This window comes from Paenibacillus endophyticus (genome assembly GCF_014192395.1).
Classification (GTDB): Bacteria; Bacillota; Bacilli; order Paenibacillales; family Paenibacillaceae; genus Pristimantibacillus; species Pristimantibacillus endophyticus.
Genome location: NZ_JACHXW010000001.1, coordinates 581,371 through 639,041, shown reverse-complemented (window position 1 = coordinate 639,041; position 57,671 = coordinate 581,371). Strand labels below are relative to the sequence as shown.

Genomic DNA, 57,671 nt, shown 5'->3' with positions numbered 1-57,671 from the left:
CTCTTCAATAGTACCGTCCAGCAATGTTTTGTTTGCTGCCTGCAATGCGCTTATTGTCAGCATAGCCATATCCTGCCTTGTCAATTCGGCTTCGGCATTAAACTTGCCTTTGTAGCCTACGGTTATGCCGAGCGCTTTGGCGATTCCGATTTCGTCATAGTACTTGCTTGATGCCTCGACATCACTGAAGTTCGAGTCGAATACCGCTGTAAGCTCCATCGTTCTTACAAGCCACGCCAAATACTCCGCTCTTGTCACTTTGTTGCTAGGATTAAACTCAGTAGCCGACATGCCGTCTATAAATCGTTTGGACGCCATCATCTCGACTGCTTTCGTGTACCATGAATCCTTTGTGACGTCGCCAAAGCTTTTCTTGCTGTAAGCAACTGCATATTGGCCTGCCCTACTCGTCGTGAATACCATGGCTCTATCAGCAGCATCGTATTTAACATTTTGTATTTGCACAGATTTTCCATTTGCATCAATATGCCAAACAACAAGGTAATCTAAATCTTCCAGTTCATCGGCAGTAGCTGTGTATGGTATTCGAATTTCTACCGGCGCTTGCAGGCGATTTGCTTCTCCTGCCGCTCCGCCTATTCCGACTCCCCATTTAATGGCGAGTCTGCTGCCTATCTCTCCTTGCGTTTCAGAATCAAACAAGGAAATGTCAGCATGCCCAATTGTCAGCTCTACACTCTTCGCATCCGTTTCCGCAAGATTCAACCCGTTTGCAGGCACAACGATTGTTCCGAATTGTGTCTCAATCTCAACCTGTACATCCGCTTTATCCGAGGTTAATGCGGTTTTAGGAAGCCCGACGGCATATGCGCTCGCTCCCTCTGTTTTCGGAATTTCCACCCGAACCGTCTTTACTCCGTTGCTGTCTGCTTTCGCGTTTTCCAGTGCTCTACGGATGTCATCCTGACTAATGGATTCCGATCTGGCTATGCCAGTCTCTTTATCCACCTTTGGCGCGACAACCTTGATCGTGTTTCCTTCAACCTTATTTGTTGCTATAGGCTGCGTTGGCGAAGACGACGGTGAAGGTGTGTAAGGATAGCTTATAATGACCGCAAGAGCATTACTCTCATTGTGAGCCGCAGTTCCCTTATATCTGACATAATAGGTTCCGGCATCAAGTCCCGTGATCTCTACGCCTGAGATGGCAGTCCAGTCGCTCGAATCAGTTCCTTGCTTCTGATATTCCATCGCAGAATCCACGCCTGTGATTTTCCCATCCCTAGCGCCAATTACGCTGACATCGACACCTTTGACCACTGTATCGGACGGTGGATTCTGTTCCTGCTTAGTCCCGTCAGGAACGATTATGATAATCGCGGGACTCGGATTCGCGGTATCTGTCTCCGCGTACCTAATTTCATAACGGCCAGCTTCAAGGTTATCTATGCTGCTTCCGTTAATCGCAATATACGCGCCGACATCTGCCTTCCGATATTCCATACCGGCAGTCACGTTCTCGATCTTCCCATCGCTTCCGCCCGCTATTGAAGCCGGTGTAACGACCAGCTCATCCGCGTTTGGCGCATTCTGGTCTGACTTCGCTTCATTACGAATTTCCACGGTTACCGGCAGGCTTGCATGCAACTCGTCTGTCGCTGCGTATCGGATTTGATAGCTGCCAGGCTCCAGCTCCTCAACACTCGTGCCATTGACACGCATGTAGCTCTCTTCGCCCAGCTTCCGATATTCCATCGAATCGCGGACGCCTTCGATTTTCCCGTTTGTTTGGGTATTGGAATTAGCATGTGTAATCGTCCATTCGCTTGGTTCCGGCGCTGGCTGATCCTGCTTCTGCCCTTCCGGAATGACGACTTCCTTATCCGGGCTCGCGTTCAGAGTAGCGGTTTTCATATACCGAACAAAATACTTGCCGGTGCTCAGGCCTGCAATTTCAACGCCAGTAATTGCAGCATACTCTTCCGCTCCTTCCTTCCGGTACTCCATTGCCGATGTTACGCCTATAATTTTACCGTCGTTGCTGTTGATAGATGTCGGGGCAACCGCAGTCGGTGTTGTCGGTGCTTCCTGCTCCTGAATGGCATCCGACTTAAGCACTTCCCATTCCCATAAGCCGACGCCAACTCCGCTTCCCGCTGATTGCTTTGTCATCGTAACGCGCAGTGCTTTCACTTTCAGCGCCGAATCGAAATCAACCAGATTGGAGGAGCCCACAGGCGTATTATTCACCAAGGTGATGCCTTCGGTAATGGTTTTCGCAGTCAACCATTCATTCGTGCTGCTATCCATAGGAATGTAAGAATACTCGTACTTTGTAGGTGCTAGTATGCCGCCTGCATCTGACCATAGCACCAAGTTCGAGCTATTGATTGCGACGCCTTGCGGCCATTCATATTGCACCCATTCTGCAGCTCCCGCATTCCCCCATGTTCCCCAATGCGGAATGTTCGCCTCTGCTTTTCTGCCGTCATTAACGGCTGCCGCATTCTCCCAAGGAGAGGTGTAGCTAGCGGATACGCGAGCCAAGTACGCCATATTGTTATCGCGCGGACGGAGCAGCTGCAGATCTGTCAGCAGCTTATCGAGCGCCTGGGCAACCTCCTCTTCCGTCGCATCCATTTTTTGAATGACGGCTGCCGCATTCGCCTTTGCCTCATCAACTGGCGAAAGACCTTGATCGATAAAGTTCGAAGCGTTCAAAGCATTGACATAGTTATTGATACTGATCAGTTCCGACTTGTCTACCGTCCCCGTATAACCGTTTACCTTCCATTCCAGAATACCGCTTCCGTTTGCGGTAGGCCTCATGTCGATACGGACGCCTGTAATATAGGCCGGCTCGAAAGTGGTTGTGTTGTATTTGTCCAGTTCATTTCCAAGTCCGTTAACGGCTCTTGGCGTATACCATATTCCAGTCTCGTCGCGAAGCTTGAGCTGCATATCCTTGGGACGGAAGTTCCCTCCGCCGTCTTGGAAGACGTATACATCCATCGAAGAGGCAAGGAGTGGCTGAACCCATTCATACGTAACCCATGCCGGGTCTCCTTCTCTTCCCCAGTTATGCCACGCGCTGTTCGGAGCCGTGCGAGAAGGAGAGAAATCTCTTGAATTTCTCGGCTCAACGCCGTTGTTCATCGCCTCGGGATACCCGTCACCGCCAGAGTAACTGGCAGAAGCTTTTGCTGCCAAGGCAGCGTTTTGAAGCGGTACGCTTACGACATATACAGTGCCGCGAACCTCTAGATCGCTGTCTGTCACTTTACCGCTTGCCTCGAAGCTGCCGATTGTCTCATAGTGGCTTGGATCGATATCATTCCATACAATCGCACTCTCTCTATACCCATCATCGAACAAAATCTTCATGACGGGCGGAAGAGACGGCGCCGTTCCCTTGCGTGTTACGGTATTGATTGCCCGGTAGGCGTCTTCGGTATCTGCTTCAATCACAATCGTTACATCCTTGCTTGCCGCCTTGCCTCCATCGGCAGCAGTCATCGTGAATACATAGGTACCCGCCTTGCTTACGCGCGCATATGCGGTTGCTTTGTCTCCAGCGACAATCGCGATATCGCCTGCGCCACTCGGCTTCTCCTTGACGGTCCATGCGTACGTCATGTCGGGCTCAAATTCCGCGCTGTGGATCGGATCCGGAATTGCCGTACCGGATAAAATTACGATGCTTTCATTCGTACCGTCTTGAGCGGCAGTTACTTCGCTAATCTGCGGAGGCTGTTTTTCCGGCGGAGCAGCCAATTGGAAGGTTAGTTCGTCAGCACCGCTCAGTTGCCCGTCATTCGCATTGAGCCTAATGGTATAGGAGCCTTCCTTTGTACCGACAGCCTGAGTAATGCTTGCCTTCGGATAGACAAAGCTCAGCTTGCCCCCTTGCGGTGTGCTAATCACTTCCCACCCGTAAGTCAGCGTTCCGTCCGGTGCGCCGTCGTCGCTCACAATACCGTTCAGCATAAACGGAATCAGCGCCTGCGGGTTTTGCGTTGCCGTCTCTGCCGTAACCTGCGGAGCTTCATTCTCTCCTGTGTTTAGCTTTTCGATGGTCAACTGCGCTGCCTCGTCACTGGTCATTTGGAACCTAGCAAGTCCTTTATTGTTTCGTACAAAGAACTGCCCAGCAGCTTCATTATTCAGCTTAATGGCATAAAAGCCATTTTCCAAACCTGCTCCGTCTATAGCAATTCTCGAAGCGTGTGCTTTTTTATCCAGATTCGCGAGCGTCAATTGGAATAGCCTGCCGTCTTTTTGAATTTCGGCGCTTTCGATTTTTTCGTTTTGAGAGACTAGATATATTTTTTCGTCGATTAAGTTAATGCGCTTGCCGAAACCGTCCTTCGGGGTGATCTCGTAGCTGCTGCCTTTGTCAGCAACCAATGCACCATATCCGAAAAGTCCAAATACCGGATCGGTAACAATATCTGAGCTGATACTCAGCAGAGAGCCGTAAATACCCTCGTCGGCTTCGCCCGAAAAATCGTTCCAGCCGTTATTCATAACGCGGGTTCCGCCATCGTACACGTCTTTGGTACCGGTTCCGCCTTTGTACATGGAATATCTCCAAGAGGTGCTGCCTACAGATTGTGCAGAAATCTGTCCCATGTTAATCGCGTTAAAGTTCGAGATCTTTGCCGCATAGTTGCGCTGCTGCGCAATCGCGGTCTGAGCAGCGGATCTGCCGTCATCCTGATAACGAATCCAGTCATCCATAATATATCCCGCCAGCGACGTCGTATATTGGAAGTTCCACCAGCCCTCGCCGCCGCGAAATACGGGTACGGAATAATGGTACCAGGTTGGCTGGATGCCGCGCATGGCACGAGTCTTCCAGTCGGCCATTTCCATACTTTTCTTAGCCGCTACTGCCTGCGCGTCCTGAGGGTAGTAGGTGAGCAGCGCCTTGGCAGCTGCATAGGCTCCTTCTTCGCCGGTATTGTCATATTCAAATTCCGAGCCGTATGGATAAGCGGCGAATGTCATGCTGCGTCCTTTGTCCAGGGCGAACTTTTTCTTAAGAGTGTCAAACTCTGTTTGCATTCCTTCTTCTTTCAATGCTTCGATCATATCGGGAATTTGCTGTTCGCCATAGTACCCGATTGCACCGCTGGAAATTCGGTTATTGTAAATGCCATAAGCCTTCTCCAAATAATACTGCGGCGACTCGCGGTACTCGATCAGATGGGGATACGCCTTTTGGATCCGATACATGTTGAAAAAGCCGGTGGCTGCCATGATTTCGGAGAACTCTCGCGTATAAGGCTTATCTTTATCCGTGTACGAGCCAGAATCTCTAAGCCAATTCGCAACAATAAAGCTGTCCTGCGTATGCTTCATAAAGCGTTCCCACATAAAATCAATGAGGTAGTTTTCTATCGATTGAATCTCTTCAGGACTTGGATCCAAATAGTTCTTCATGGTTATGGAGTTGATATTATCATGACCCCAGTCATCTCCCCAATGGCTTATGTTTCGGTCGAGACCATCTTTCAGATACCAGTCAAAGTAGTTGCCATAGGTAGGACTTTGCGGGTCCTTGTCCTGCGTCTTCTCGACCATAAATTCAGTGTGGGTGCTCATCGTTTCGTCAAGCTCGGCCATTACATTGAATTCATATTGCGTGAATTTATTGACCCATTCATCGCCAACCTTCAGCTCATACTCCACTCGGACGCTGTTGTTGCCCAGATCGTCAAATTGAAGTGAATAGATGTGGTGCTGTTCGCCATTCACAACCTTGGTCTCCAAAAATTGGTAGGCCTCGGTATATCCCGGGTTCCCGTCAGCTAGTCCACGGCCTGTGCGAGAGTTGTTGACCATCTCACCTCTTTGCTTGCCAGGCTTGATATTCGGAATATGCGCTTCATCATAAGGATCATTCTCGTGAACGGATTGAATATCAATTGATGTTACTTTAATTTTGCTGTCATCATAGTGCAGAGCCAGCTTGGTCGGCATATTAATGGCAGTCTGGAAGCCGGGCACCGCTACGGCGTCTACCATGCCAGATTGGTACAAAATGGAGCGAAGGTTTTTCTCACGCTCTTCCACGGAAGTGGAAGCGTTATTAGGGCTTTGGGCACTATCCTGAGGCGCATTGTCACCTCCGCGTACTGCGGAAAATTTAAACTGATAGGTCTTTTCCTCATTTGGTCCCAAAACAAGACTTGAGGCATCAGTAAAATATCCGCGGCCGGTTTTCTGTATATCCTTGGAGTGGATATAGAGTACGTTCAACCCAGGAAACCAACCGCCGCTGTCGCCTGTCCAGTTGGTAAAGGTCTGTCCAGCACGCAATTCGCCCTCTTCCTGCATCCAGTAATCCACATATTCAATGCGCGCTCCGCTTTCCGTCACTGGGGTAAAAAGCATGAAATTCCCTTCTCCGCTGGTCCGGATGGCATAGGAATAACCGCTGTCTGCCCCGGCAAAGTTATGCACGGTTAAACGATTGTCATACGTATCCGATACCGATCGGTATTTATTATTCCAAGGCATCGGCAAGCCGATATCACCGAACTCCATGTATTTGCCACTTTTGTTTTTCAAGGTTATTTCCCAAAGCATGGAGCCGTCTTCCGTCTCCATGTCGAACACAGACTTCACGTCAAAACCCTTCATCGCCCGGTTCGTTGTGGAGCTCAGATCCTGGCCGATAAAGTTGACCTCTACTTTCTTGCCCTCCGTAGAAATCGTTCTCTCGAAATATTGGTTATCAGGATTAATATTGGAATAGGTTGTTGATCCGCCAGCTGCTAGCGTTTTGTTTGTGTCCACTTCTACAAAGCCGTCCCTGTTAACAGGAAATTGTTCGTTATCTCCGGTGCGGTAAGAAAAAAGCATCTCGCCCATCCATTGATGCTGGACGTTGTTCTGCGGTGACGTATTATTGGGCAAAACAAAATTGATAGGATCCCCGTTTCGGTTTACAGGGTTGTTTTTGATATACAGCTCTTCAATCTGTCCTAGATCTCCAATTTTCGCAGAAAGGCTCGTATTTGAAATATCATCCGCAGCTGCAGCTAGCTTGGTTAACGCGCTTGAATTAAGCTGCAATATCTGAAATATCAACATAAATGCGATCGTCATCGACACAAGCCTTTTTGTAATCGTTTTCATAACAACCTCCTGATGGCTTAGTTATCCAAGATCGAACTAATTTTTTAATCCGGTAAGCGTGATGCCCTCTACAAAATACTTTTGACCAATAAGATAGAAAATGACACCTGGAGCAAAGGACAAGCATGTTGCAGCCATCGTCATCGACCAGTCGCTTTTTAGCTGGCCTCTAAAGTTGGTTAGCCCTAATGCGATCGTATATTTATCACTTGAATTAATATAAATCATCTGCTGGAGCAGATCATTCCATAGCCCGATGAAGATAAACAACGCGACTACGATCATAGCGGGTCGGATGGCTGGCATGATGATACTGAATAAGATGTGAAAGTATCCGGCACCGTCGATCGTCGCTGCTTGATCGAGTTCTCTTGGTATCGACATAATGAACTGGCGGATTAAAAAGATATTAAATGCGCCGCCGCCGCAAAAATAAGGCAAAATTAACGGCCAATAGCTGTCACTGATTCCAAGGCCTCGCGTCCAGCCGATATACAGCGGAATAAGCGTAACCATGGCAGGCAGCAGCATGGAGCCGATGCAAAGTGACCAGATCAGGTTCTTGCCGCGAAACCGCAGCCTAGCAAAAGCGTATCCACACAAAGTTGCCGTGAATGTCCCAGCCAAGCAGGAGGGAACAATTATGACCATCGTGTTCCACAAGTACTTCCAAAATTTGAATATCTCCAACGTTCTCTCATAATTGGAAAACAACCAATTGTCCGGGGTTAGGGCTGGCGGATATCTGTAGATCTCGGCATTCGTCATTAGCGACGTGCGGAAAATCCACCAAATCGGGAACAGCGCTAAAATGGCAAAAAAAACGACGGCGACTATCGTGATGATGTTCATCGTTCGGGTTCTGCGTTTTTTGCTTCTAAGTCTGCCATATGCTACTTCGCTCATTTGTCATCGCCTCCTTCATTGTAGATCCACCGGTTGGACGTCTTGAACAAAACAACTGTAAAGGCAGCAAGAATAGCGAATATAATCAAGGTGGTGGCGCAAGCATAGCCGATCTTGTAATTCACGAATGCTTGATCGTACATTAGATAAGTCAAGAACCGTGTAGAATTCCCCGGGCCGCCATTGGTTAAGGCAAGCGCCGGCGTTACGACTTGAAGGTTAGCGATCAAGCTCATCAACAAGTTGTAGAAAATAATCGGCGTCATGCATGGCAAGGTGATATGCCGGAATCGTTGCCAACCGTTTGCGCCATCCATTTCGGCAGCTTCATGGTATACATTCGGTACATTCTGAAGCCCGGCCAAAAAGATGACGATCAAGTTGCCCGCAAGCCAAACCGAGATCAGCGAGAGAGAGGGAACGACATAACTGGAATCAGCGATAAAATGGATTTTATTCAACCCAACCTCGGAGAGCAGATAGTTGAAAAAACCGAAATTGCCCTCGTAAAGCCAAGACCAACCTACGTAGATCGCTACAGCCGGCAAAACATAAGGGATATAAAAGACCGCTCTAAAAAAGCTTCTGGCTGGAATTTTACGGTTCAGCATCATCGCAATAAATAAGGAGTAGATCATGCTTCCGATTACCGATAGTACCGCAAAATAGATGGTCGTAATGATTGAGTCCTTAATATAAGGATCAGTAGTAAATAGCTTGACATAATTATCGAATCCGATGAACTCTGGGGCTTTCAACCCCGTCCAATTCGTGAGACTGATTCCGAGCACACCAAGAAGAGGTAAATACGTCAGAAAGATTAATCCCACAAAAGCGGGAATCAAACATATATAAGCAACGCGCGCCTCGCTTGAGTAAAAACGGGAACGGCGCTTCGGCAGTTTATTAACGGTCTCCATATCTTGCCCCACTCCTTATGAATAAAGAATGACCGCCACCGTTGCAACGCTAGCGGTCATCCCTTCTATCTTTTATTTACTGCCTGCATGGGCTGCTTTCAATGCATCGAGATTTTTGGTGATCGCTTCCTTTGCTGTAGCCTTACCCGTCCAGACATCGCCTAGAACCGACCCGAGCAAGGTGTTAAAGTCTGTTGTATAGTTCGTATAGAACCACGCAGCCGGCCTTGCAGCGTCGGATTGCGCATAGTCAACGACTGCAGACTTGTATTCCTCGTACGGTGGGAAGTTAGGATTTTCCACCCATTTGCGAGTGAACGTTTCATCCTTGTACCACTTGTCTAGTGTCGGCATCCAAATGCCCGATGAAATAAGCGCCCAGTTGTTTTCTTCGGAGTTGTACCATTTCAGCCATTCCATCGCTTCTTCCGGATGTTTGGTCTGGGAGAATACAACATTCGCGCCGCCAGTATTGAGGGTTACCTTATCCTTTAAGTAAGGCAATACGGCCACACCATATTTAAGCCCTTCCTCTTTGGCCGTATTCAAGCTTGTTCCTATGTTCCATTGACCATTCGTCGCCATAGCGACAGTACCAGCAATAATCGTACGCTGAATACCATCATCGGTCTGTCCGACGGACAACGGGGCAACATGATCCTTTAAGTACAGATCGGCAACTTTTTGAATCGCCTCGATGCTGGCATCTTCTCCGATTCTAACCTCCGTACCATCTTCGGAATAGAAACCTCCGCCATTGCTGAGCGCCCAGGTTTCGAGCTGCCATGAAAGATTCTCTACTGAAGTGCCGTACTGAACGATACTCTGCGAATCAAAACCTTCCTCGCCAGAATGCTTGCCGTTTTTGTCAATCGTCAGCTTCTTCGCCGTCTCTACGAATTCATCCCATGTCCATGCTTGATCAAGTGCAGCTGGAGGGTAGGGTACATTCGCTTTATCGAACATATCCTTGTTGTAATAGAGCAGGAGAATTTCATTGGCTGCTGCATAAGCAACGGTATTTCCCTGATGCTTGTAGGCCAAGCTGTCCAGCGGCTTGCTGTCGCTTCCCTCATACATTGCGCTTACATCATTCAGCATGCCTTCGGACGACCATTGGATGACGCCGCCTTCCTGCAGCATCCCTGTATCCGGCAATTGACCTGCCGTTGCAAGCGTATTCAATTTGGTCATGTAGTTTTCCCATGGAATCGCTTGCACTTCCACCTCAATTCGATCCTGCGAAGCATTAAACTTGTCCGCTACCGCCTGAGTTGTACTTCCTTCTGCCGCGCTTCCCCACATGGAGTACAAGATTTTGACCTTCTCTGTCTTAGAATCCGCCGGTTTATTCGTAGCATTCGATGCCGGTGACGCTGTGTTGCCTCCATTGTTCGCGCATCCAATTGCACTCATTGCCAATGCAGCTGCGATAAGACCTACCCCAAGTTTCTTGCCTGTTTTCATTGCCCCCGCTCTCCCTTCAAAGTTTGCTTTCTTTTGTATGTCTAACCATTTAACTCGATCACGAGAGAGCATTCAGGCGATAAGTTAAACGTTTAGAATCAATTACAACCAGATTGTGCCATAAGTAATGATGAAAGGCAATAAGATATTTCAACCTGTTTTTTTGTTATTTCAACCAGCCGTCAATCACTTCGAAAACAATATTCGATTTGGTACCTCCCTATGAAGGCATTCCTAGTAATTGATTAATCGTTTAACCAACTAGATTCACTGCATGGGGATAAACAGCATTCTCTTCCATCCGAAAGAAAACGCTTACTTCATTGTATCATCCATTGTTAACATTGAAAAACGATTATTTCAACTTCTATTTATGATATTTCAACCTCTATTTTCTGTTTGAAATGTACTGAGTATTGTGTTATTTTGATATAAAAGTCATTGATTTTCTTCACGATCGGACAATTTTACATACTAGATTCTCATTTTGTGAAACGTTTAAATGTTTATGCTGTCTTATGTTATTTCACCATTGTAAAATCATGAATGTTACGCTAACGAAGTCCATTACTACCAAATTGATCGTACCACTATTACTGTGTAAAGTGAGGGGATCGTTATAACTGATACCATTATGCATTTTGTAACACCACCTATTCCATATTTTATCGACAATGGGAAACATGCTTTTTTGCCGGGCGAACGGCATGTCAGCCGTTATTCCATCAGCGTATTCGATATTATTATCGTCACCAAGGGCAAATTGTTCATAGGAGAAAATGATAAGGAGTGGATGATAAGCAAAGATGAAGCCATTATATTAAGACCCGATGCCTATCACTACGGAACGGCCCCTTGCGAGGAAGAGACGGATATTACATGGATTCATTTCCAAACATTCGGAGCCTGGGATGAAATGAAAAGCATCAGCGATTGCTACGACAATCAAATTGCTTTATTCGAAAAACATAAACAGCAAGCGTATCTCAACCATTGCGAAGTGAATTCGATCTTTATACCAAAGAAATTTAAGCTGTCTAGCCAATCCATAAACGATCTTACTCCATTTTATTCCTTGGATAAGGACCCGCGTTCGCTTCGCAATTGGAGAAAACAAACGGCCTTCCAGACCTTCATGCAAAATATAAATCATGATTCAGCGCATTCAATAAATTCAACCGCCATACATCTCGCTGAAAAAATTGAATTATTCATTCGTCTAAATTACACCTCAAAGATCACGAATTCCGTGCTTAAGTCCGAATTTAATTATCATCCCAACTACTTGGCCAAATGCATGTTATTAGTCTATGGAGTCACGCCAATTGATTACTTGCTTCAATATCGGATCGAACAAGCCAAAAAGCTTCTCTTCCAAACCGATTGGTCAATTGCCCGAATATCCGATGAATTAGGGTTTAGCACCCCTGCCTATTTCTCCTCCGTTTTCACTAATAAACAAGGCAGTTCTCCGGCAAACTTCCGAAAAAAGAAAAATTTCGGATTTCTGAATTAAGCTGGTGTTTTATTTTTAAAAACGAAAGCCGGCACTGTATTGCCGGCTTTCGTTTTTTCGCCCAGGATGGCTCTTGTTATTTTTTAACTTCAGTACGTTCAAACGTACCATCCATGAATAATACGCTCCTTACGATCTCCCCTTCTTTTGATATGAACGTAAGTCCTTTCTCCCTCATTACATATCTAGTTGGATATGCGGCATAACTTGTAATCTCCCATCCCTTTTCTCTAGGCTCAATAAACCCATTTACACAGCTAAGCCCGCCTTCTTCATCCGTATAAATATACGTCGTCGAACCGAAACCAAGCATATATGCAACGAGTTCTTCTCCCATATCCCAATCGTCGCCTTCAATCGTAGAAAACAGGCTGCTGAACAAGGGATCGCTCGACTTTTTAAATATGGATTGCCCAAAACGATTCCTGGAGATCTCGGGCATATTTAAATTCGGAGCCGCAATGCTGTACGTAGAAGCAGCCTCACCCGGCTTTAGTTTGCGAGTTGTCGAGTAAACATTCCAATCGTAACAATTAAAAACAGCCATTGTTGCACGGTAACCTGCTTCCAACAAGCGCGTATCTCCAATTGTTTCATAAGCAGCCCGAGCAGCACCTGCTACTAATCCTCCCCATAAGGAGTGCGTCATAAATGACAATGCCTCCCACCAGCGGTCCGGAGCATTCGCTCTATAATCATTGCTGTATCCGATATTCGCAATAATCAGCGGGGCATACAATTCCGCTTCATCCGTTAATTCGGCTAGGCACAACGCTTCACATGTAAGGCCAAATCCTGCATTATCATAGAAATGCTCCGTGATGGCACCTTGGTACCCTTGCGAACCTTGCTTTAGACCTTCTACGAATGCCAGCCATAGTTTGTCTAGCTTCTCATACCAATAAATGAACGCACTCTTTTTCAAATCCGCTAACAAGTCGCCAATATATAAAATAAATACGCCTACAAGCCCGGCTTCTTCTTTTTCCCGTTTGTTTTGGTGGCAATCCGGATCCAGCCGCATACACATGATTTCCGCAGCCCAGCATAAATAGGCTTCTGGTTTTCCATATTGCAAAAACGATTCATCAAATTGGGATAATAAATAAAATACATGTCCAATGTAATCAAAATCATATATACGGTAAAAAGATCCATACAGCGGTATCGGGCTCATAAAATCACCATCTTCAAACCAATGGTGCTTTAGATCATGGAACGCAGACCTTTCAACTTTGCTGACTTGTTCCGGAATTGGAGCAGATAGCAGATTTTTCATCAGAATAAAAGATAATTTGCCAAGCGATTCTCCTTGATTCGATAAAGGCAAACAGGCATAAGGGCGAGTTTCTTGGAACGTATTAAAACTATGGTTACATAACCACGCTGCCCTCTCCTCAAGTATCTTATGAACGGGTTCAAGAACATTTCCTACTAAAACATCGTATTTTCCGCTATCGAGTTTAGCTACTATCTTAATCTCTCCAGCTGTCCGTAGTGGCAGCACCGCACGTAAACGTTTAGATTTTTCATCAGAAATCACATGAAACGCATTTGAAATGTCGATCTCCTCAATGGTGCCACCTTCTTCTCTTACGCTTATAAGCTTAACCCCAAGTAAAGAATCATTATCCGGCAGTATCACTTCAGCAAAAAACTTTCCTTCCGTCGTCGTCACGGGCGAATATGTCCAATGCGGATGCCCGTACCTTTTCGCCTTTTTATAAAAATCCTCTTGATGTTGAAATGGTGCAAAAACAAAGGACCAAGTTTTTTCGTCGCTAGGCCCAAGCGTAACAGACGAATAATCTCCGCCATAAATCCAATCGCTGTCTGCAGACTGCCCCATAGCGCTTCCATCCTCAACAAACGACAATCGGTGGTACAGCATTCCATCCAATGACGGAGAGACCTGTTCCAAAAAACGGTTCACATAACTGCAATACGTCCCGAAAGCGCTAACCCGTTCGCCCGTGCTGTAGATGGCAAGATGAGGAGCCTTGTGGCTTCTGCGCATAGCTGCGAATTTGGTAAAATCCCCTCCCAAATGCGGGAATACCGCGCAAGAGTGGTTCATATTCCTCAACACATCATGATCACGGAACATAATATACGCAAGAGAAAACCAGCTATGAAATCCCTTTACGACTATAGGATCATTGGTTGGGTTTGAACAACGAATCTTCCATGTCCATTCACCGTTATGATTAAGGAGGTACTCATACCGGACTTTAAATTTATCGTGTAAAAAAGTAACAATAGCCGATTGATCATCCTTAACTTCCATATGCGTCTGCAAGCTAGTGCTTTCAATCATTTCATTATCGATTTTAGCGCTCCAATGTCCAAAACGTTTATCCTGATTCCCATATCCAGCGTCCTTTACATATTGCGCATCGATTACCCAGTTCATCTTTTCCGGGTCGTCTGTCAATAGGATGGATTCCACAGTCCCGTGCGAAGACAGGCATATTTCAAAAGTATCATTACGAAGCCGTTTCAAGCTCTCACTCCTATCATTATAATTTAAACGTTTAGATAATAAGGTCATATTATCACAGTGCCATATCCCCCATCAAGCAATTTATACCTCCATTCGAGAACGCAATGAAATCAAGGTATTCCTTTCACTATCATCAAAATATAGCGGCAATAAAGTATAGTCAATTTCAATAAACAATACGATATGCAAGTTAATCGTTTTTCTTATTTTCGAAAAAAAGAGACCAGTTTGTTAGTGGACACGGTCTCTTTACGTACATATTCGACAAAATGATTAAGGAACTGGTAGTCCTCCGTATTTTGGCTGAAGAATCAACAGGTGCTGTGGCAGGCGGAGCGATGATAAGCGCCAATTCCACTCCTTCTTCCGACTTCATGTCCGGAATTAAGATTCAGACGCGCCATATGTTAGTTGAAGTTAAGCCATAATTCGCCCTATATCCTTACAAACAAAAAAACCGCGGTTTACGCGGTTTATATTGCCTTTATGCTCTTGGCCGCCTACATCGACCAATGCCGAATAATCGCCAGCAGTTTCCTCCGAGTCGATACTGTATAACCGAAGCGAGTCCGTAGGCGTATTATTCACTTGGACGAAGCGAGCATCGCATGGAGCTCGGTCACACGTCGATGGTCAAACCTCGTGTATGCGAACTAGCCCCGTGCCCCTGCGTCCGCATAGAAGATGACGGCAAAGAACTTCGCCGTTTCCGCGCCAGCATTACGGTACGTATGGGGCTGATTCGCGTGGAAATGAACCGCGCTGCCCGCAGGCACTTCATAGCGTTCGCTCCCGTGCAGCAGCTCCAGAACACCCTGCTGAACGAATAAATACTCTTCTACGCCGTCGTTATGAGGCTCGGAGCCATGCTCGCAGCCCGGCTCGATTATGACCAAGTAGGATTCGAATTTGTTCCGCAGCCGGTAAGGGAACAACGGGAATGTACGGTATGCCCCTTCTTCCTCCGAGAACGGTTCCAGATCGCCCGGCGCTGCTATCGTGACGTCCGAATCTACCTCATCTATCAATGTCGTGAACGAGATGCCCAGACCGTTCACGATACGCCATAGCACAGAGATCGTCGGATTGGAATCCCCTCGTTCAATTTGGCCCAGCATCGCTTTGCTCACACCGGTCATTTCCGCGAGGTTGTCAAGGCTGAGGCCCCTCGACTTCCGAATGGCATGCAGATTTTTACCGACTTTTTTATGGATGGGCTCCAAAGAAATCAGCCTCCTCGCAATTTTGTCATATCGTTTATCTCAACCGTATCATAACAAAATCGCGCCTTTCTCGCTATCAGGAAGCTTGCGGTGCAGAGTCGCCAGCATGTCGTCGGTCGTTCGGTCCAAATCATAAGCGGGCCGGAAATCCCATTCTTTGCACGCGGCTGAAGCATCTATCGCGTCCGGCCATCCGTCCGCGATCTCTTGTCGAAGAGGGTCGATGTCGAAGCGGAGCTCGAAATCCGGGAGTCGTCTGCGAATGCTGGCCGCAATGGCTTCGGGATCGACGCTCATGGCCGTGACATTATAGGCATTGCGCCGCTTCAACCGGGAAGCATCAGCTTCCATTAAGCTGACGACGGATGCTATCGCATCCGGCATATACATCATATCTAGGTATGTTCCTTTGCCGATGTATGAGGTATAACGGCCGCTTTTGATGGCATAGACGTACATTTCGACGGCGTAATCGGTCGTTCCGCCACCCGGAGGGGCGGTGTGCGAGACCAAACCTGGAAAACGCAAGCCTCTCGCGTCCACGTCATATTTTCTGTAATAATATTCGCATAACTGCTCGCCTGCAGCTTTGCTAATCCCGTACATCGTCGCCGGCCGCAGCCACGTGTCCTGCGGCGTGCCTTGCCTGGGGGCGTCCGGGCCGAACGCGGCGATCGAGCTTGGCGCGAACAACTGACAGCCCAGTTCCCGGGTCGTCTCCAGCGCGTTCAGCAACCCTCCCATATTTAGCTGCCAAGCAAACATCGGCTTTGCTTCCGCTGTCGCGGACAATAGGGCCGCCAGGTGGATGATCGCATCGGCCCGGTGCGCCCTTGCCGCTTCATGGAACGCCCGGCCATCGGTGACGTCCAACAGCCGGAACGGACCGCCCTGCGCTGCCTCGCTATGATCTTTCCGAATGTCCGTCGCTAACACCGCGTCATCCCCATACAATTCCCGAAGTTTGACCGCCATCTCACTCCCGATCTGTCCAAGCGCACCGGTTAACAGTATTCGCTTCATCTCGCATTCCTCCTATCCGATAATTCCGAGCTCGCAGCCCACCTTCTCGTAAGCGGCGAGTGCTCGGTCGAGCATCTCTGACGTATGCTCGGAGGTCGGCATGTTTCGGATGCGGCCCGTTCCTTTCGGTACGGTCGGGAACACGATCGCTTTCGCGAATATGCCTTCCTCATACAGCATGGCGCTGAAGCGCTGCGTCTTCTCTTCGTCTCCGACGATGCAAGGTGTTATCGGCGTCGCCGTCGGGCCGAGAGAGAATCCTAGCCTCCGCAGGCCATTCTGCAGATAGGATGCGTTGTTCCACAGCTGCTCCTGCAGATCACGACTCTCTTGCAGCAGGTCAATCGCCGCGATGCTTGCTGCCACCGCCCCCGGCGGTAGCGATGTCGAGAAGAGGAACGGTCGGCTTCGAGCCTTGAGCCAGTCCGCAACCGCTTGGGAGCATGCCACATACCCTCCGACGACGCCGACTGCCTTGGACAGTGTTCCGATTTGCAAGTCGACGCGGCCAGACAGACCAAAGTGCTTCACGGTACCCGCACCGCCGCCGAGCACCCCGGAACCATGGGCGTCGTCCACATAAGTGATCAGGTCATAGGTCTCCGCAATGTCCACGATCTCGGGCAGTTTCGCGATATCGCCGTCCATGGAGAACACGCCATCCGAGATGACCATAATTTTCGCGTACCGGCCCGACTCCCTGGCCTCCCTAGCCTTCGTCCGAAGATCATCCATGTCGGAGTGGCTGTACCTGATTACCTTCGACTTCGTCAGCCGGCAGCCGTCGATAATGGAGGCGTGGTTAAGTTCATCCGACAGAATTGCATCCCCATCACCCATGATGGCCGAGATCGCTGCCATATTGCAGTTAAATCCCGACGGATACGCAACAGCTGCTTCCGTTCCTTTGAATGCCGCCAGCTTCTCCTCCAGCTCGATGTGAAGGGACAACGTCCCATTAATCGTGCGAACGGCGCCGCTGCCGACCCCGAATTGTATCGTGGCCTGAACGGCAGCGTCTATGAGCCTCTTGTCGGTCGCCAATCCCAAATAATTATTGGAAGACAAATTCACGAACGACCGGCCTCCCATTCGGATGACCGGACCGTTCGCGCTCTCCAGCGGCTCGATCGTATTGTATAGCCCCCGGGCCTTCAGATCGGCCAGTTGTTCGGTTATAAACGAGAATAAAGTCGGGCTTGCCATTCGAATTCCTCCATTCGTAGCTCAATCAACTCGTACGTTATAACATATTTTAATATACCATTACATTTATATGCTATATTACACAAATGTGCGCCATTGTGCAACATAACTTTCGGACCTTCAAACTTGCGTCCTTTTTGATTAGGCCTGCCAGCTAACCGTAAGAGAATTGAATATGCTGTTTTTTTGCTCCGTACATCCGGCTTAGCTGATCCATCGGAAAGGCTCAGATAACGTCTATTTCGCATTCAATCGTGAAAAGGAACCCAAGACGCAGGTTTCCCTCTACCAATTACGCCTAGGATGGACGTTACAAGAAAGAAGAAGCAGCTGCCGAGGCAGCTGCTCCTTCTTTCGTTCGATAAAATTTCCTCGTTGCGCAATTCTATATTGAAATAGTAGTTTTCTTAACCATGTCGGCGATGTGGCTGTCTTCTTCGTTGCGCCTGCCGATCAGCTTTGCTGTCTCCAGTAATGAACGTGTATATGGATGTCGATCTTCAGAATGCAGAGCCTCTGAGTTAAACAGCTCAACCATTCTCCCGTTCTTCATAACCATGATCTGATCACTTAAACGGGATACTAAGGAGAGATCATGTGTGATAAACACCAGCGAGAGTTTCTGCTCCTCTCGGAGCTTCTGAAGCAACTTAATGATTTTATACTGATGAATGACATCCAGATTGGAAACAATTTCATCGCATACGAGAAGCTTAGGCTTTAGAATAAGAGCTTTGGCAATGCAAGCTCGCTGGTACTGCCCACCGCTGAGCTGATTCGGCAGTGAGGTAAGCAGCATAGAGGGCAAACCTACCAAATCGGCATATTCTGCTGCCCGTTGCTTCCTATCCGACTTCTCTAGTTTTGTGAAATATCGAAGCGGCTCCTCTATGCTTTGCATAATCGTCATACGCGGATCCAGCGAAGCAGCTGTATTCTGAAATACAAGCTGAATTTGCCTGTACCATGCCTTAAAATCCGAGGTTTTGTGCTGAGGTGCAACTACCCCATTAAAGGAAATCGATCCCGAAGTCGGACGCGCAAGCGCCATGATCATCTTAGCAAGCGTAGACTTCCCGCTTCCGCTCTCTCCAACGACTGCCAGCGAACGACCAATAGGCAGGCGAATCTCCAATTTATCCAATATGATCTTTTCACCGACTGATTTGGAAAGTTGATTAATCTCGAGCATAGCAGCCAACCTCTTCCCCTAATCAACATTAAATTTTTGATGATAATACCAAAGTTCTCTTGTATATGGATGCTTCGGCTGATTTTGCACATCGCTCACAGTGCCATATTCAACGATCTCTCCCTGATGCATGATCGCGATTGAATCAGCCAAATAATTCGCAATATTCAAGTCATGCGTGATGAACAGCATACTCATCTTCCGCTCTTTCACAATTTCATTCAACAGCGCTAAAATCTCCGCCTGCGTCATCACATCCAGCGCACTCGTTGGTTCATCTGCTAGTAGGAGCTCCGGCTCAAGCAATAATGCCATTGCAATCATTACGCGCTGACTCATTCCGCCGCTCAACTCAGATGGATAACTGCCCATCATGGCATCGATACGCGGAAGTGATACTCTGGCAAGCATTGCTTTTGCCTTGCGTTCTGCCTCAGCTCTCGTCAAAGGCAAGTGACTTCTCACCAAATCACTTAGTTGCCTGCCGATTGGGATAGCAGGATGAAGTGATTGCTCCGGATGTTGGTTAATTACCCCTATTCGTTTACCCCTCACCCTCTGCCAACCACGGCGGCTGATACTCCTTAAATCCAAACCTTGAAAAATCATTTCCCCCGTCATTGTCATCGAACTCGGCAGCATACCCAGCATCGCTTTGCTTGTCAACGTTTTCCCGCTCCCGCTTTCTCCGATTAAACAAAGTGTCTTGCCTTCATGCAGTTTAAAGGAACAATCCTTGACCAAGCACTGGCCGTCACTATTTTTAATGGTAAGTTTCTTAATTTGGGCAGTTATGTTCATATCCTCATCACCTATTTTAGCTTGTATCGGCTGCGCAGCTTCTCCCCGCTAATTTGGAATGCGCATGCCGTCATAAATACCATCAAACCTGGAAAAAAGCCCATCCACGGGGCAATTTGCAAATAGCTTTTACCATCGAGCAGCATAACTCCCCATTCCGGCGATGGAGGCTGCGCACCAATTCCGAGAAAGGACAAGCCTGACAGCGTTAGAATGACTCTACTGACATCGAGGATAGAAAGAGTGAGCACCTGCGGCATCATATTAGGTAAAATATGACGTGCCATATGAGGCAGCCCAAAAGAACCGCTCACTCGACTTGCGAGCATATAAGGCTCCTTCTTCACATCATGAACGAGTCCCCGTATAATCCGTACATATCTCGCCCACCATGAGAGCATTATGGCCAGATATACGTTCTCCATCCCAAAACCGAGAAATCCAATAATAACAATGGTCAATAGAATATTGGGTACGGCAACAAACAGGTCGGTTATACTCATCAATAGCATATCTAAGCGTCCTCCATAATAGCCGCTTAATGTACCTAGTATGAGGCTAATGAGCACAACCAGCATGAGGACAATAAATGCCGGAAATACAGAGTGCTTGATACCCAACAACACTCTGCTATATATATCACGGCCTAAATAATCTGTTCCAAACACATGCTGAAGGCTCGGTTTTTGCAGCTTGGACCCATAGTCCGGTTGGAAGGGATCATAAGGCTGCAGCCATGGCGCAAGAATTCCAGCCGCAACCAACAAAACAATGACAGCCAAAGATACAGCAAATAGCTTATTATTCCATGCGAAGGCTATCAATTTTCCCACCTCTGCTTTTCAAGATGAATACGTGGATCAGCCATATAATAACTGACATCCGTGACGAAATTCAGAATAAATATAGTAGCTGCCAACAACAGACTACATCCCTGAATAACTGGGTAATCACGATTATATATCGTATCCAGCATATATTTACCAATCCCAGGAAAACTGAAGACGTTCTCAATAATAATAGTTGCGCCAAAAAAACTGGGGAAGCTCGTCCCAACAATGGTAAGCACAGGAACTAGCATCGAGCGAAACAAATAAGAAGGATATAGCATTCTCCGTTTGATGCCACGTGAGATGGCTGCCTCCAGGTAGGGTGTTTTTTTGTATTCCACTGTAAAAGAACGAATCATTCGAATAAAGTAGACGCTTTGAACCATACTGATCGCTGCTACGGGCAACACGTAGTGACTCACGGAGCCACCGCCGATAATCGGGAATATTGGCCATATTACACCAAATGAGAGCATAAGCAATATGGCAAGCCAGTACAGCGGGACTGATAAACCCAGTACTGTCGCTCCATATAGAATACGATCGATCAAGCTTTTCTCCCGTAATCCAGCCATCAATCCCAATGGTACCGATATGAGAAAGGTCAATGTGAAAGAACTGATCAGAAGCAACAGTGTCATGCTAATTCGCGAACCTATTTCTTCTACTACTGGTTTGTTTGTTAGATAAGAGTTACCCAAATTCCCCTTAGCGAGTTCCATTAACCATGAAACATACTGCATGAGAAAAGACTGATCCAAACCCCATTTGTTCTGATAGAATGCAATCATATTTTCGTCGGGCGTTGCGCCGAAACCTTGCAGCATTAATGCTGCAGGATCACCTGGTGCCATATGCATAAGTGTAAATACAAACATGGTTAATAAGAACAGTGTAAAGGCCAGCATACCTAGTCGTCCCATAAGATAACGAAACATATCTAGTCCTCGATGGTCAATAGATGCCATTTGACAGGATTATCCTCGATCGAACCAAATGTGAACCCTTTAATTTTGCTGCTATGGATGAAGGTCTGCTTTGTATAATAGATGGGTACGGTCATTGCTTCTTCATAAAGTCTATTAAAAATGAGGTCATAAATCGGTTGTTGCTCCTTTGATTTAGTGTATCCGGCTATCGTATCCAAATAATCGGTTAAAATCTCATCCTGAAATGCGACTCCAGGCGTCTCTTGTGTATGATAGAACAAGGATGTCAAGAAACGATATGGAAGCTGAGCATCCGTGTAGGTGCGATATAAAAGAAGGTCATACTCCTTGTTCGTCCATAGCGCGTCATAGTATGAAGCACGCTCTTGGTTTAAAATATCAACTTTTACGCCAATGTTCTTCATTTGGTCCTGGAAGATCTCCGCCATTTCTTTCCACTCCGGGTATTCCTCCGTTTGAATAACGAGTCTCAATGAAATTGGTTTACCCTCTTTTTCGTATAGCTTGCTACTGTCATTCCATCGAAAGCCTGATGCCTCTATAGCTTGCTTTGCTTGATCAACGCTATATACATAAGCGGGTTGGTTGTCCTTTGTAACGAAAGCAACCGTGCTTTGGAACAAACCTGCAACGCTTGCGCCTTTACCGCTCATCATCTTACTCGTATCGGTGCCGTAGTTCAGCGCCTTCCTGATGTTTTGGTCCGCTAAAAACTCATTTTTCTGATTAATAACCATAAAATATGACATTGTACTGGCATTATTTTCAATTTGGAATTTATTGTTGTTCTCGAATAAGGACAGGTTTTCGTAAGGAATGTTGCCTGTCTCGCCGCCTGCGATATCAATTTCACCATTCTGAAGCGCTAATACACGAGCCTGCGGATCAGTTATCACTTTGAATACAAGTAGATACTTCGATGCCGGCTCTTTCCAATAGTGTACATTAGCTGCAAGTACTGTCTCCGCGGCTTCCTTGTAGCTTTCTAGTTGCCAAGGCCCTGTGCCGATAGGCTTCACAAACTCACCATTAATATCTCCAGCTGGGGTTACAGCATTCGGGCTCATAATCCGTAGCGGCCTTGCTTGGCTAAGCTCCAGCAAGGCTTGTGACGCAATTTCCTTAAAAGTAAGCACCACTGTTTTCGCATCCGGCGTTTCTACTTTGTCTAGCTTTCTGCTGATTTCAAGTGAAGCCGTTTCCTCGTTGGCAACGGAACGCTGAATAGAGAACTTCACCGCTTCCGAGGTGAGCGGACTGCCATCGGAGAATAACACGCCTTCTCGCAAGTGAAACGTATAGGTCTTGCCATCATCGGAAACTTCCCACTTCTCGGCAAGACTTGGTTTAATTTCCCCGGCTTCGCCGAAATCCACCAAAGCATCATAAATTGATGTTTGAACGGCCCTTGCACCATTATAGGTAGTAGCGTCCAGCTTATCCCCTTTTAGATCCTGAGTAATCGCTACTGTAATACGTTTCACCATTTGCTCCTTTTCCACAGACGTTGTCTCTGTCCCCGCAGAGCATGAGGAAAGAACTAGCACTATGCTCATTGCAACAAAAAGTAAACCCGTAAATCGTTTAAACATGATTCATCCTCCTGATGTAAAAAAGATATGTATATTCGGCCAGCTTGACTTAAGCAGCTAACTGAGTTTTAATATTAATCGTAACAATTACTAATAGCAAGCTTTTTATAAAAGCAATCGTTAAACAAGGAGAGTGTATATGACTATCAATAAACAGCAGCTAAAAGAGCATCAAGATTACTGGGATAAAGGAGCCGACATCTATGATGGCATTATAGACAATGAGATCATGAACGATTCCTATGGGAAATGGGAAGCAATACTTAGCAAACTACTGAAAGATAAACCATCATTGAAGATTCTCGACGTCGGTACAGGCCCAGGCTTTTTCAGCATTCTTCTCTCGCGTATGGGACACCAAGTTACCGCAATCGACTCATCCCCAGAAATGATTGCCAAGGCAAACAAAAACGCAATCAAATACGAATGCGACATTTCAATCATACAGTCGGATATTTTGGATTATAAACCAACGCATTCGTTTGATTTAATTATTTCCCGAAACGTAACCTGGTTTTTACCGAATCCGGTAGCGGTCTACGAACGTTGGCATTCATGGTTGGGCGAGTGTGGACAGGTGATCATTTTCGATGGGAATTGGAACTTATTTCTCACGGATCCCAAAGAAGCGGCTTTGTTTAAGTTGGCCATGCAAGAAGCGATTGCTGCGGGTTATGTTCCTTACCGAACGGAAGAAGAAATTTCAGAGGGCGATCACATTGCGTTAACACTCCCGCTTACATATGTGAAACGGCCGGCTTGGGATATTGGATTGCTCACCCATATCGGCTTTCAGCAGGTAACCTCTCTGCACGGCTTCGATGTAGAGCTTCAATCGAGACCAGAGCAAATTCTGAATAAATATCGTCCGATGTTTGCCATAGTTGCAGACAAATAAAGACTTAGCCTAATGACCCGCTTCCTGACCTTTACAGCACCGGCATGTATCGTATGGCCTTTCGGTTGCGGCGGCTGATCGGAGTAGCCATTAGATAGTCCAATGCCGTAATTAAGAATCAAGATTAAACCGAAATAAACTACTGAGTCGATTCCAGTCCACTGGCGTCTGTCCGGAGAACAAAAGGAGAGTCCACAAGTGAACTCTCCTTTTGTTTCGTGTATTCAATTGTTTAATATACTTCGAATACCCAAAGCGAATAGGGCCAATTCGCATATACATAAACGATTTTCCTTGCACAGCCGGCACTTGAATACACCTAGTATATCGAATGCGGCATCTCCTATTATAAAATTATATTTTATCATGTTTTTAGTCCCGTAGAATTCAGGACCAAGGCCAATTGAAGACAAAGGCATTTTTCACACAGTAGCATCCAATATCCTAATCAGGAAATTCTCGAAACAACTTCAGCTGTAACATCTTTCCCTCACTCAGTGTTGCACTAAATAATTGCCCAATTCAGAGTATCCTCAGAACCCATAGACCTCATTCTACTTCCGGATTTCGGAGTCCATCGCTTCCTTTCCGGCCTCCAGCAGCTTGACGATCCGGTCCACGTCGTAGACGCTGCCCCGCCAGATTCCGCCGCTGGCGGCTTGAAGCGCGGCCCACAGTCGCGTATCGTCCGGCAGGCCCGGATCTGGCGCAAGCATGGGATGGGGCAGACGGCCTTGCAATCGCCGCGCTCCTTCCTCGTAGTCGAAACGATCGGCACCTTCTCCTACGAAATTAATCTTACCAGATAGATTAATTAAATCGACTACGATTTCGACCCAATCCCCGTCTCGCAGCTTGGAGATCGGTCCTCCTGCCAATGCTTCCGGACCGATATGGCCGATGCATGCGCCTGTCGATACGCCGGAGAAGCGCGCATCGGTAAGCAAAGACACCTCTTTGCCGTACGGCAGATGTTTAAGAGCGGACGTAAGCTGATACGTTTCTTCCATGCCGGTACCGCTCGGCCCTCTGCCGATTAGGGCCATAATGTCACCTGCCGATATATGTCCGGTTTTTATCGCCTTAATAGCGTCTCGCTCCGTCGTAAACACCTTGACTTGCCCCAAATGCTTGTATACGCCGTTCTCGTTTACGACAGAAGGGTCAATGGCAGCCGATTTGATGACTGAACCCTCCGGCGCGAGATTACCGATCGGGAAGGTTACGGTAGAAGCCATTCCAGCGGCCTTTGCGTTCTTCGCAGAATAGATGACCGTATCCGGGTCGATGCCATCAATGCTGCACAGCAAGTCCCGCACGCGCTGCCTCCGTTCGGAGGATTCCCACCAATCAAGCACTTCTCCCCATGTCTTGCCTGATACAGTTAATGCCGATTCGTCTAGCAGCCCGAGCCCTCTCAGACGGAGCATAACTTCCGGTACGCCGCCCGCAAGGAACGCGCGAACCGTCGTATGTGGCACAGGGCCGTTCGGCAATACGCTTACTATGCGGGGGACGCTGCGATTAATAGCCGTCCAATCGTTGACATCGGGGACACGCAGCCCCGCCGCCTGGGCAATCGCGGGGATATGCAGAAGCAGATTCGTCGATCCGCCGAACGCGGCATGAACGACCATGGCGTTGCGAATCGCGGAATCGGTTAGAATCCGGCCGACGGTAACTCCTTGCTCCGCTGCAGATATGGCCGCCCTCGCCGATTGGCGGGCAAGCTCGGTCCATATCGGCTGACCGGATGGGGCGAGCGCGGCATGTGGCACCGTCAGACCGAGCGCTTCCGCTACGACCTGCGACGTTCCCGCCGTACCGAGAAACTGACAGCCGCCGCCAGGGGTGGCGCATGCCCGGCATCCCATGTCCGCGGCTTCCTCAAGCGTGATGTCTCCGTTCGCGTATCGTGCGCCAATGGACTGCACCTTGCCCGCGTCTTCGCCAAACGTCGGCGGCAGCGTCACGCCGCCGGGCACGATAATTCCAGGCAGCGAAGGCGTTCCCGCCAAGGCAAGCATCATGGCGGGCAATCCCTTGTCGCAAGTCGCGACGCCAATTACGGCCTTGCGTGTCGGCAATGAACGAATCAGCCGCCGAAGCACGATCGCAGCATCATTCCGGTATGGCAACGAATCGAACATCCCCGTTGTCCCTTGCGACCTGCCATCGCATGGATCACTGACATAACCCGCGAATGGAATCCCGCCTGCCGCGCTGATCTCCTCAGCTGCGGCTTCCATTAAAAGACCGACTTCCCAGTGGCCCGTGTGGTAACCTAAGGCAACAGGCTTGCCGTCATCCCGCCGTATGCCTCCCAGCGTACTTAAAAGCAAAATCTCCTTTCCTCCCAAGCGAGATGCTGGCAAGCCCATCCCCACATTCTGAGACCAACCGAACAAGTCGCCGCTAGGCCGTTCTCTTAACAGCTCCGGTGTAAGCGGCAATGATCCCGGCGGCCCCGACGCATGGGTGGAAATCCGGTAGAGCTCGTCGCCGCGGGGCTCCACGATGCGTTCCCAGTCCTTGTTCATTCCTCGCTCCTCCTTCTGGATGGAAGCCGATCATGGCTTCATGAATACCGTCTTGACCGAAGTGAAAAATTCGATCGCCGCCTGTCCTTGTTCCCTTGAATGGGAGCTGGAACCTTTCATTCCTCCAAACGGCGCCTGAAGCTCTACGCCTGCTGTTTCGGCATTAATGCGCACAAGTCCCGCTTCCATCTCCTGTACGAATGCAAGAGCGGTCGCGATATCCTTTGTATAAAGCGATGCGCTGAGCCCGAACGGCACATCGTTAGCCAGCTCGATAGCCGCTGCCAAATCCGCTGCCTTCATCAGCGAAAGCACCGGGCCGAAGATTTCTTCCTGCGCGATAGCCATATGCGAATGGACGTCCTCGAAAACCGCGGGAGTGACGTAATACCCGTTCCGGAGCTCCTCTTCTTCAGGCCGCGACCCGCCAATCAATAACTTCGCCCCTTCTTCCTTACCAGTCCGAATATAGGCCAGCACCGTCTCATATTGCTTCTCGTTGGCGCAAGGTCCAAGCCAAGTAGATTCTGACAAGCCGTTTCCAACCCGGATCGAAGCCGTTTTTTCAATTAATTTATTACGAAAAGCGTCGTACACATCCTGTACGACGATTACGCGGCTCGTCGCCGTGCACTTCTGGCCCGTTGACTTGAACCCGCCGCTGATCGTCGCCTCCACTGCCAAATCAAGATCCGCATCGGCTGCCACAATAATAGGGTTTTTCCCGCCCATCTCTAACTGATATTTTGCGCCGCGAGTGAAAGCCGCCTGTCCGACGGACTTCCCTACCGCATTCGAGCCCGTAAAAGTGATGCCATGTACATCCGGATGCTCGGCAATACCTTGCCCGATTTCCTTCCCTTCACCGATGACCATATTCAGAACGCCTTTCGGCAGACCGGCCTCATGGAAGCACTCCATCACGAGTACCGAGGTGACCGCCGTTTCCAAGGCTGGTTTCCATACAACCGCGTTGCCATAAATCAAGGCCGGAGCGATCTTCCAGATCGGAATCGCAACCGGAAAGTTCCACGGCGTAATGGCCCCAACCACGCCTAATGGGACGCGTGTCGTGAACATGAACGCATCGGCGTCCGAAGCAGGAATGACATCTCCGATCTTACGCATGCCTTCGCCGGCATAATAGCGCAGAATGGCCGCTCCACGGGCTGCTTCCCCTTTCGCTTCCGCCAGCGTCTTGCCCATTTCGCGCGTCATCATACGGCCAATCTCTTCAAGCCGTCTTTCCAACGCATCAGCCGCTTTATAAAGAAATGCGCCTCGCTGCGCGCCCGAGAGCTTGCGCCAGGACCCGCGCTCCGCGTTTGCCGCAGAAACGGCCATTTCGAGATCTTCCCGAGTCGACAGTGGAACGCAGCCGACGACTTCGTTCCGGTCCGCCGGGTTGACGCTTGTCGTCGATTCCCCTCGTTGCGGCGGCAACCACGCGCCGCCGATATAATTTGAATAGTTCTGTAAAGCCTCCATATTCGGCTCTCCTCCTTTTTTTATGCCCTTCATTGGGCTACGACATGATTGATTAACGTTCCGATATGCTTAATCTCGATTTCAATGCGATCATGCGGCTGCAGCGTGAAGTTGTCCGGAGGAACCAAGCAAGTCCCCGTTAGTAGCACCGTCCCGTCGAACAAAAGATTGTCTCGCTTTAAAAGGATACCAGCTCATCCAGTCGCCGCTTCAGCAGCCCTGTATTCGCTGCTATGTCGACAACGACTTCTTCGTTCCGGTAGATGCGCAGCCCCATGTCCAGATCATAAGGATCCTGTGTCGTTTCGGCGAGCCGAATGGCTGGCCCGATTGAGCAGGACTGCTTCCAGATCTTCGCTTGCGGGAGATACAGCGGATTCTCTCCTTCAAGATCCCGGCAGCTCATGTCGTTGCCAATCGTGTACGCCACGATATCCCCAGCGGCATTTAATACGAGTCCAAGCTCGGGCTCAGGCACCTGCCAAGTGGAATCGCTGCGAAGCATGACATTCCCTCCGGGACCGACCGTACGCGCAGATGTTGACTTAAAGAACAGTTCAGGGCGTTCGGCATCGTAGACAAGATCATAAAACGTTGCCCCTGCATCCGCCTTGCCGCCGGTCGCTTCGTAGTTGCGCGCTTCTCGGCTTCGCTGGTAAGTGACGCCTGCCGCCCATATCTCCGGGGCATCCACCGGAGAAAGCAGCTCGAGCGTATTCCACTCTTCTACCAAAGGCGTACCGTCAGATATATCGGCATTGATGATCTCGAGCGGCGTCTTGCCCTGCTGCTCTGCCCTGTGGAACAATTCCCATACATCATTGTCCTTCAACGCGAAAGCCGTCTCTTCGTCAGTTACCGCCGCAAGTGCTTTCCGCACTCCATCCTGATATCGTATTAACCTCATAACATCTCTCCTCGTTTTATAATGTAGTACAGCGTTCTGTATTATAGCTATTGTAAAACCTCTATTCGATCCACTCGAAGATGAGCGACCGCGTTTAGAGGTGTGTTTTGGCACATTATTGTAGGTAGAAGTGAACAACTACGCCCGGTGCCCCAGTTTTTGGGAAATTCCGGCTGCGGCTTGATTCAATTCGACGATTAACCTCTCGAGCTGCTGATCGTCTACACGGGAACGTAACGTCGAGACGCTGATTGCCGCCGATACTAGCCCATGATGATCGAACACCGGTACGGCCGCGCACCTGACGCCGATTTCGTTTTCCTCGTCGTCGATAGAATAACCGCGCAATCTGACCAGCTCCAGCTCGCGGCGGAATGCGGCCGCGCCGATGATGGTCTTCTCTGTCAGTCGAACGAAATCGTAACGCTCAAGCAAACCTTCGATCCAATTCTCCGGCTGATAGGCACATAATAGCTTGCCGACGGAACTGGTATGCAGCATGACGCGCCTGCCTACCCGCGAATAACGGATCGGGGCGAGATCGCCTTCCACCTTATCAATATATACGCCTTCATCCCCGTCCAAAATGACCAAATGCGTTGTCTGACCGGTACTCTGCGTGTATTGCTCCAGGCTAGTCTTGGCAACCTGCCTAATGTCCATTGACTGCAGCAATTGCTGCCCCTTCTCGATTAGCCGCAAACCAAGGCGATATTTCCCCGTATCGACGTCTTGTTCCATATAGCCGCGACCCTGGAGCGTCTTCACCAACGAATGAACCGTGCTCTTGTGCAATCCCATTCTGGCGCTAATTTCCGTTATCTTCAGCTCAGGGGTCCTCTCGTCGAATAAATCAAGAATGAGCAGCGCCCGTTCAACGGCTTGTATGATCGGCATAATCTCTTACAACCACCTTCAAGTTCAATCTTTGCTTATATACGGTTCGACGTCTGTTTCCTCATTCCTGCTTGCTCCCGGAATTCCTGAGGTGACATACCCGACCACTTTTTAAATACGCGGGTGAATGAATGCGCGGCTTCGTATCCCACACTTATTCCGATCTCCCCAATTTTGCTATCGGTGTTCCTAAGCCGGTCTTTGGCTTTCGCGAACCTTGCGTCTTCAATATACTCCGACAGCTTGACGCCGCGCTCCTGCTTGAACAACCGGGACAAATAGGAGGGATTGAGATGAATCTCGTCTGCAAGGCGCACGAGAGATAAATCTTCGGCAATATGTTCGTCAATGAAAGCGCAAATCTTGTCGACCGCTGTTATGGCACGGCTTTGTTCCCCTTGCTCCCGCACATCGAACATTTCCATCGCGGCCGTCTTCAAGCTGCCGAAGCGTTCCTGCCAGGAGGGGAAAGCATCCAACTGCATGAAGTTTCCAGCAGGAAACTGTCCTTGCTCATTCCATCGGTTGGAATAGGATAACAAAGCAAGAGCGATCGAGTAATACAGCTCCGAAGCATACGGCGAGGGCCAGCTCCCATCTATGGCAGGTCTCGTCAATTCATCGAACAAACCATAAAACTCCGCTCTCCTGCCGCCTTCCAAATGAGCCGTCAACATCCCCGCCTTCTCATCGGGGAAACGCCAGCGCATCCGAGAGATTGCTTCAGCTTCGCGAAGTCGCACGGATTGAACCATTTGCGTTCCGTCCCCTGCCCGCAGATGCTCATGCTCCCTCAGCTTGTCGTATGCTTTGGGCAAAGTTTCCCAAGCCGTCTCTTCCGCCCCCATCGTGACGGACAGCTTAACGGACAGCGATTCCTTGCAGGCGTCCTGAATGAGCTCGAACATGCCTTCCAGAAAGGATACCGTATTTTCGAAACCGATTTCCTTAATCTCTGAAGACGGAAGCGGCTGGACAAGCCAGACGAGATCGCCATAACGATCGATTATGCCTAGGCTCCTCGTTCGCTTTCCCAGATACGAGTCCGCCAGCAGCTTCACCTTCAAGGCCGTTTCCTGGCGATCGGCGTAAGAGCGGCGCGACTCCGCCAAGGACAGGCTGCCAAGGGCGATCAGAACGGGAAGGACAGGATCGAACGGAATATTCAGTCTACTGAAGTTCTCTGCGATCGCACCGCCTGCACCTCCCTCGAACAGAAGATGACGCACATAATTGCCAATGGCAAGCGTCTCTAGAGAGATTTGGCTTTCCTTAGACCGCTGCAAGAGATCAGCCGTCCTCAATTCCTCTTCGATCTCGAGTACCGCTTGGCCTACTGCATCGATTAGCTTATTGTATCCTTCGCTCTTTAGCAGATATCGGACGCCAGGCCATTGAATGGCTTGGTACATCGATTCGAAATCATGATACCCGGTAAGAAAGATCAGCTTGCAATGAGGCCAATTGGATCGAATCTCGTCCATCAAGGCCAGACCGTCCATCTCCGGCATTGCGATATCGGAGAGAACGATGTCAAACCGCGTTCTCCGCAGCCATTGCAGCGCTTCTTCGCCCGAATACGCTTTGTACATATCCAAATCAATCGGCAGCTTGCTAAGAATCTCGTACAGCCCGTCGGTAATAATTTCTTCATCATCCACGATTAACAGCCTAATCGCCGCTCCCCCCTTTCTCTACCCGCAAACTCAGCGTCGCCTGCAAACCTCCCAGATCGCTGCGGGCGATAGTCAGCCCGCCTCCTTCCAGTGTCATTCGGATGCGGCGATGGATGTTAACCATGCCGGTAATCTCGCCTTGTTCATCCGTTTGCCACAGCGACCTCGCCATTCTCGCCAAATCCTCGTCAGTGAGGCGGTCCCCGTTATCCTCTACGATGATTCGTACTTCCTCCGCATCCCTCTCGAAGCGCACTGCGATTAAGCCATCGCGTGCCTTCTTCTCCAGGCTGTGTTCGAAAGCGTTCTCGATGATGGGCTGCACGATCAGCCTTGGCACGAGCATAGTGTTCCATTCAGGCGGCAGCGGCTGAAAGTCAACCCGGATTCTCCTTGAGAAGCGCATCTCCTGAATTTCGGTATACATGCGCGCATGCCTGATCTCATGCTTAAGCTGCACGTTGTCCGACGCGTTGCGCGTCACGAATTGAAAATATTCTCCCAGCAGCGTCGTGAATTGCTCGATGCGTTCAGTGTCTCCCGTCTTCGCCATCGTGTTGAGAATAAAGAAGCTGTTGTACAGAAAATGAGGATTGATCTGGGATTGAAGTTGCTTGAGCTCGGCCCTCTGGGCCAATATCTTCTGCTTATACGCCTGATCGATCAGAGCACGAAGGTTTGCGACCATTTGATTGAATCGGCCGTACAAATAACGGAATTCATCCTTCGAGGCATGATCGATGAAGATATCCAGATCCCCGCTCTCCATTCTTCGGAAGCTCTTCACAAAGGTCAATAACGGTTTATGAATGAATTTATAGGTAGATAAAGCATATATGGCAATGATGGCTAACGACAGGGTAAGAAATAACCAGGCCCAGGTATAGAAGCGGTCAAGCGGCTCCTGGAATACCCGTCCCGGTATGAATCGAAAGAGAGATAATTCCAGCTTCTCAGAAGCAGCGTGCACGTAGTAATACCGCATGTTCGATAAGTCTACGGTATCTGTATCCCGATTAGTGACTTCATTCGACTTCTTTAGGAAGGCGGCCATATCTTGTTCAGGGAAAGCGTCAACTCCGTTGGTAATTACGGCGCCGTTCGTTCCATGCACGAGCATTGCCCCACTGTCCGCGTACAAGTTGAATTGGCTCAGCTCATCCTGGAGAACCTTGCTGTCCAATGCGATTTCAACGGTAAAGAGCGGTACCGCCTCTTTGCTCCCGCCAGGCTTGAAGGCGCTTAGGAAGAGGTCGCCTTTCCACTCTATGATTTGCGAATCGCTTCCGAAGACGGAGCGGATACCCAAATAACGTTCCTCGTCGAATTCCCGCGCCCCGTCTCCAGACAATGTCTTGCCGATGGGAGCGATATGCACACTGACATCCTGAATGTAGATGCTGCTATTCTGTATGGTATAAATCCGCTTTAATAGAGAATTGATATGCTCCATACGGGCGATCGTATCCATAGTCTCCCAAGTGAGTGCCAGTTCATTTAAATCCTCATCATCCAAGAGGCTGTATTGCAGCAGCTTCATTCGCTCGATCTCTTTCTCCATGTCTGAGAGATAATAGTCGATTTGCGATACGGCTGTCTTGGAAATATCTTCGCGTGCCGTTTGAACGATCCAGTTATAGATATACACGCCTAGCGACCACATGGGCAGCATTATGAGCAAAAAAGTAAGCAGCAGACGCAGAAAGATCGAGTTTCTGAGCGAAATACCATGGCCATTGAACAACGACGTCTCCCCCACCGTTTTCTTTCATTGTATCCGATTTCTTTCCTCCTGTCCTTTTCGGCTTACCAGTTAACCTTTAACGCTGCCCAGTACGATACCCTTCACAAAATATTTTTGCAGGAATGGATATGCCATAATGATCGGTAATGATCCTAAAAAGATTTGTGAAGCCTTCAGCGTCCTATCGGAGATGAGGGCCAGATTCAGAAGTTCGTCCCTTGACACGTTGGACAGGTTCTGCTGAATGACGATCGTCTGAATGTAGCTCTGCAAGGGATAATTGTCCGGATTTCCCATAAGAATTAACCCGTCGAACCAGCTGTTCCAATGCTCCACCATGGCGAATAGCGCTAGTGTCGCAAGGGCAGGCTTCGAAATAGGCACGTATATTTTCCATAATGTCGTCCATTGGCCCGCTCCGTCAATGAGCGCTGCTTCTTCCAGCTCCTTAGGAACCTCCCTGAAGAAATTAAGCAGCAAAATAATGCTGAATACCGGCACCGCCCCCGGCAGAACAAGCGCCCAGATCGTATTGAGCAGCCCGTATTCCTTAAGCGTTACGTACCAAGGGATTAAACCACCGTTGAATAGCATCGTCAGGAAGAACGCCCAAGCATATACTAGCCGGAATCGAAGCGCATTCGACTCCTTCGACAACGGGTAAGCAACCATGATCGTCAGCAGCAAATTTAACGGCGTACCAAGCGCAAGCCGCTTAATGGAAACCCACATGGATTGCCAGAACTCTCCTCGACTTGCGGTGTATTCGTAGGAAGCCAAAGTGAAGTCTACGGGCCAGAGCCTAACCTGCCCCGCAGCCGCAGCCGAGCTGGAGCTGAATGAGATCGCGATAATATGAATAAGCGGAAATATGCAGAGTATGGCAACAAGCACCAAAACGATCGTGTTGACGATCGGAAACCACTCGAGCTTCCTTGCTTGTCTTGTTTTTGTACTGTTAAATGAATGGCCCATGGCTTCTCGCCTCCTAGAAGATCCGATATTTTGCAAAATGATAGGCAAAGAAATAAGAAGCCGAGATCAGGATCAACGAAACTATGGATTTAAAAAATCCGACCGCCGTTGCGACGCCGTATTGCGCATCAAGCAAACCGATCCGGTAGACGAAGGTGTCTAGAATATCACCACTTTCATATACCTGGGGGCTATATAGGTTGAACACTTGATCAAAGCCGGCATTCAATAACTGTCCTAGGCTCAGCACGGACAACAATACGATGACCATTCGCATTCCCGGCAGCGTAATATGCCATACTTTGCGCCAGCGGTTGGCGCCGTCGATGGTCGCAGCCTCGTACAAACCGGGATCGATACCCGTGATCGCTGCCAAATACACGATCGTTCCATACCCGAAATTTTTCCACACGTCCGATCCAACCAGCGTAAAGGGAAACCAATTGTTATCCCCTAGAAAAAAGATTTTGGGCAAGCCTAGCGATACTAGGAGCCCATTCACGATACCGCCTGACGGCGAAAGAATATCGATCAGAATGCCGCCAAGCACAACCCATGAAAGGAAATAAGGCAAATAAATTGTCGTTTGTACCGTACGTTTCAACACCGCGTTCTTGACTTCGTTTAGGAGAATAGCGAACACGAGCGGCACCAACAGTCCCAAAATAAGCTTGAAGCTTGAAATCAGCAACGTATTTAACAACACTTGCGTGAAACTCGGCAATTGCAATACATAGGAAAAGTTCTCCCACCCAATCCACTGCTGATCCCCAAAAAGGCCTTTGGCGGGTATAAACTTTTGAAAAGCGATCGCAATTCCGGCCATAGGCACATATGAAAATAAAATGATAAAAATTAACCCCGGCACGATCATCAAGTGCAGCGGCAGTTCTCTCCTTGTCTTGGTTCCCATTCGTCGTTGTCCCTCCTGTCCAGCCATGAAGCAGGGAGAGTAGAGCGGAACCCATTTCCTATCTCTACTCTTCTCCGTTCATTCACCGACTGCCAATCTCTTATTTCGTGCTTGCATACCATTCGTTAACTTCTTTCGTTATCTGTTCACCGCCAAGCTTCTTCCAATCCTCGACGAACTTGTCGAAGGTTTCGATTGGATCACCCAGAATGATTTTGACGAACACTTCGTTCTGCAGCTTCTCGAGCGTCGCTTTGCGCTCCACCATCGTCGGCGTCGGAGCTCCTACAAACTTTTCGAGCAGGAACTGGTTGTTTTTATCGTACTGGTCCGTAATGCCCATCGAACCTTCCTCGCTGTAGATTCGCTCCCAGCCCCATACAGCAAACCCTTCCTTCGAGCCCGAATAATACGACTCCATCTTCTCCTGAATCGTCTTCGCTTCACCCGTCAACGTAGACATGTCGCCTGCCTTCCGAGCCGCGTCAATCGCGCGGAACGCTTCGACGTTTTTCTTCAACGGGTAAGGGGTTACCGGTGAAAGCTGCCATACGCTCTCGGCTTCAGGCGGTGCGAAATAATAACCGAAGTCGCCCGTTTCGCCCCAAATTTTCTCCAAATGCATGTTGAACAGCTTAATCAGCGCTTCCGGATGTTCGACACCCTTTTTCACCGCGTAGAAACGGGCCGTGCTGAATTTAAGCGGAATCTTAGCCATGTCGCCGGATTCCGTGACGATCGGAAACGCTTGCCACTGCGCATTCGTATCCACATTTTTGTTTAATTGGAGCGGATAAATCGAATTCCATTGCTCACCGTATTGCATGCCGATCTTGCCTCCGGCAATCAGCTCGGATACTTTGCTTCCATCCTTAATTCCAAATTCCGGATCCACTTGCCCGCCTTTGGACATTGCCTGCAGAGCTTGAAGCGCCGTCCTTACTTCGGGCTGAACGCTTCCATAGACAAGGCCTCCTGAAGCATCCTCCACCCAAATATTCGGGAAAGCGTTGTAGCCTGCCATGAAGCCTTCCAGACCCATCGCGCCGCCCCATAGACTTTTGGTAAAACCAAGCCCGAACGTGTCCGGTTGGCCGTTGCCGTCAGGATCCTTCTCCGTGAAAGCCTTGGATATCGCAAGCACGTCGGCCATCGTCTTCGGAGGCTGCAAGCCGAGCTTTTTCATCCAATCCGTACGGATCCAGATGAACATGGAACGTTCGATGGAAGCCTCCACCATCGGAATGGCCATCAGCTTTCCGTCCAGTGTTACCGCGTCGAAGGGACTGGACCCCTCCTGCAGCAAAGCTTCCTTAAGCGCTGGAGAAGCATATTTGTTGTACAGCTCAGTCACGTCTTCGATCTGGCCGGAATCCGCAAGCTGCTTAAGCTGCGTCGCATTTACCGGAATGAAGTCCGGCAGGTCTCCAGATGCCAAAGTCACATTGATTTTTTGCAAATATTGATCCGACGTAATATCTCCCTTGACTACCCAATCGTTGACAATTTTAATGCCAAGCTCTTCTTCATACACACGGGTCCAGCGGTTATTCTCCAGCGTCTCGTCCTTTAATACGCCAAGCACGTTATTTTCTACGACGTCGCTCAAATGTCTGACGAACGACACTTCAATTGGCGGATCGTATTTCACGAATGGGCCGTCTTCAGCTCCCTCGTTCGTTCCCGAATTGCCTCCGCTGTTATTGCTGCCTGTTGTGGCCGAAGGCTTCGCTTCATTCTCCGGCTTTCCATTTTCACCCGACGTACAAGCCGTAAGAGCGAGTGCTGTAATCAGAAAGATCATGATCCCTTTTAGGCCTTTGCCTCTTATCTTTTGCATTTCCATATCCTTACCTCCGGTTTCATCATCAGTTTAGGAGCCCCTATTTGTATACGCTTTCAGTATATTCGATCTATATTTGGGCAACAATGTGCAACTCTTTACATACTTACCCGTTGTTTACTTCCTATTTGCATTAAGAAAAACAGACAAGCAGGAGGAACGACCTATACCGGGCAATCTGGCCATTGAACAGAGGAGGCATACGAACTCTTCCATCACCCACTAGTCTGCGTCTACCGACTTTAGCGTCTAATCTCCCCGCTTAGGCTCTCTTGCCAACAAGCCACAAGCCTCACAATATGTATCCCTCCATAATGAAATTGATATAATACTTTAACTTTCATCTCGATTTTGCTTATAATGAACTCCATATTGATAGGAGAGGCCACTCAGCGGATCGCTCTCATTAATCGGCCATAATTGATATCTTGAAGGAGGAAACACCATGTATAAAGTGCTTATCGTGGATGACGAAATTTTTGTCCGCAAGGGATTGATCAGTCTAATGGATTGGTCGTCACAGCAATTTGTAATCTGTGGAGAAGCGGAAAACGGAAAGCAAGCACTGGAGCTTATTGCACAACTGACCCCCGACCTCGTCATTGTAGATATTCGCATGCCCGTGCTGGACGGTCTGGAGCTAATCCAAAAGGTGAAAGCGGAAGTTGACCATCAACCGCTGTTTATCATCTTAAGCGGGTACCCCGATTTCTCTTATGCCCAGCAAGCCTTTCGTTTCAATGTGTCGGATTATATCCTCAAACCGGTTGATGAACAGGAGCTTACGTCAACCTTGAAAAAAATAGCCAATACGCTAAATCAAAAACAACTCTTATCGATAACGAGAGAAAAGCCGCTTATCGAAATCGTTATCGAAAGCTTGCTGCAGACCGAACCAAGCGAACAAGTGATGGCGCGGATTGCCCATGCGTTGGAGCTTCCGCTATCCTCTTCGTATACCTATTTCATTGCAGAAATACAGGACGAACTGCCTCATGGGACAATCGACTATTTTCCCCTACTGCAAACATCGCTCCAGCAATATTTTCATCATGAGGGACAACCTCTGCTCATTCATGTACGCGCGTTCAATCAATATGGCATTATTGTGCCTCAGTTATGGCTGGACAAGCAAAGCGAGCCCGCATGGACGAGCTACGCCAAGCTGCTTGAGAGGCTGGAGACGGAGCTTGCAACGACGATCGCTTTGTATATCGGTCATACGGCAAGCCACTTAAAACAGATCGCCCATTCCGGGATCAGTGCAGAGGAATGCTTGAATTATCGTTTTGCCGCCGGCAATAACGGCATCTTTATGGCATCGGATCTGCTGGAGCTGCCCTTATATTATTTTGATGTGGATGAAGAACTGCACAGCAAGCTCATTTATGAGATTGAAGCGGATCAATTGGAAGGCTATACCGCCGCTATTGATGCCATTTTTATCGCCTTTCAGGAGAGGCATTTCGCTTCCGGTGCAGTCACGAATACGATAAGGCGAATGATGATTGCCATCATCAATATCATCCGGCAGCTGGAAGGAAACGAAAAAGATTTGCAATGGTTGGAGGAATTGCTCAATTGGCAGATGAAATACCGCAATTTGAAGCAGCTAAGGCATGTTCTCTTGCAATTTATAGAAGAAGCGGCTAAATATATCGCGGAGAAGCGCGGAGAAAAGAACGAGGGCAGTATTGAAAAAGTTAAAAAATATATCGACAGCCACTACAAAGAAAATATTTATTTGAAAGGAATTGCTGCCGAATTCCACATGAATCCGGTCTACCTCGGACAGCTGTTCCGCAAAAATTACGGCGTCTATTTCAATGAGTATGTGCTTTCGCTTCGCATAGAAGAAGCAAAACGACTGCTGCGGCAAACGAAAAAACGCATGTATGAAGTCGCGGAACTTGTAGGCTTCCAGAATGCCGATTATTTTGCTGCCCAGTTTGAGAAGCTGGAAAACATGACGCCAACGGATTATCGCAATAGGATGATCGGCAAAAAATAAGGAGGCTCCCCCTCATGCCAAACTTTCGTTTTCATCATTTGAAGCTCCGAAACAAGCTGGTCTTCATCTATATTGTGTGCGTATTCGTACCGATCGTACTGACTAACGTGATGTTCTATCATGTGACAACCATTAACATTAAAAATCAGAAAACGGCAGATTCGGAACAAGCAATCAATGAATTGAAAGCCGAATTAGGGGCCGTCATTGAAGATGCGGCAGGCATTTCCTATCTGTATTCTATCAACAAGCAGCTCAACAATCATTTGAACATCGTTCATGCTTCTCATGATCGCTATGTGGAGTCGCTGAATGCCATTTCGAATCTGTTCAATCGAGCCGATAAGGAGTACAAAACCATCAGCTCCGTTGTTATTATGAGTGACAATCCCACGATACTGGCCTCGAGCCATATCATCCGGCTCGAGGACGAGATGCGGAACGCGGATTGGTACCATCACATTAAAAATCTCAATAATACGTATCCCTATTTGTACGTAACATCCGACAGTATCAGCGTTATTCAAAAGCTATCCGATCGCCGGTCCGAGACGTATGAGCATGTGATGAAAATCGACTTGAATATGGATTATATTTCTCAAATCCTTGATCTATCCAGCTTTAAGGGGGATTTTTACTTTCTGGATCCGTCCAATCAAGCTCGTTACGGCAGACTGTCCAGCGGTCAACCAAGTGTTCTGATCACAACAGGGCAGTCACTAAGCCTCAACGATATACCTAGGCCCGATAAAGCAATCGTAATCAGCAAGCAATATCGCAATAATCGCTATTTGGGAGACTGGACGGTATACGGCGTGTTGGATGAAGAGAAAATTTTGTATGATGTCAGGCAATCGGGGCAATTTATCCTATGGTTTGCAGGCATTAATTTTCTTGTGCCTACGATCGTCATCGTGCTGGTTTCCCGCTCGATCCATACGCGCATTCAAAAAATTCTGAAGCACATGAAGTCCGTAAAAGGCAAAAACTTTGAACGTATACCTTATCATCGGGAACGGGATGAGGTAGGCGAGCTTGCGGTGGAGTTCAACCGAATGAGCGAACGGATCGAAAACCTAATTAATGATGTGTATGAAACGGAGCTACAGAAGAAAGAGCTGGAGCTTAGCCAAAGACAAGCCCAACTACATGCACTGCACAGTCAGATCAACCCTCATTTTTTATTCAATGCGCTGGAGACGATCCGAATGCGAAGCCAGATGAAGGGCGAGATACAAACGGCAAAGACGATTCAGAACATGGCCAAAATCTTTCGTAAATCGATTCTTTGGAAACGGAGCTTCGTTACGATTCGCGAGGAGCTTGAATTGATGGAAAGCTTCCTTCAAATTCAGAAGTACCGTTTTGACAGTAAACTGGAGTATCACATCGAAGTGGATCAATCCCTTCTGGATATTGAAATTCCGAAGATGACCTTTTTGCCGTTTGTGGAAAATGCAAGCATCCATGGCATCGAGAATGTGCCGGGCATTGGCTATATTACGATTCAGATTGCGCAAGAACATGGTCAAATTGTCTTCCTCATTGCGGACAACGGGGTCGGCATGGATCAGGAGAAAATACGGGAGCTTCATCATTACCTCCACGAGGAGGCTGTCATGGGCGATTCCATCGGAATGAAAAATGTCATTACTCGCCTGAAAATTTGCTATGGTGAATCGTTCAGCTTCACGATTGACAGTGCTCCGGGAGGAGGATCACGGATCATGCTGCGTCTGCCGCTGGATAAAAAAGACTGAACATGCCAAAGAAGATCTTAATTATTCAAAGACCGATCTAAGGTTTGCTATATAACAATATTAAACGCTTTCTTCTATACTGAAAGTGCTTACAATACTTTGATAGAGAAAGGGGATACAGCAATGCGCAAGAAAAAATGGCTGCAAACGAGCCTAGCCGTAATAACGGCTGCGACATTCATCCTTGCTGGCTGCTCGAATAATGAGCCAAAAGGAAGCAATACGGAAACAGGCAGAACGAATGGAGAGGTCAGTACAGACCCGGTAAGCTACGATTACTTCGCATTCGGTACGAATAAAGACGTAATTGCCAGCAACACGACCATCGGCAAGATTCTCCAGGAGCAGACAGGTGTAGACTGGAAAATGGAGTATGTTGTAGGAGATGCTAGTACCAAGTCCGGCGTTATGATTGCCGGCGGTGATTACCCTGATGTCATTTCTCCGGTAAGCGAGCTTTCGAAGCTTACGGATGCAGGTGCATTCATTCCGCTTAATGATCTGATCGAAAAGTATGCTCCTAACATTAAGCGTGTATACGGCGACTACATGGACAAGATTACGAATGAGGACGGCAACATCTACATTCTGCCTTTCACCGCCAATGTAAACGGCTATTTGAAGGAGCCGGACGCGACCAGTACGTTTTGGATGCAGCGACGCGTACTGAAAGAATTTGGCTATCCGGAAGTGAAAACGCTTGATCAATATTTTGATCTAATCGAGCAGTATCAAGCCAAATACCCTTCCGTAGACGGAAAAGGCACTATTGGCTTCCTGACCTTTGCCGGCACAGCTGGAGAGTTTTTCACGATTACCAATCAACCGATGCATCTAGCCGGATATCCGAACGATGGCAACGTTATGGTTGACATGAAGACACAAGAAGCCAAGCTTTATATGGGAACTGATTATGAGAAGCGATGGCTTGCCGCATTAAACGAAATGAACCGGAAAAGCTTGCTTGATCCGGAGACCTTTACTGCTAATAAAGACCAGTATCTTGCCAAACTTACATCTGGACGAGTACTTGGATATGTCAACTATTCTTGGCAGATAGGCGATGCGACGAACAACCTGAAAGCGGCGGGTAATGATGATCTGCGTTACGTGGCGCTTCCTATTGTCTTCGATGAAAATACTACTGATGCCTATATTGATCCTCCTTCATTCGTCAACAACCGCGGGCTCGGAATTACTGTGAGCGCTGAGGATCCGATACGCATCATTAAATATTGGGATAACCTGTTGTCTGAAGAGAATCAGAAGCTCATTCAATGGGGTGAGAAAGATGTCACCTATTCGGTGAATGAAGAAGGCCGTTTCGTTATGAGCAAAGAGCAGCTCGCCAACCGCAACGACAATGAATTTAAACGTAAATACGGTTGGGCTTATTTCGATTATGAGTGGCCGAGGTACGGCAACAACTCGCTTTACGAGGACGGTAACGCCCATTTGCCTACCAGCCAACCGGAAGTAGCTGAGGTCAATTACACAGATGGCGATCTAGCCTTGCTTAAAGCCTACGGCTTGAAGACCTTCTCCGATTTCTACGCTGAGCCGGTGGAGCGCCCATGGTACCCTGCCTGGAGCATCGAGAAAGAACAAGGTTCACCAGAGCAAATCTTCAATCAGAAAGCAGGAGATCTCCAGCAAAAATACTATCCTAAAATGGTGTTTTCCTCTGAAGCGGATTTCGAATCCATTTGGAATGACTATCTCGCAGAGTTTAATAAGTTGAAGCCTGCAGACTTTGAACAATTTATAACCTCTAAGGTGAAGGAACGTATCGCAGGAAATTGGTAATGAACAGTTTCTGAATTTTGATAATGAAACGGGGGAAGTAAAGTGAATCCACTTCACTTCACTTTTCCCTTCTACACTTGTTACTTGTTTAGAGAGAGACAGTTTTAGCCGGAAAGGAGACGAATCGGTGGAGAAACATGCAGTGCAGATGGCAAAATCGACTTCTGAAGATTCGCGCCTGAGAACCTTATTCAAAACATTGTCTAAACAGAAAATGCTGATGCTGATGTCGTTGCCCTTTCTCATCTGGGTTGTCATATTTAAATATCTTCCCCTCTGGGGATGGACGATTGCTTTCCAAAAATTTAGATTGGCAAAGGATTTATTCGACCAAACCTGGATCGGACTGGATAACTTCAGGTCTTTGTTCCAGGAACAACAGTTTTATCTCGTCCTGCGCAATACGCTCGTTATGAGCTCTATTAATCTGGTGCTGGGGTTTGTAACGGCCATCGTGCTGGCTCTGCTGCTGAATGAACTGCGCAAGGTCTACTTTAAGCGTGCGGTTCAGACGATCAGCTACTTGCCGCATTTTATTTCATGGGTAGTCGCAGCTAATATCGTGCAAACCGCGCTGGCCCCCGAAGGTATTGTCAATGTGCTGCTGCTCCGATTGCAGCTCATCGATCATCCTATTCTCTGGTTGGGGGTAGGCGAATATTTCTGGGGGATTCTCGGAGTAACGGAAGTATGGAAAAATGTCGGCTGGAACACGATCATTTATTTGGCCGCCATTACGACGATTGACCCTACTCAGTATGAAGCGGCCGAAATGGATGGCGCTTCACGCCTTCAACGGATGTGGCATGTTACGCTGCCAGGCATGAAGCCGGTTATCGTCATTTTGCTGATTATGAATCTGGGTCATATTCTGGAGTCCGGGTTCGAAGCGCAATACTTGCTTGGCAACGGCATCAATGTTGAATTCTCGGAAAATTTGGACATATTCGTCTTGAAATACGGCATGCAAATGAATAACTTTGGCTTGGCGACCGCAGCCGGTATGTTTAAAACCGTGGTCAGCTTCATCTTCCTCATCGCCGCCAACAACCTTGCCAAACGGATGGGCGAAAGCAGATTGTACTAATTGAAAGGAGGCTAAGGCTGTGGAACAAGCCAAATCAGCTCGGAATTTTTCGATAGGCGATAAAATTTTCGACGTGTGCAACATCATTTTTATGATTTTCCTAATCATTGTGACCCTCTACCCCTTCTTGAATATGTTTGCTTTGTCGTTTAACGATGCGAATGATTCGATTCGAGGCAGCATTTATGTTTGGCCGCGCGAATGGACGCTAAGAAATTTTGAATATGTGTTTAACGAGTCCAATGTGTTTTATGCGACCTTTATCTCCGCGGCGCGGACGATTATCGGGACGGTCATCTCCGTGTTTTGTACGGCGATGCTGGCTTATACGATCAGCCGTCCTGAATATGCATTGAAGAAGTTTGTAGCGATTACCTTCATTTTCACGATGTATTTCAGCGGTGGCTTGATTCCAAGCTACCTGCTGACCAAAGAGCTTGGATTGTTGAACAGCTTCTGGGTATACATTATCCCGGGCATTATCGGCGTGTTTAATATGATTGTTATACGTTCCTTCATTGAAGGTTTGCCGGAGGGGATCATGGAGTCGGCTAAAATCGATGGCGCCGGAGACTTTACCACATTTATGCGTATTGTGCTCCCGCTTACCGTTCCCGCTCTTGCTACGGTGTCTTTGTTCGTAGCGGTATCCCAGTGGAACTCCTGGTTTGACGTATTCTTATACAACTCTTCACGGCCGAATCTAAGTACCTTGCAGTACGAATTGATGAAGGTGTTGTCCACATCAAGCGCTACGACCAGCTCAGGCGGCTCGGCGGGAGATGCCTTTGCTAATGCGCAGGGAAATGTAACGGCGGTTACGCCAACTTCGGTTCGCGCAACGATGACGATTGTAGCCAGTGTGCCCATTATTATGGTCTATCCGTTTCTGCAAAAGTATTTTGTCAAAGGGATGGTCGTTGGCGGGGTAAAAGGCTAAAGCAAAAGGCCATTCAAGGAAGCCCAGTCTTTCGAAATCCAATCAGAAATACGAATAAAATCCAATGAAAAAGCGGTGCAGAGGGCTATCCCTGCACCGCTTTTTTTGAACTTGGTCACTTGCTGCCTTTCCTTAGCAAATGGTGGAAAACGGAGCATTGAAATGATTCTGGAGAAGCGTCCGCTTTCATTTCGTGAAGGGCTTTCAACCTTTCCTCGTTGATTCTAGAAATTTCTAGAAATCCCTAAGCAATGGCGATCGGAACAATATTTAAAGGTACAAACCAGACTTCTTCAACAGCTGCTCTACAATTGCGGCAACCTCAGCTCTTGTCATGAAAGCTTTCGGAGCCAGCGTTGATGCGTTTCTACCGGATACGATTCCGGCTTGAATATTATCCGCAATGGCTTCCTTCGCCCAGCTTGAGGCTGAAACCGCATCTTTGTAAGGGAGCAGAACGGCAGCTGAATCCTGATTATTAAGCGTCGCCTTCAGCCCGGTTAATTCCATTGCTTTCGCAATGATAACCATGGCTTGTTCTCTTGTGATTTTATCCTGAGGGTTAAAGCTTCCATCCTCGAAGCCATTGATAAGCTTATAGGAATAAGCCGTGGCAACTGCGCTGCTGTACCAATCTTCATGCTGCACGTCTAAGAACGACACCGTGTCGCTCTCCGGCTTCAAACCCAACCCGCGTACGACAATAGCAGCAAATTCAGCCCGTGTAATTTCCCTGTCCGGACTGTATCGTCCATCCCCTGTACCACTAATCACCATCCGTGAACCAAGTTCAATTATAGCCTTTTCTGCCCAATGCATGGCGACATCTGTGAACGATGCTTGATGAGAGACTAGCACAAAGGTGCCGTTCGTCAAGCTATTTGCCATTGCGTAATGCTTACCGTCCTTGAACAGCATCTTCGTAGGCACCTGCTGGAAAGTTCCATCCGCCGCAACGACAATAGCCGTTGTCATTTGATCCGGGTTAACTCCTGCAGGAATAGCTAGCATCCGTTGTACATAAGCGCTAAACTTTGTTATTTCCGTACGAGCGGCCCCGCTGATGACCGTCATTTTAAAGTCAAGGGGCGATGCAGCGATGTTAAAGTCTGATTTCTCTGCTGCTTTCTTGGCGGCTTTATCCATCTCAGGAGACGAATCGCCAATTTCAAACTCAATCATGAGATCTGTCAGTGACGTCGACGTACCAAGCTGCTCCAAGATTTCATGAATATCAATCAGCTTTGTAGGAATGGTATAGGATGCTTGATCCGTCTTTAATTCAATAACTGCTTTCTTATCGGCCATGTTCTTGAGCATATGAGCGTTTAACTGTCCGATAACGATGTTCGAATCAGAATGGAACGAAAGAGTAATGACTGCCTGCTCCTTTTCCGAGTTCAGCCATTGCTCCAGCTTCTGCTGGTTAAGCGAAATCGTCGCAACCGTCTGTCCGTTCCTTTCAGACTTCAGTACTGTTCCTGCATGTTCTGCTTTTCCGTTAATCAGAATTTCAGCCTCTTTTTCACCCGTAACCCCAGGCGTAGGCGTTGTATGTCCCCCATCACTGCCGGAACTGCCTGAAGCTGTTACGGTAAATTCCGTTTCGACTTGCTTCGCAGCGCCGCCAGCAGCGACTGTTAATGAAAGCTTGCCTTTGCCGGCTGAAACGCCTTTGATCGTTACGGTTTCCTTGTTGCTTTCACCAATAATGCTTATTGCTTCAGTTGCTGTCCATTGATAGATTGGGTTAGTCGCATTCCCTGGATTAATGACCGACCCCACCGTCAATTGCGTTGACGCTTTTAGTGAAGAGACATCACTGATTATACTAACCGATGTCACAGGAATGGCCTCCTGTACCGCGTCGGCCTCTTTGAATTGCCAATAATCCATATTCATAAGGCTGCCCGTACCGGTCCCTTTGAAAATAAAGAATAGATGATGATACCTTTGACCTGAGCAACATCCGTTTGCAACAACCGCCATTCTTTATGACCATTCACTGGAGCTGCTTCAAGAGTGCCAATCACTTCGCCGATTGGACTGTCTAAGCGAATCTCAATCGTTCCTCCAAGAGCGGCTTCAACATTTGCTTCAAAAGAAACAGCGCCGTTATCTCCGAAATCAGCACTCGCTACTGCAAGCCAGTCTCCGTTATGAATATCCGTAACATGAAGATTGTTGCTTTCAACCTGACCGCCAGGCGAATTTGATTTTTCAGTAAGGATACCTGCATGCCATGCGATTGTTTCTGCTTCGGTTCTCTTGTAAGGATCAAGGCTTGCAATCTGGCCTACACCTTCCATATCCCCTTTGATGTCTCTAATTAATCCGTTTTCATAAAGCGTTACTTTGTTGATATGTGGAGAACGATAGCCTTTCCCGTCTCCATGAAGTGCTTTGCTAACGGTTTGTGCATGGTACACGATATACCACTGGTCTTTGAATTCAAATATCGCATGATGATTATTGCCCCCCACTCCAAAAAATTCAAATGGGTTTTTCAAAATCGGAGCAACGTAAGTAAACGGGCCCATCGGATTGTCGCTTACCATATAGGCTATCTCGCCAGGAGGCGGCGTACCCTCCGGATGTGTTCCGGCAAAATTAGAGCAATAGGAGTAATAATATTTGCCGTTATACTTATGAATGCCGGAATCCTCAAACAGGAACGGGGCATCGATTAATTGGGCTTCGCCAAGCGTTGATACCATATCATCACCCAGTTGAATAACTCTGCCTGTTTTTGGATTTGCTACTTGATCCTGCGATGGATTGTTGCCTCCAGGTATCCCGCCGCCGAAATAAAGATAACCTTTACCGTCATCATCAACCAATACGGCTGGATCAAATAACCATACAACTCCTGGTACACCTGGCGTATTGCCGGTAATCAGCGCTTTCCCGATGGGGTCGGTCCATGGACCAATTGGGCTGTCTGCTGTTAGCACGCCAATACCGCCTGCGCCATTTGCGAAATACAGAAAAAACTTGTCTTTCCCATCGATTTGTTTATGTGCCGCTGCGGGAGCCCATGAGAAGCTGGCCCATTTGGCAATACCCGCAGATCCAGCTACCGGAATGGCTCCGTGATCTGTCCAGTTCACCATATCATCCGAGGAAATAACGAATACTCGGTTCAGATTGCTGAATGAATTATCTTTGATATTTCCGTTACCATCATATTCATAGTCATCGCTTGACATATAAACGTAAACTCTTCCGTTATACGTCATTGCAAACGGATCTGCTCCCAATTTATGATCCATAAGCGGGTTGGCATAACCGGGAACCTTGACAATGGAATCCGTATCCAACTGTTTTAAACCGATCTTTGCAACAGCCTCTTGGACATTGAATCCGACATTCCCACCCTCGACTTGAATATAATCAGTCTGAATGACCACCGTTTGATCTTTAGGAACGAATTCTTTAACCTGCAGCTTAATCGTTGCCAACAAATCATTATCTTTATGAATGAAATTAACCGCTGAGCCTGAAATCTTAATTTGCAGCCTATTTCCGTTGTAAGTAAAGGAAGGTGTACCCACTATATTGTCAACGTTAAACTCGACTCCCGTTACGGAAAGGTTTTCCGGAATGTTAAACGAGGAGGTAAGCAATGAATATGGACCTGTAGGAAGCGTTTCCATTCTTAAAGGAACCTCAAGCTCCGTATTGGGGACTCCGATTACATCGGAAACCTCATCCATGGACGCTTTCCGTATTTGTTCATAAGCTTGCGTGCCCGTCATTTTGTCATCGACTCTGAAATAATCGAAATCGACATAGCCGCCTGTTGTTTTGGTTGCGTAATTAAACAACGCGAACCGATAACCCATAAAATGCGGCAGCGTGTAATGCATTTGCAGGGTGTGCCCGATAGCGGTCCATTCTGTCCCATTCAAACTGTAATAAAAATAAGCCTTATCTGTCTGGTTTTTATAATCGAACTCAACTTTAAAGTAAACGTGATCTGCTGTAAAGGGAACGCTTGCTGCTTCCACAGCCGCACCCGTACTGCCATCCACCATCACAATGGATTTCGAGGAGCCTGCCATTTTCACCCCAACAAATCCGTATTCTTTCTGCAAAGCACCAAGTCCGGCGTAGTCGCCGTTCTTCATATGACTGACATCCAGCGCAACGCTTCCAGAGCTTTCCGGACCAGACGTCCTTTGCGTGAGTGTATTTCGGGCTTCTAGAAGAGAAACCGCTTTTTTCCCTGTAGTCAGTCTTAAATATCCGCTGCGCTCTAGCAGAGACCAATGATTATTGTCAGGATTGTGGTTCCACTGCCACATGAGCCCAAGATTGGAGCCATTGTAGTCGTATTCTCCGGCTTCCGCTTTATCCAATCCTCCTAGTGGCGTAACATCCTCTAATACGACGTCATCTACATAGAAGTCCATTCGATCCTTTACCTTATCCTGCACGGCTGTCCATGGCGTTTCGATAAAAATAAGCGGTTCTTTCAGGTCCGCGTCTTCGGGAATCGTGTATGTTCCCTCAATTGTTCCCCATTTTCCTTTCTCGGCCATTCCAGAGCCCATAACCTTTATCGTCGTCCAATCTCCATTTTGAAAAGCCAGATTAAATGATTTTGTCGCAGGCAAAGCATGGTCGCCATCATATTTGACCTTGGCCGAAAACTTGTATACGCCTCCTGCTTTCACTTTCCCCGTTATTTTTTGCTGCGGACCTGCACCCGTAGCTGTTCTGTTACTAATAAACAGGCTGTTTAAACCGCTGTTTGCTTCGTAGGTTGACAGCGATACCGTTGCATTCTCATGGCCTGTCCATGGTTCTTGCCCATCTTCAAAGCTGCCGTTAACGAGCAAGTTAGAGTCTGGCGTAACGTCTTGAAAAGAAACGTCATCGACAAAAAAATCCATCAAATCGGATACCGGATTCTGTTCCGGTGTCCAAACGGTTTCGATAAAGATAAACGGCTTATCCAAACTAGCATCCTCAGGAATGGAATAGGTTCCTTTAATTGTCCCCCATTCCCCTTTGTTTATGGTTCCCGAACCTAGTACCTTGATCGTTGTCCAATCTCCATCTTGAATAGCAAAGTTGAATTGTTTCGATGCAGGCAACGTATCGTCACCGTTATATTTCACTCTGGCAGAAAAGACGTAAACCCCGCCAGCCTTCACTTTTCCGGTAATCATTTGTTGCGGGCCAGCACCTGTACCGCCTCTGTTGCTGATAGCGAGGCTGCTTGATCCGCTATCTGCTTCAGTGGCTGTTACGGACACTGTTGCGTTCTCATGCCCTGTCCATGGCTCCTGGCCGGCTTCGAAACCGCCATTTACAAGCAGCTCTTTACCTTCTGATGCTTGTTTCACTGCTGAAGTTACCATTGGCTGTTTAGCATTTCCTAGTGTTGCATCCTCGAATAAGGTATGGGAAGCACCTATTCTATCCGGATTTTGATAAAATTCATCAGACTTTATCAATAGATTATTCGCTGTTATACCTTTAACCGGGATAATCTGGCTCTGCGGAACCTTGCCATCGATCCCGAATACCGGCCAGCCGTCTGTCCATTCCACCGGTACGAGATAAGGAATGCGTCCGACTGCTCCGCGGTCACCGAACAGCAAGGCATACCATTTGCCATCCACCGTGTCTACAATTCCGCCCTGTGCCACGCCTTGATCCCTTAATGCGATTTTCCCTTCATACGTACCGTCTATCCGATCAGACCGGTGTACAAGTTCGGTACGCATTCCGTTTTTCGGCCATGTAATCGTAAACACATAATAGTTGCCGTTAATCTTCTGAATGTGCGCACCCTCGGCTGCCAATCCCACTTCGTTTCCTGCAACGAGGCTTGCGTTAGGAATAATGATTTTATCGAGTCCGCCTGTTTTAATTGCTGTTGCGTCTGCGGTTAACTCAATCACTCTAATATCGCCGCCGCCATAAACCATATACACCCTGCCATTGTCGTCAAAGAGCAGTGACATATCATGATACACGCCATTCAGCGTGGCATGTGTCCATGGACCTTCCTCGATGTTTTCTGTTTGATAGATATAGGTTTTTCCGTTATCGTATGAAGCAAATGCGACATAAAATTTCCCATTATGGTATCTCAAGCTGCTTGCCCACGATCCTTGACCATAATTATTTTTTTCATTTCTCAACGTTTGCTCGTCGTTGTCCGCTAGTATGTCGTATACGTAATTGACAATCTCCCAATTGACCAAATCATGTGATTTCATGATGGGTACGCCTGGATTCATATGCATCGTAGTGCTAGACATGTAATAAACATCTCCGACTCTAATCACATCAGGATCCGGTACATCCGACCAAATGAAAGGGTTTTCAAATTCCCCCTCAGCTTGCTCGGCATGCATAGGTGTGATTGGTGCGAGACCAACCAACAGTGTTAGTGCTAACAAAATGATGACCAGTTTCTTGTGCATGGTTTTGAATAACCTCCTTTAATATGTAGCGGGATAGCGTATAGGAATCGTTGTTCCTCTATTTATCTTAATGCAGGCATCGCGTTTTCACGATGTGATTTTTTATTCAAAAGGTAATATTTCTTTTTCATTTCCCAATCAAATCCCGTTTTAATGCTAAACACTAGAAAACTATTACATTTTTTAAAAATAATAATGACGAAATAAATATAATAACTAAAATAAAAATAGCTGTCCAGCAGAAAATAAACCTTATTTTCTTGAATGAAAATCCGGCCATTTTCTGATGAACAGCTTATTTAGAACATGATAAAAGGAATGAGCTGGCTCTTTTAATGAACGCTTTAACCTTTCATGCGCAGCAGTTTGTTACTAGGCAAATTTTACGACATCCCAAAAAGCCTGTTTCGGCTGATGCTCCTGATCAAAGAGGAATGGCCAATTCTTACGCCCGTATACCGGGAAGTTATCCAGCCACGTATAATCATCAGCCGCCCCCCAAAAGGTTACGGAGGTAATGTGCTCGCTGTAGGCTCTGAACAGCTCAAAAAATTGCCGATACCGTTCTGCCTGCCGCTCCATCAGCTCTGCAGTCGGGGCTAGCAAATCCGTTCGGCGGTCTTCATGATTGAAAACGGATACATCCAGCTCCGTAATATGCAGCATCATGCCTAAGCTTGCATACCTTTCAATGGCTTGTCGAATGTCATCTATCGACGGATGCTCTAGGTTCCAATGCGCCTGCAAACCAACCCCATGAATCGGTACGTCTTTTTCTTTCAAAGACTTTACCAACGCATAAATCTTTTCTCTTTTTTCAGGTGCAGATTCATTATAATCATTGTAGAACAATATAGCCGCTGGATCCGCAGCATGCGCATATTCGAACGCTTTGGCGATGAAATCTTCTCCTGCAATGTCAAGCCATTTGGATGATCGCAACAGCTCGTTGCCGCTGTCCGCAACCGCCTCGTTCACGACATCCCATCCATAAATGGTTCCCTTATAACGCGAAACTACGGTTTCTATATGATCTTTCATCCGTGACAGCAAAGTTTCGCGATTAACTGCCCCGCCAGAGGCATCCTCAAACATCCAGCTCGGCGTTTGATTATGCCATACGAGCGTATGGCCTCTAACTCCCATATTGTTTTCTTTGGCGAACGCTATTAATCGATCCGCTTCCTCGAACGTGTACCGGTCCTCAGCAGGATGCAGACGCTCGAACTTCATCTCATTTTCTGCTGTCAGACTATTAAAGTGGCGGATTAACAACTCGCGCTGTGTTTTTAACGTTTTGGCATTTACCGCCGCTCCAATGAGAAACTGGTCGCTAAATGCTTCATGCAGCTTTATCATTTTATTATCTTGGAAACTAGCCATAAATATGGTTCCCTCCCCTAACTATTCATCCATTGCACGAAAAGAAACGATTATCAATCCAATCTCTCGTATCGGAAGTAATCACAATCGACATAACCTCCTGCTTCTTGTGTTGCATAATTGAACAGTCCGAACCGATAGCCCATGAAATGTTCCAGCTTATATTGCATCTCCAGCGCCTCGCCTATCGCATTCCACGTCTCGCCATTTTCTGAATAATAGAAACGGGCTATATCCTCGCTGTTGGAAAACTGAAACTCGATCTTCAAATAAATAACGTCCCCCTCATACGGAATACGTTCAACTGCGATATCACCGCCTGCTCCTTCCGCTCTCCCGTTGATGCGCATAGAAACGTAACGATCTCCATTGTCTGCGATTTCGATGCCAACTGCACCGAAAAGATACTGCAACGCAACCAGCCCTGCATGATCGCCCGGTTTCATCTTAGTAATATCCATCACAGTCTTCCCCGTACAAGCCGGACCTTCCGTCCGCTGCGTCAGCGTATTGCGTGCAAATTCGATGCTTCGGGCCAATTGTCCCGTGGCAAGCCGCAAGTAGCCAGGCCGTTCCGTAACAGACCATCGCGAATGATCTGGATTATGGTTCCACTGCCAATTCAGTGCCAATTGGTTTTCTGTATATGCAAATTCATCGCTAATCACTAGCGGTTTGGAAGCAGAGCCGGGCAATGACACTTCGAATGACATCGGCGCTTTGCCATTCCTGCCGAAAACCGGCCAATCATCCTCCCAAGCAACCGGGAGTACGCATGGAACTCGGCCAACAGATTCATGATCTTGGAATAGCACCGCAAACCATTCGCCTGATGGGGTATCGACGATTCCGCCTTGCGCGACACCATTATTGCGATAGTCCATGTGATCGTCGAGCAGTAGCTTATGTTCATAAGGGCCAAGAATAGCTTTTGAACGATAACACAACACCCTGCGGCGCTTATGACCGGTGTGCGGCCATTCAATAAAAAAGAGATAGTAATAGCCGTTTAATCGATATGCATGGCAGCCTTCGCTGCGCAGCATAATGCCATCTCTGCCAGTCTCAAATAATAGTTGATTAAGCCCCCCCGATTTCAAGGCAGTTGCCTCTTCCGTCAGCTCTGTAATGCGAATATCACCGTTGCCATAAATGACATAAACGCGGCCATCCTCATCAAACAGCATGCTTGGATCATGGTGGAGACCTTGGATAACGTGGCGTTCCCACTCCCCATTCTCAATGTCATTCGTTGTATAGACGTAGAACTGATTCATATCATTGCTTGAGAAGCAAACGTAGAATAGATCATTATGATGCCGCAAGCTTGCAGCCCATGAGCCTTTGCCATAGATACCTTTACCATCCAACAAATTATGCGCATCGTTATCCTCGAACGTATCAAACACATAATTAACAAGCTCCCAACTGCTCAGGTTCTCCGACTTCATAATCGGGCAGCCTGGCATCGAATGCATGCTTGTGCTGACCATATAGTAGGTAGCCCCGACGCGGATTACGCTCGGATCCGGGACATCTGCCCAGATGACTGGGTTGGTTATTCTTGTTTTATTCATTTCTATTTCCCTTCTTCTCTATCATTTTCTCTTCTTCACAACAGTTTATCTTGACCTCGCAGCCAAAACAACCTGCCGAATGCTTGTTAAATTATCCGATAAACCATACATAAGAAATGAACTTATTCGGGCTGCCTGGATGGATCGACGATCGCCCAAAACGCCGGTTTCGCATGCAGCTGCTGATCGAACAGAAGCGGCGCTTCTGTCCGTTTCATTGGAAACGAGCTAAGCCACGTATGATCATCCGCGATACCCCAGAATACGACACCTTTTAAAAGATCCTTATTAGCCTTAAAAGCCTCGAACAGCTCCCGATATCGATTCGCTTGCAGCTTTATCACCTCATCAGGTATCTCGGCTCCGTAATCTCTGCGGTCGTTCCAAGCATAGATGCTCATATCCAGCTCAGTAACTAGATTGTCAAGGCCAAGCTCACTGTATTTCTGCATAGATTCGATGATGTCCGCTATGTCTGGTCCGTAAATGCCGATATGCGTCTGATGTCCGACTCCGTCTATCGGTACTCCCTTCCCTAGCATCTCTTTGATTAGTTCATATAATCGGTCCCGCTTCGCAGGATTGTCAGTCCCATAATCATTAATATACAGCTTCGCATCCAAACCTCCTGCTTCGCGTGCTGCGCGAAACGCCGTCTCGATATACGCAGTTCCCGAAATTTTATACCAATCACTCGCCCGAATCCCATCAGGATCAGCTGGCTCTATGACCTCGTTCACTACGTCCCATGACTTGATATCGTCTTTGTATCGTCCGACAATCGTACGGACATGGGTATCTAGCCGCTTGAGCAGAAGCTTCTTGTTCACTTCCCGCTTCGCTAAATCCGTTTCGTCAATCATCGGTTTGCCTTCGCTGTCTTTGAAGAACCAAGCGCCCACCTGGCTGTGCCAGACGAGCGTATGAAAACGAACCTCCATACCGTTCTGCTTTGCAAACGCGACAAGCTGGTCGGCATTTCCCCATGTAAAGTTGCCTTCCGTTGGCTGAATGGCATCCGGCTTCATCACGTTCTCGGCGACAAGCATATTCACGTGCTTCTTCAGCAGCTCAGCCTTGAGCCCGCTTGTGTGCGAAGGTTCGATAGCCGCACCTATAGGAAAATAATCAGCAAAAGCTTTCGCGAGCGATGGAAGATCTGCCTCAACCGAAGGTTCGAGCAGCTGGGTTGCCGTCTCCCCTAGCTCTTCCGTATTTGTTTCAACCCCGCCATCTGCTTGGTCTTCCTCATTCGAAACGTCAATGCTGTCCGAAGGAGATTCCGCCTGCTGATCAATCGTTTCGTTCCATGTGTTCTCTTGTATCAACGACTTGGACTTATAGTTGTTCATGATGAGCAGAGAAACAACGAGCATCCAAACGATACCCGAAACCATGATATACACGATTGTTTTGTTTGCTTGTTTCATGTCTCTGAACCGCCTCTCTATTCGACTGCACATCCGCAAGAAGCGCCCTGCGGAAGCGCACCATTGTTGGCCGATTCTCGCAAGGCGCTATGCATGCCTAGACAAAACGATTATCCAACGATGCCTGTACGCTCGATACTCTCGACAAAGTACCTCTGAACAAACAAATAAAGAATAACTAGCGGCAGTATGGCTAGCAAAATGCCCGTATCCTGCACCATGCTCATAAAGAACGGGTCCTTATTGGTCGTTACGCCGCCTTCGAGAAGTATGGATAGATTGTATGGCAGTGACGCTAGCTGCGTAGACATTACCTTACTCGATGTCAAATACGTTGTTGTGAAGAAGCTGTCATTCCATTGCCATACGAACGAGAACAGAAGCACGGTTACGATAGCAGGCAATGCGTTCGGCAGCATAATGCGTAGAAACGTAGAGCCGACTCCCGCACCGTCGATATATGCCGCTTCCTCGACCTCCTTCGGAATTCCCCGAAAGAACTGCCTGAATATATAAATGTAAAGCCCAGCTTTTAGAGAACTTGCCGTTAAGGATGTTAGTAGAAATGGCCAGTACGAATTGAGCAGATTCACCGATTTACCTGTCAATAATGGAATCAATCCCATCAACGTAAAGTCTTTCAGGTTCATATAGATGGGAATCAATATTGTCGTAGGCGGAACCAGTATAGTTAGAATAACGCCAGCGAATAACAGATTGCTTCCTTTGAATGTAAGACGGGCGAAAGCGTAGCCTGCCAGCGCACATGAAACGGCTGTCAGAATCGTAGTTGTCCCTGATAGCACGAACGTATTAAGCAGCGTCTCCCAGTAATCCATCATGACGATAGCCTGTTTGAAATTGTCTAGCGTAAAATGCTCAGGAATGAATACGACAATTGGCGAATACAAGTCCGACTTGTCCTTGATTGCCGTTGTCATCTTTTGAATGATTGGATAGAGAATCACGAACGATAATCCCGCGATTAATACGAGACGAATGATCGTCCACAACCATCGCTTCCAACTCTCTAATGATAACAGTCGGGTCAATATCAATGCTCTCACTCTCCTTCTAATCCTGGTAGAAGACCCGTTTGGATACGAAATAGGTGCTGATAAATAAAATAACCATGATCGCCAAGAAATAAATCCATGCCATAGCCGAGCTAAGCCCAAAGTTAAACGTCGTAAAACCCGTTTCCTTAATCAAATCCGTCATATTGTTTCTGGAGAAGGAGTCGATAATCGTATAAATCACGTTAACGAGAATAAGCGGGCTGACCATCGGGAACGTAATTTTCCAGAACGCTTCATAACCGGTAGCGCCTTCAATCTTAGACGCCTCGTAGAGCTGCGGAGAAATAGTTTGTATGCCCGCAAGGAAAATCAAGATCTGAACGCCTGATTGACTTACAATCTGGTAAATCCGCTCAACCGCATCCATCAGATACATGACAATATCTTCGTTCAGGCCGGACCTTATCATCATGTTTGCCATTCCAATAGTACCAGCAGAGAAAAAGCCTCCGCTGGCATTTTGTTCGTTGATGGCTTGCACTAAGCTCGTCGCTTCTAGTGACGCAATAACACCAGAAGCGAGTATGACAGGAAGAAAGAAGATTGATCTGGCAATTGCTCTGCCGACAAACTTCTGATTCAGCAGAACGGCCAGAAATAAACTGAATATAACGATTAACGGAACGTTGACCACCATATTAACGATAGATTCAACTAAAGTACGATTAAAGTTCGTGTTAACCGTCAAAGCTTCGATAAAATTGGCGAAACCGATAAATTCGATCGTCATACCTTTAGAATCGGCCTTAATCGAGCTAAAGCTGTATTGCAAGGAATAAAATAATGGAATGAGAAAGAAGAACAGGAATCCTAGCAGCCAGGGCAACACATAGAGAAATCCCCATAATGCCTTCTGCTGCGCATATGTTCTTTGTTTTAGCTTCATTACTGCTCTCACAATGGCTCACCGCCCGTCACATAACTTTCGGCATTTAATGTTATTCCTTCAACTGTCGCTTGTTTGTCTGTATAGTTTACGATAACGAATATGCCGCTCTCATAGACGGTTTTGAATAGGCCATCACCAAGCTTCTCGTG

Annotated in this window: 35 protein-coding genes and 3 pseudogenes (2 of these 38 only partly in view); 7 read left to right on the top strand and 31 right to left on the bottom strand. The window is 47.7% G+C overall.

The window, feature by feature from the left end; translation table 11 throughout:
- The 4 genes from FHS16_RS02570 to FHS16_RS02555 form a co-directional block, all read right to left on the bottom strand.
- Positions 1-7,107 carry the 5' portion of a DUF5695 domain-containing protein gene (locus FHS16_RS02570; protein WP_183558372.1) on the bottom strand. It extends 189 nt beyond the left edge of the window, so 7,107 of the gene's 7,296 nt are visible here — the first part of the coding sequence; it begins with the start codon at positions 7,105-7,107; its stop codon lies beyond the left edge, outside the window.
- A gap of 36 nt (positions 7,108-7,143) precedes the next feature.
- Positions 7,144-8,013 carry a carbohydrate ABC transporter permease gene (locus FHS16_RS02565; RefSeq protein ID WP_183558369.1) on the bottom strand — a complete coding sequence of 290 codons (870 nt, stop codon included), beginning with the start codon at positions 8,011-8,013 and terminating at the stop codon, positions 7,144-7,146.
- A complete protein-coding gene (locus FHS16_RS02560; RefSeq protein ID WP_183558366.1) occupies positions 8,010-8,933 on the bottom strand; it encodes a carbohydrate ABC transporter permease in 924 nt (307 codons plus the stop codon). The genes FHS16_RS02565 and FHS16_RS02560 overlap by 4 nt, the downstream gene beginning before the upstream one ends.
- Positions 8,934-9,005: 72 nt before the next feature.
- On the bottom strand, positions 9,006-10,400 hold the full coding sequence (locus FHS16_RS02555; RefSeq protein ID WP_183558363.1) for an ABC transporter substrate-binding protein: 1,395 nt from the start codon (positions 10,398-10,400) through the stop codon (positions 9,006-9,008).
- Between the two features lie 691 nt (positions 10,401-11,091).
- Here FHS16_RS02555 and FHS16_RS02550 point away from each other — a divergent pair.
- A complete protein-coding gene (locus FHS16_RS02550) occupies positions 11,092-11,916 on the top strand; it encodes an AraC family transcriptional regulator (RefSeq protein WP_246431547.1) in 825 nt (274 codons plus the stop codon).
- Between the two features lie 76 nt (positions 11,917-11,992).
- On the opposite strand, the gene FHS16_RS02545 is transcribed toward FHS16_RS02550, so the two are convergent.
- The 9 genes from FHS16_RS02545 to FHS16_RS02505 all read right to left on the bottom strand — a co-directional run bounded on the left by FHS16_RS02545 (position 11,993) and on the right by FHS16_RS02505 (position 23,236).
- Positions 11,993-13,594: a hypothetical protein gene (locus FHS16_RS02545; protein WP_246431546.1), complete on the bottom strand. Its 1,602-nt coding sequence runs from the start codon at positions 13,592-13,594 to the stop codon at positions 11,993-11,995.
- A gap of 1,478 nt (positions 13,595-15,072) precedes the next feature.
- Positions 15,073-15,642, bottom strand: a complete 570-nt coding sequence (locus FHS16_RS02540; RefSeq protein WP_183558357.1) for a helix-turn-helix domain-containing protein — start codon at positions 15,640-15,642, stop codon at positions 15,073-15,075.
- Between the two features lie 48 nt (positions 15,643-15,690).
- The gene (locus FHS16_RS02535; RefSeq protein ID WP_183558354.1) at positions 15,691-16,665 is read right to left on the bottom strand and encodes an NAD-dependent epimerase/dehydratase family protein; all 975 of its coding nucleotides are present in this window, start codon (positions 16,663-16,665) and stop codon (positions 15,691-15,693) included.
- 12 nt (positions 16,666-16,677) lie between these two features.
- Positions 16,678-17,871 carry a glycine C-acetyltransferase gene (locus tag FHS16_RS02530; protein WP_183558351.1) on the bottom strand — a complete coding sequence of 398 codons (1,194 nt, stop codon included), beginning with the start codon at positions 17,869-17,871 and terminating at the stop codon, positions 16,678-16,680.
- A gap of 385 nt (positions 17,872-18,256) precedes the next feature.
- A complete protein-coding gene (locus FHS16_RS02525) occupies positions 18,257-19,063 on the bottom strand; it encodes an ABC transporter ATP-binding protein (protein WP_183558349.1) in 807 nt (268 codons plus the stop codon).
- 18 nt (positions 19,064-19,081) lie between these two features.
- Positions 19,082-19,864 (bottom strand): ABC transporter ATP-binding protein, encoded by a 783-nt coding sequence (locus FHS16_RS02520; RefSeq protein ID WP_183558346.1) that lies wholly within the window; start codon positions 19,862-19,864, stop codon positions 19,082-19,084.
- A gap of 11 nt (positions 19,865-19,875) precedes the next feature.
- The gene (locus FHS16_RS02515) at positions 19,876-20,688 is read right to left on the bottom strand and encodes an ABC transporter permease (protein ID WP_183558343.1); all 813 of its coding nucleotides are present in this window, start codon (positions 20,686-20,688) and stop codon (positions 19,876-19,878) included.
- Positions 20,685-21,662: an ABC transporter permease gene (locus FHS16_RS02510; RefSeq protein WP_183558340.1), complete on the bottom strand. Its 978-nt coding sequence runs from the start codon at positions 21,660-21,662 to the stop codon at positions 20,685-20,687. Before FHS16_RS02510 ends, FHS16_RS02515 begins: the two co-directional genes overlap by 4 nt.
- Positions 21,635-23,236, bottom strand: coding sequence for an ABC transporter substrate-binding protein (locus FHS16_RS02505; protein ID WP_183558337.1), 1,602 nt, complete (start codon positions 23,234-23,236; stop codon positions 21,635-21,637). Before FHS16_RS02505 ends, FHS16_RS02510 begins: the two co-directional genes overlap by 28 nt.
- A 139-nt stretch (positions 23,237-23,375) precedes the next feature.
- On the opposite strand from FHS16_RS02505, the gene FHS16_RS02500 reads away from it, so the two are divergent.
- Positions 23,376-24,134, top strand: a complete 759-nt coding sequence (locus FHS16_RS02500) for a class I SAM-dependent methyltransferase (protein WP_183558334.1) — start codon at positions 23,376-23,378, stop codon at positions 24,132-24,134.
- Between the two features lie 554 nt (positions 24,135-24,688).
- Here FHS16_RS02500 and FHS16_RS02495 read toward each other — a convergent pair.
- The 9 genes and pseudogenes from FHS16_RS02495 to FHS16_RS02455 form a co-directional block, all read right to left on the bottom strand.
- Entirely contained in the window at positions 24,689-26,674 is a 1,986-nt protein-coding gene (locus tag FHS16_RS02495; RefSeq protein WP_183558331.1) for a YjhG/YagF family D-xylonate dehydratase, read from the bottom strand.
- A gap of 30 nt (positions 26,675-26,704) precedes the next feature.
- Entirely contained in the window at positions 26,705-28,162 is a 1,458-nt protein-coding gene (gene gucD, locus FHS16_RS02490) for an alpha-ketoglutaric semialdehyde dehydrogenase GucD (protein WP_183558328.1), read from the bottom strand.
- Positions 28,163-28,191: 29 nt separating this feature from the next.
- Positions 28,192-29,069, bottom strand: a pseudogene (locus tag FHS16_RS02485) (fumarylacetoacetate hydrolase family protein).
- 138 nt (positions 29,070-29,207) lie between these two features.
- Complete coding sequence (locus FHS16_RS02480) at positions 29,208-29,966, bottom strand: IclR family transcriptional regulator (RefSeq protein ID WP_183558325.1); 759 nt, start codon at positions 29,964-29,966, stop codon at positions 29,208-29,210.
- Positions 29,967-30,001: 35 nt separating this feature from the next.
- On the bottom strand, positions 30,002-31,627 hold the full coding sequence (locus FHS16_RS02475) for a helix-turn-helix domain-containing protein (RefSeq protein ID WP_312890755.1): 1,626 nt from the start codon (positions 31,625-31,627) through the stop codon (positions 30,002-30,004).
- Positions 31,628-31,637: 10 nt separating this feature from the next.
- Complete coding sequence (locus tag FHS16_RS02470) at positions 31,638-33,386, bottom strand: sensor histidine kinase (protein WP_246431545.1); 1,749 nt, start codon at positions 33,384-33,386, stop codon at positions 31,638-31,640.
- A 69-nt stretch (positions 33,387-33,455) separates the two neighbouring features.
- The gene (locus FHS16_RS02465) at positions 33,456-34,361 is read right to left on the bottom strand and encodes a carbohydrate ABC transporter permease (protein WP_183558322.1); all 906 of its coding nucleotides are present in this window, start codon (positions 34,359-34,361) and stop codon (positions 33,456-33,458) included.
- Positions 34,362-34,374: 13 nt separating this feature from the next.
- Positions 34,375-35,274 (bottom strand): ABC transporter permease, encoded by a 900-nt coding sequence (locus FHS16_RS02460; RefSeq protein ID WP_183558319.1) that lies wholly within the window; start codon positions 35,272-35,274, stop codon positions 34,375-34,377.
- A 100-nt stretch (positions 35,275-35,374) separates the two neighbouring features.
- Positions 35,375-37,120 (bottom strand): extracellular solute-binding protein, encoded by a 1,746-nt coding sequence (locus tag FHS16_RS02455; RefSeq protein ID WP_183558316.1) that lies wholly within the window; start codon positions 37,118-37,120, stop codon positions 35,375-35,377.
- A gap of 442 nt (positions 37,121-37,562) precedes the next feature.
- Between FHS16_RS02455 and FHS16_RS02450 the strand changes: the two genes are divergently transcribed.
- From FHS16_RS02450 to FHS16_RS02430, 5 genes are all read left to right on the top strand, one after another.
- Positions 37,563-39,128, top strand: coding sequence for a response regulator transcription factor (locus tag FHS16_RS02450; protein WP_183558313.1), 1,566 nt, complete (start codon positions 37,563-37,565; stop codon positions 39,126-39,128).
- 14 nt (positions 39,129-39,142) lie between these two features.
- A complete protein-coding gene (locus FHS16_RS02445) occupies positions 39,143-40,888 on the top strand; it encodes a sensor histidine kinase (protein ID WP_183558312.1) in 1,746 nt (581 codons plus the stop codon).
- A gap of 123 nt (positions 40,889-41,011) precedes the next feature.
- Positions 41,012-42,694 (top strand): ABC transporter substrate-binding protein, encoded by a 1,683-nt coding sequence (locus FHS16_RS02440; RefSeq protein ID WP_183558310.1) that lies wholly within the window; start codon positions 41,012-41,014, stop codon positions 42,692-42,694.
- 148 nt (positions 42,695-42,842) lie between these two features.
- On the top strand, positions 42,843-43,781 hold the full coding sequence (locus tag FHS16_RS02435; protein ID WP_183558554.1) for an ABC transporter permease: 939 nt from the start codon (positions 42,843-42,845) through the stop codon (positions 43,779-43,781).
- Positions 43,782-43,872: 91 nt separating this feature from the next.
- Positions 43,873-44,721 (top strand): carbohydrate ABC transporter permease, encoded by an 849-nt coding sequence (locus FHS16_RS02430; RefSeq protein ID WP_246431566.1) that lies wholly within the window; start codon positions 43,873-43,875, stop codon positions 44,719-44,721.
- Between the two features lie 270 nt (positions 44,722-44,991).
- On the opposite strand, the gene FHS16_RS32380 is transcribed toward FHS16_RS02430, so the two are convergent.
- The 9 genes and pseudogenes from FHS16_RS32380 to FHS16_RS02370 form a co-directional block, all read right to left on the bottom strand.
- The gene (locus tag FHS16_RS32380) at positions 44,992-46,566 is read right to left on the bottom strand and encodes an S-layer homology domain-containing protein (RefSeq protein ID WP_312890763.1); all 1,575 of its coding nucleotides are present in this window, start codon (positions 46,564-46,566) and stop codon (positions 44,992-44,994) included.
- 24 nt (positions 46,567-46,590) lie between these two features.
- Positions 46,591-48,035 (bottom strand): annotated as a pseudogene (locus FHS16_RS32375) (glycoside hydrolase family 43 protein); the annotation flags it as partial.
- A 513-nt stretch (positions 48,036-48,548) separates the two neighbouring features.
- Positions 48,549-51,095, bottom strand: a pseudogene (locus FHS16_RS32370) (carbohydrate binding domain-containing protein); the annotation flags it as partial.
- A 441-nt stretch (positions 51,096-51,536) separates the two neighbouring features.
- Positions 51,537-52,547, bottom strand: coding sequence for an endo-1,4-beta-xylanase (locus FHS16_RS02395; protein ID WP_183558305.1), 1,011 nt, complete (start codon positions 52,545-52,547; stop codon positions 51,537-51,539).
- Between the two features lie 53 nt (positions 52,548-52,600).
- Positions 52,601-54,124 carry a glycoside hydrolase family 43 protein gene (locus FHS16_RS02390; protein WP_183558302.1) on the bottom strand — a complete coding sequence of 508 codons (1,524 nt, stop codon included), beginning with the start codon at positions 54,122-54,124 and terminating at the stop codon, positions 52,601-52,603.
- Positions 54,125-54,246: 122 nt separating this feature from the next.
- Complete coding sequence (locus FHS16_RS02385) at positions 54,247-55,554, bottom strand: glycoside hydrolase family 10 protein (protein WP_246431543.1); 1,308 nt, start codon at positions 55,552-55,554, stop codon at positions 54,247-54,249.
- 110 nt (positions 55,555-55,664) lie between these two features.
- Complete coding sequence (locus FHS16_RS02380) at positions 55,665-56,612, bottom strand: carbohydrate ABC transporter permease (protein ID WP_183558299.1); 948 nt, start codon at positions 56,610-56,612, stop codon at positions 55,665-55,667.
- Between the two features lie 16 nt (positions 56,613-56,628).
- Positions 56,629-57,519 (bottom strand): carbohydrate ABC transporter permease, encoded by an 891-nt coding sequence (locus FHS16_RS02375; RefSeq protein ID WP_221226243.1) that lies wholly within the window; start codon positions 57,517-57,519, stop codon positions 56,629-56,631.
- An 8-nt stretch (positions 57,520-57,527) separates the two neighbouring features.
- Positions 57,528-57,671 carry the 3' portion of a DUF5696 domain-containing protein gene (locus FHS16_RS02370; RefSeq protein ID WP_183558289.1) on the bottom strand. Its footprint extends 2,409 nt past the window's final position, so 144 of the gene's 2,553 nt are visible here — the last part of the coding sequence; its start codon lies beyond the right edge, outside the window; the stop codon is at positions 57,528-57,530.

What these genes read in the sequence shown, in the direction of transcription:
- FHS16_RS02555 (WP_183558363.1), bottom strand. Translation starts at nt 10,400, where the DNA reads ATGAAAACAGGCAAGAAACTTGGGGTAGGTCTTATCGCAGCTGCATTG.
- FHS16_RS02390 (WP_183558302.1), bottom strand. Translation starts at nt 54,124, where the DNA reads ATGAATAAAACAAGAATAACCAACCCAGTCATCTGGGCAGATGTCCCG.
- FHS16_RS02530 (WP_183558351.1), bottom strand. Translation starts at nt 17,871, where the DNA reads ATGGCAAGCCCGACTTTATTCTCGTTTATAACCGAACAACTGGCCGAT.
- FHS16_RS02455 (WP_183558316.1), bottom strand. Translation starts at nt 37,120, where the DNA reads ATGGAAATGCAAAAGATAAGAGGCAAAGGCCTAAAAGGGATCATGATC.
- FHS16_RS02385 (WP_246431543.1), bottom strand. Translation starts at nt 55,554, where the DNA reads ATGAAACAAGCAAACAAAACAATCGTGTATATCATGGTTTCGGGTATC.
- FHS16_RS02500 (WP_183558334.1), top strand. Translation starts at nt 23,376, where the DNA reads ATGACTATCAATAAACAGCAGCTAAAAGAGCATCAAGATTACTGGGAT.
- FHS16_RS02480 (WP_183558325.1), bottom strand. Translation starts at nt 29,966, where the DNA reads ATGCCGATCATACAAGCCGTTGAACGGGCGCTGCTCATTCTTGATTTA.
- FHS16_RS02495 (WP_183558331.1), bottom strand. Translation starts at nt 26,674, where the DNA reads ATGAACAAGGACTGGGAACGCATCGTGGAGCCCCGCGGCGACGAGCTC.
- FHS16_RS02450 (WP_183558313.1), top strand. Translation starts at nt 37,563, where the DNA reads ATGTATAAAGTGCTTATCGTGGATGACGAAATTTTTGTCCGCAAGGGA.
- FHS16_RS02395 (WP_183558305.1), bottom strand. Translation starts at nt 52,547, where the DNA reads ATGGCTAGTTTCCAAGATAATAAAATGATAAAGCTGCATGAAGCATTT.
- FHS16_RS02565 (WP_183558369.1), bottom strand. Translation starts at nt 8,013, where the DNA reads ATGAGCGAAGTAGCATATGGCAGACTTAGAAGCAAAAAACGCAGAACC.
- FHS16_RS02510 (WP_183558340.1), bottom strand. Translation starts at nt 21,662, where the DNA reads ATGGCATCTATTGACCATCGAGGACTAGATATGTTTCGTTATCTTATG.
- FHS16_RS02525 (WP_183558349.1), bottom strand. Translation starts at nt 19,063, where the DNA reads ATGCTCGAGATTAATCAACTTTCCAAATCAGTCGGTGAAAAGATCATA.
- FHS16_RS02375 (WP_221226243.1), bottom strand. Translation starts at nt 57,519, where the DNA reads ATGAAGCTAAAACAAAGAACATATGCGCAGCAGAAGGCATTATGGGGA.
- FHS16_RS02520 (WP_183558346.1), bottom strand. Translation starts at nt 19,864, where the DNA reads ATGAACATAACTGCCCAAATTAAGAAACTTACCATTAAAAATAGTGAC.
- FHS16_RS02435 (WP_183558554.1), top strand. Translation starts at nt 42,843, where the DNA reads ATGGCAAAATCGACTTCTGAAGATTCGCGCCTGAGAACCTTATTCAAA.
- FHS16_RS02445 (WP_183558312.1), top strand. Translation starts at nt 39,143, where the DNA reads ATGCCAAACTTTCGTTTTCATCATTTGAAGCTCCGAAACAAGCTGGTC.
- FHS16_RS02535 (WP_183558354.1), bottom strand. Translation starts at nt 16,665, where the DNA reads ATGAAGCGAATACTGTTAACCGGTGCGCTTGGACAGATCGGGAGTGAG.
- FHS16_RS02440 (WP_183558310.1), top strand. Translation starts at nt 41,012, where the DNA reads ATGCGCAAGAAAAAATGGCTGCAAACGAGCCTAGCCGTAATAACGGCT.
- FHS16_RS02505 (WP_183558337.1), bottom strand. Translation starts at nt 23,236, where the DNA reads ATGTTTAAACGATTTACGGGTTTACTTTTTGTTGCAATGAGCATAGTG.
- FHS16_RS02460 (WP_183558319.1), bottom strand. Translation starts at nt 35,274, where the DNA reads ATGGGAACCAAGACAAGGAGAGAACTGCCGCTGCACTTGATGATCGTG.
- FHS16_RS02430 (WP_246431566.1), top strand. Translation starts at nt 43,873, where the DNA reads ATGATTTTCCTAATCATTGTGACCCTCTACCCCTTCTTGAATATGTTT.
- FHS16_RS02465 (WP_183558322.1), bottom strand. Translation starts at nt 34,361, where the DNA reads ATGGGCCATTCATTTAACAGTACAAAAACAAGACAAGCAAGGAAGCTC.
- FHS16_RS02560 (WP_183558366.1), bottom strand. Translation starts at nt 8,933, where the DNA reads ATGGAGACCGTTAATAAACTGCCGAAGCGCCGTTCCCGTTTTTACTCA.
- gucD (WP_183558328.1), bottom strand. Translation starts at nt 28,162, where the DNA reads ATGGAGGCTTTACAGAACTATTCAAATTATATCGGCGGCGCGTGGTTG.